The organism is Rhizorhabdus wittichii, from assembly GCF_017607425.1.
Lineage (GTDB): Bacteria > Pseudomonadota > Alphaproteobacteria > Sphingomonadales > Sphingomonadaceae > Rhizorhabdus > Rhizorhabdus wittichii.
This window is the reverse complement of record NZ_CP059319.1, coordinates 2,980,347-3,036,212: the sequence shown is the minus strand read 5'-3', so window position 1 is coordinate 3,036,212 and position 55,866 is coordinate 2,980,347. Positions and strand designations below refer to the sequence as shown.

Here is a 55,866-nt window from a genome sequence, read left to right as displayed (position 1 = left end):
CAGGCCGGGCTCCAGCCGGTCGTCAACCTGACCGGGGCGCTGCTCGGGCCGCAGGTCGGCGGAACGGTCGGCGAGCTGACCTCGACGCTGGCGCCGCCGGTCGCGGCGCTGACCTCGACCGTCCAGACCATCTCCAACCCGATCGTCAGCACCGTCAACACCCTCGCCACCCCGATCGCGGGACCGCTGCTCACCCCGACCGGCCCGCTCGCGCCCGTCACCAACATCGTCCAGACCGCGGTCTCGACGGTCACGTCGGCGCTCGCCAGCACCGGCGGCGGCACCGGCGGCTCGCCGTCGGGCCCGGGCGACATCCTCGCCCCGGTGACAGGCATCGTCGGATCGGTGCTCGGCGGCGGTTCGGGGAGTGGCTCGCCGGTCGATCCCGGTGCGATCCTCGCGCCGGTCACGGGCGTGGTCGGCGCTCTCCTCGGCGGTGGCTCGGGGGGTGGCTCCCCGGCCGATCCGGGGGCGATCCTCGCACCGGTCACGAACATCGTGGGTTCGGTGCTCGGCGGAACCTCGGGCGGCTCGCCTGCCGACCCGGGCGCGATCCTCGCGCCGGTGACGGGCATCGTGGGGTCGGTGCTCGGCGGTGGCACGGGCGGCGGTTCGCCGGTCGATCCGGGCTCCATCCTGGCGCCGGTGACGGGTGTGGTGGGGGCCGTCCTCGGTGGCGGTTCAGGCGGTTCACCGGCTGACCCGGGAGCGATCCTCGCACCGGTCACGGGTATCGTCGGTTCGGTGCTCGGCGGGGCCTCGGGGGGCTCGTCTTCCGGCTCGGGGACCATCCTCGCGCCCGTCACCGGCCTGGTCGGCTCGGTTCTTGGTGGAGCGGGGGGAACCGCGCCGACCGGACCGGCGGGACCCCTTGCCCCGGTCACCAACCTGCTCGGTGGCCTGCTGGGCAGGGGCTCCTGACCGCCTCCCGGCCCGCCCTCCCCAGGGGCGGGCCGGGAGCAACCCGCGCGACCCGTACCGTACCAGAGATGAGAGGCGTCCCTCAGATGCTCAACACCATGTCCTCGAAGCGCGACGGCGAGCTGCTCGAAAGGCGGCTGTCCTCGCCGGTGCGCTTTCCGTCCTGCCGCCTTCTGTCGAGGGGCGACTGCATCGTCGACCTCCAGGACGAAGGCTCCTCCGACGAAGGCGGCAGTGACCGGCTCCATGTCGGCTCGATCGTCTGCCTCGACCTGCCGCTGATCGGCCTGCGCAACGCGCGGGTGCTGAGGATCCAGGCGGGGCAGGCCTGCTGCCGGCTGCTCGTCCCGCTCACCGAGAGCGAGCTGCGGGCGTCGGTCGGGGAGAGCCGCCCGACCCCGCCGCGCAGTTTCCGTCCGGTCGAGGACGGCACGGCCGAGCCGCTCGAGATCATGCGCATCCCCACCGGACCCGCGCTCCGGCCCGCGCCGAGCATCGCCGACCGGCTCGACCGCATGGTGCTCCTCGGCCTGACCCTGGTCCTCGCCACCTGGATCGTGCTCTACGTCCTGCCCTTCTGATCCCCTTTCAGGGATTGCCCCAAGGAACGTTTCGGAGAGTGTTTGCTCCCGGCAAAATCTCCGGTCTGTCCGTCCACCCCAAGCGGACCTGGCGGCGTTCATTGTTCAGAAGAGCATGATTGTTCCCGTAGCTTTGCTTACCCCCAAGCCGCCGCCGCTCTCCAGGAGCGGCGGCGGTTTTTCGTTGGGGCCGGGCCGGCGGTTTCGCATCCGGTTTGAACCTGACCTTCTTCGCGCTCCTGGGCTCCTGTTTGCGGGGCCTTCGCACCGCGGTTTCGGGCTTCGATCGATCGCGATCCGGACTTTGCGAATCCGCAAAACCGTCTTGCGGCGATCGGCCAGGACCCCGTTTTTGCGGGGGATCGGAGACCCTGCGGGATCGTGCCGGATGCCGCCGCATCGGTTTCTGTTCGGCACCGGGAATCACCATGACGCTGCCTAGAACAGATGCGTCGCCATTCGTCACGCGACGTCATTGGGGTAAAGATCATGTCGAATTCCAGCCATTCGCATCCTGTCCGGCGGCGCTTGCTGAGCGCGAGCGCCCTGTCGATCCTGCTTCTCACCTCCGCCTGTTCCGACGGGGTGGGGTTCGATATCGGGAAGGGCGCCGGCCCGACCTCGCCCAGCGGCCCGTCGGGCCCCAGCGGTCCGTCGGGGCCGAGCGGTCCTTCCGGTCCCAGTGATCCTTCCGGCCCGAGCGGCCCCAGCGGTCCCAGCGGCCCGTCGGGTCCGAGCGGCCCGTCCGGACCTTCCGGACCTTCCGGTCCGAGTGGTCCTTCAGGTCCGAGCGGCCCGTCGGGTCCGAGCGGTCCCAGCGGGGCAGCGCCGAGTACGCCGGTGGGCATCTCGATCGGTGGCACCTCGCCGCTCGGCCCGACCGGATCGGGGACGCTGATCGGCGCCAATATCCTGCCGGGCGATAAGCCCTCGACCGGGACGCTGGCCACCGTCGACGTCCTGACCGGCGATGGCACCGTCGCCGACGTCAAGCTGCCCACCACGACCAACGCCGTGCGTAAGGGGCTCGCCCCGGTCGGGTCGCTGGTCGGTGCGGTCGCCGGCAAGCCGATCGGCAATGCCGTCACCGGGCTGACCGACCGACTCGCGCCGACGCTGAGCCCGGTCACGGGCGCGGTCGACGGCATCCTGTCGCCGGTGCTGGGCGCCGCCAACAATGCGCTCTCGCCGCTCACCGATCCGCTCGTCGGATCGGACGGCGCGCTCGCGCCGCTGACGGGGGCGGTCACCGGCCTGCTCGGCGGGGTGGTCGGCAACCTGCCCGGCACGCCGCAGAGCGGCTCCTTCGCAGGGCCGCTCGCAGGGCTCGACCTGGCGGGCTCGAAGCTCAGCGGCGCATCGACCGGCGATACGCTGGTCGGCCTCAACCTGCTGCCCGGACCGGCCGGCGCCACGCCGGTCACCGGAACGCTCGCGACGGCGAGCGTCCTGTCGGGCGGGCAGGTCGTCGGCCTCGGCCTGGCGACCACGGCGCCCGGCGTCCAGGCCGGGCTCCAGCCGGTCGTCAACCTGACCGGGGCGCTGCTCGGGCCGCAGGTCGGCGGAACGGTCGGCGAGCTGACCTCGACGCTGGCGCCGCCGGTCGCGGTGCTGACCTCGACCGTCCAGACCATCTCCAACCCGATCGTCAGCACCGTCAACACCCTCGCCACCCCGATCGCGGGACCGCTGCTCACCCCGACCGGCCCGCTCGCGCCCGTCACCAACATCGTCCAGACCGCGGTCTCGACGGTCACGTCGGCGCTCGCCAGCACCGGCGGCGGCACCGGCGGCTCGCCGTCGGGCCCGGGCGACATCCTCGCCCCGGTGACAGGCATCGTCGGATCGGTGCTCGGCGGCGGTTCGGGGAGTGGCTCGCCGTCGGGTCCGGGCGCGATTCTCGCGCCGGTCACGAATGTCGTCGGCGCTGTCCTGGGTGGCGGCCTGGGTGGAGCGCCGTCAGGGTCGGGCGACATCCTCGCGCCGGTGACGGGCATTGTGGGGTCGGTGCTCGGCGGCGGCACGGGCGGCGGCTCGCCGGTCGATCCGGGCTCCATCCTGGCGCCGGTCACGGGCGTGGTCGGGGCCGTCCTCGGTGGCGGTTCAGGCGGTTCACCGGCTGACCCGGGAGCGATCCTGGCGCCGGTCACGGGTATCGTCGGTTCGGTGCTCGGCGGGGCCTCGGGCGGCTCGCCTTCCGGCTCGGGGAACATCCTCGCGCCCGTCACCGGCCTGGTCGGCTCGGTTCTTGGTGGAGCGGGGGGAACCGCGCCGACCGGACCGGCGGGACCCCTTGCCCCGGTCACCAACCTGCTCGGTGGCCTGCTGGGCAGGGGCTCCTGACCGCCTCCCGGCCCGCCCTCCCCAGGGGCGGGCCGGGAGCAACCCGCGCGACCCGTACCGTACCAGAGATGAGAGGCGTCCCTCAGATGCTCAACACCATGTCCTCGAAGCGCGACGGCGAGCTGCTCGAAAGGCGGCTGTCCTCGCCGGTGCGCTTTCCGTCCTGCCGCCTTCTGTCGAGGGGCGACTGCATCGTCGACCTCCAGGACGAAGGCCCCTCCGACGAAGGCGGCAGTGACCGGCTCCATGTCGGCTCGATCGTCTGCCTCGACCTGCCGCTGATCGGCCTGCGCAACGCGCGCGTGCTGTGGATCCAGGCGGGGCAGGCCTGCTGCCGGCTGCTCGTCCCGCTCACCGAGAGCGAGCTGCGGGCGTCGGTCGGGGAAAGCCGCCCGACCCCGCCGCGCAGTTTCCGTCCGGTCGAGGACGGCACGGCCGAGCCGCTCGAGATCATGCGCATCCCCACCGGACCCGCGCTCCGGCCCGCGCCGAGCATCGCCGACCGGCTCGACCGCATGGTGCTCCTCGGCCTGACCCTGGTCCTCGCCACCTGGATCGCGCTCTACGTCCTGCCCTTCTGATCCCCTTTCAGGGATTGCCCCAAGGAACGTTTCGGAGAGTGTTTGCTCCCGGCAAAATCTCCGGTCTGTCCGTCCACCCCAAGCGGACCTGGCGGCGTTCATTGTTCAGAAGAGCATGATTGTTCCTGTAGCTTTGCTTACCCCCAAGCCGCCGTCGCTCCCTACAAGCGGCGGCGGCTTTCGTTTCAGACGAGGAAGGGGAGCCGGCCGGCCAGCGGCACGGCGGCGGCGATCGCGATCGCCACGCCATAGGGCACCCCACGCGCGGTCGCGCGCCGGCCGAACGGCAGGATCAGCAGCGCGAGGACAGCGCCCGTCACCGCCATGATCGCGGCTGCCTCCAGCGCTTCCTTTCCCGGCAGCCATAGCAGCAACGCGGCGCTCAGCTTGACGTCGCCGCCGCCCCAGGCGCGGATCGCGAACAGCAGCAGGAGGATGGGGAGGGCGATCGCGATCACCACCGCCTGCCCGACGACGCGGCCCGGGAGATCGGGCGCCGCGGCCAGCCAATAGGGCGCGGCGAGCAGCGCGACCAGGACGACGAGACGGTTCGGGATGGTGCGGGAGCGGAGATCGACGACGGCGCAGGCGAGCAGGATCGCCAGCACGGCGACGACGAGCGCGGCGGCCACGCCCGGCATCGGTGGGCTCGCCGCCCCGGACCCTGCGATCAGCGCCAGCGCGGTCCCTCGACCCAGGAGACGAGGCTGCGGCGGATGCCGCCGGTCACGGGCAGCACGCGATGCTGCATCCAGGACGGGAAGATCAGCAGGCTGCCGCGCGGCGCGAACAGCGCGCCCGGATGCTGCAGCCCGAAAAATTCGAAGGCGCCGCCTTCATAATCGGCCGGGTCCGACAATTGGACGACCAGCGACAGCTTGCGGTCGTAGGGGCGGGTGGATTCGAGCCACACGTCCTGATGCCAGTCATATTTGCCCTGGCTGGTGCCATGATATTCGGTGAACTGCAGGTCGAAGGGCGCGACGATGTCGACCCCGAAATTGGTGCGGTTCGACGAGACGACGAAGCTCATCAGCCGGGCGACGATCGCCTGTTCGGCCCCGGTGTCGAGCCAGCGCACCACCGAGGTGCGGTAGCCGTCGTCCTGCCGTGTGTCCTTGGCGAAGCCCACCGTCGCGGTCTGCGGCGCATAGCGCAGACCGCGCTCGATGATCTGGTCGCACTCCTCGGACGACAGCGCCGACGTCCAAACCTCCCAGACATTGTTCATCGTCGCGCCTCGCTATCGGTTTTGCGTATCCGCAAAACGGTCAGAGCAAGCCGGGCGCATTTGAATCGCGCGGCTTGCTCTGAACCTTTGTTGCCGCATTGCTGCTTGCGGAAAACCGGTGCCCACTTTTCCGCGCAATGCTCTAGAATCCATATCCGAAGCTGCCGAACAGCCGGGCCTTACGGCTGTAGCCGGGGCCGGGGCGGTCGATCGGAACCGCGACCTCGACGCCGAGCCGCACCTTGCCGAGCTGGAGGCGGACGCCGCCGCCCGCCGATGCCAGCGAGAATTTCTCCGCGGCGATGCCGTAGAAGGGACGCGCCTCGGTGCGCCCCAGTCCGCCGTCGACGAAGGCGAAGACCGAGGTCCCCTTGATCCGGCTTTTCGGCAGGGGCAGCGTCCAGCTCAGCTCGGCGGTGCCGGTCGCGCCGCGATCGGCGGTCACGGTCCCGACGCGGAAGGCGCGTCCCGCGCCCGATCCGCCGAGCGCGAGCCGCTCGGTCACCGGCAGCTTGTCACGGCTATATTGCGCGTTGGTGGTCAGCTTCGCGATCAGGTTCTTGGTGATCGCGTTGACGACCACGGTCTGGACGTTGACCTTGGTGAAGTCCTTCTCGGTGAAGCCCGTGAACGCCTTGGCGTCGAGGATGTCGAGGCCGCTGCTGACGACGGCGGTCATCGCGTAGCCGGTCTTCTCGGTCGACCGCGAGAAGCTCGCGCCGAACCGGATCGCGCGCGACCGATAGTCGCCGAAACGGGTGTCGAGATAATAGTTGCTGCTGTCGATGCCGTCGAGCGAGGCGCTGACCGACAGGTTGGTCTTGTAGGACCGGATCACCGGATAGCTGAGCGAAATCCCTGCCAGCGTCGCGCGTCCGTCGATGTCGCCGAGGGTGGCGTTGCGCGACCGCGACTTGAGCCGCGCCGCTGTGACGGTCGCGGTCATGCCGTTGCTGGCGATCGGCGTCGCATGGCTGATCGTGTAGAACTGGTAGCGATCGGGATGGAGCGGCAGATAGCTGCTGACCTTGGTGGTATCGCCTTCGCGGAGCAGGTTGTTGGCGGTGACGGTGGCCTGCGCCTGGAAGGCGCTGGTCACGTTGCTCACGCCATTATTGTCGATCGCGATGCCGAGATGGAAGGGGCGTCGCCTGAGGGTGAGATCGAGGGCGAGCGAGCCGGCGGCGTCGAGCTGCCGCACCGATGCCTCGACGGTCTGGCCGGGCATGTCGCGCATCAGCGACAGGCTGCGTTCGAGCACGCTCTTGCGCAGCGGAGTGCTGCGTATGATCCGCGCGATGTGCGCCTTGACCAATTCGGTCGGCGCGGCGTCGGGAAGCCCCTTGATGCTGTATTGCTTGACCGCGCCCTCGACGACCTGGACGGTCAGCACGCCTTGTTCCAGCCGCTGCGCGGGGATCGCCACCGAATAGAAGGCGATGTCGCTCCGCGCATAGACCTTGCCGACCGCCTCGACGATCGCCTTGAGCACGTCCTGGGTGAGCGCCTGGCCGCGATAGGCGGTGGTGATCGCCTCGAGCGTTTCGAGCGGGAGCGAGCTTCCCGCGAAACGGATCTGGGTCAGGTTCACCGCCGCGGCGGCGGCGGCGACGTTGAAGGCAGGGCGGGGGATCGACACGCGCGGCACGCCCGGCAGGGTCGGGACGACGCGATCGGTGCGATCGCGATCGATGACCGGCGCCTGCGCGCGATCGGCCTGGATATCGGCGGCGGCGGGCGCCTGGGCCGCCAGCGGTGAGGCGAGACTCAGCCCGAGCAGGGCCAAGGCTATACGCGGCTTCATCGCTCGAGCACTCCACGGGTTACACATACAGGGCAGACGAAGCCGCCGTTTCCCGGAGCACCCCTGCCGCTATCGGCGGTACCCGAATCGTCGCGGCTTTCACGCGGAACAACAACCGGAGCGGATGGAATCCGGGCGACGCCCGCCCCGCCGCGCGGGCGAGCGCCGGTCCGCGCACGTCGCCCGGAAAACAAGGCGGAATCGCCGTCGCCGGAAACGGAGAGGGGCAAGATCGCGAGCGACGGGCATGATGGGACGCGTCGGTCGGGTTTTTTCGGGCGTCGACCCTATTCCGCAAGCAGAAAACAGACGGAAATCACGGCATTGCAGTCAAGCGGTCCGATCTCGGCCGGGGCGAGCGGAGGGATATCCGATAAGAACCGATGTGGACCCTGTTGTTCTGGTAAATAAATGGTTATTTTTGAAGGATATGGTTAGCTGATCTTGTTGGGCCGGGATGATTCCCGATCGGATCGGTACTTCATCATTCATCGCCGATCAGGGCTGTCGGCGAATTGGGAAACCCCGCATCGGGTCCGCGCCGTCGGCATGGGTTGCGGATACGCAAAGCCGCGCCGCCAAGGAACCGGATCGGATCGATCTCGGCATTCTCCCCCCGCGACACGCGATTATGCTGTCTGGCGTATCGCGCATCAGCGTTCGGGAGGGGGGTTATGGCCAGCTTCATGAGAGAGATTTTCGGGGATATCTCGGGCAGCGGAGCCGCGCACAAGGGGCCGGGGCCGGCGAAGGAGGGCGACGACCTCGCCCATCTCGACGCGCGGCTTGCCGGTGCGGTGCGGAGCGGCAGCGACGGCACGGGGATCGTGATGCTCCAGCCCGCGGAATGCGTGGTGTGGGACGGCAATCCGCGCGACGTTCCGCGGCTGACGCCCGAGGGGTGCCGGAGCCTGATCGAATCGATCGCGACGGAAGGCGGCAATCGCATTCCCGTGCTGGTTCGACGGGCGGGCGAAGGCGCCGAGATTCCCTATGAACTGCTGGTCGGAAGCCGGCGGCGCTTCGCCGTCGATTGGTTGAATCATAATGGACGCCCGGAGTTGCGGTTGAGTGCCCTGATCGTCGATGTCAGTGACGAGGAGGCCTTCCGGATCGCCGATCTGGAAAACCGCGAACGTGCCGACATCTCCGAAATCGATCGCGCCCGCAGCTATCAGGCGGCGGTCGATCGCTTCTACGGCGGCGTCCAGTCGAAGATGGCGCAGGCGCTGAGCCTTTCGAACAGCCAGCTCAGCCGGTTGCTGTCGCTGGCCCAGCTTCCCGAGGACGTGGTCGAGGCCTTTCCCGCGCGTACCGAGCTGCGCGTACGGCATTCGGAGGTGTTGACCCCGTTGCTCCGCCGCCCCGAATTGCGCGCCGCTATCATCGATGCGGCGATCGCGATCGCCGCGCAGCAGCAGCAGCGCACCGCCAACAAGCAGCCGCTGATCGCGGCGGCGGCGGTGCTGTCGAAGCTGCGCCAGGCGGCGGTGTCGGAGCCCTCGAAGCCCGAGCCGGTGACGCTGATGGCGGGCGGCACCAAGGTCGGCGTCATGCGGCATGGCCGCGGCGGGGTGGTGGACGTCAGCCTGTCGGTCGGCGGCGACGTCGATGTCGAAAGCCTGCTGGCGGAGCTGGGGCGCCGCCTCCGCGAAGCCCAGCGGGAAGGGATGACGCGGGCGGCGTGACTAGAGCGGTTCACGATCCGATTGCATCGGATCGGCCGCTCTAGGCTATTGTTTTATCGCGGTTTCCGAGTCGGCAGATGTTTCCATCTGCCTGGAAATCGCTCTAGCCGCGACCGTCATTCCCGCGAAAGCGGGAAGCCACGGGAACGGGGCACTGTTTGACGCGAGGTGCCGCTGTCGATGGATTCCCGCTTTCGCGGGAATGGCGATGGTAGCGGTGCGCCCCGGCTTCTTTTTGAGGACTCAGTTCTTCCTGAGATCGGCGAGATAGGCGAGCAGCGAGGCCTCGACGTCGGGGCTCAGCCGCAGGAAGTCGCGCCGGCGGTCATGCGCGTCGGGCAGGCGCTCCAGGATCTTGTCGCCCACCAGCCGGTTGATCAGCCGCAGCGCGGTGGTGGTCGGCGCGCCCGATGCGATGCAGGCGCTGGAGACCGACACCTCGCGCCCGTCGAGCTTGGCGGCGAGCAGGTCGAGCAGGACCGACCATGTGCAGTCGCCGAACAGCCGGCCGTCGAGCAGGGCCCGGCGCTTGGCTTCCTTGCGGAGCATGTCCCGGACGAATTCGGCGCTCACCGTCTCGTCGGACGCCGCCGGCTCGGCGGCCGGAGCGGCCTTGCCGAACGAGGGGAGCGCTTCGTCCATCAGGTTCGACAGGCGCTGGATTTCGAGGCTCAGCGTCGTGAGCTGCGAGGCGAGCGCCTTGCGGGTCGAGCTTTCGGGCTTGATGCCGCGGACGCGCAGCAGGGCGTTGCGCAGGTCGTCGCGGGTGATCGGCTTCTGGAGGATGTCGACCACCGAGGCCCGCACCGCCGCGACGACGAGGTCGAGCGTCGCATGTTCGGCGACCAGGATGAACCGCAGCTCGCGCCCCTCGTCGGCGGTCCGGGCGGCCAGGTCCTCGGCCAGGCTGATGCCGTCGAGGCCCGGCAGGTTCTGGTCGATGATCAGGGTCGAGATCGACCGGTTGTCGATCTTGGCAAAGGCTTCGGCAGAAGATTGCGCCGCGAAGGAAGGAAATCCGAACGAATGGAGCATGAACTGACATTCATCGATCCAGTCGACATCGTTCCCGATGACGAGAACGGCCTCAACAACCTCGTCCGCCTGTACGACGTCAAAGAGCGTCATGTTTCCCCTCTTCCTCGGATATGAACTCCGATTACCCCCTTACCCAAGAAGTCGGCGTCCGATGCCGGTTCGACTGTCGGGACTCCTTGCGTCAACCTAGACTGAGAGCCTGATCCGAAATTAAGTTGAGTGGTATCAGCAAGTTAGCTTGACGCTAGCGCCAGTCGTTGATTCAGGGGTTTTGCAACAAACTTCCGGAGATCGACGATGTGGACCGATACCACTCGGGCGCAATATGCCCGTACAGAACTGGCTTTGCCAAGCGATTTGACCGATGCCGAATGGGCGGTGCTGGAGCCCTTCTTTCCGCCGCCCTCGTCGGTGGGACGTCCGCGCAAGTGGCCGCTCAGGCGCATTATCGAGGCGATTTTGTATTTGCTGCGCGGCGGGCTGCCGTGGCGGATGCTGCCGCCGTGCTTTCCGCCCGTCTCGACGGTGCGGCGCTGGTTTTATCTGTGGCGCGACAACGGCCTGTGGCTGTCGCTCAATCATGCCCTGCTGTTGATCGGGCGGGAAGCTGTAGGCCGCGAGGCTTCGCCGAGCGCCGGGGTGATCGACAGCCAGAGTGTGAAGACCTCGGAAAGCGGCGGGCCTCGCGGCTATGACGCGGGGAAGAGGATCAAGGGGCGCAAGCGCCACATCCTGACCGACACCGACGGCAATCTGGTCCATGCCGTGATCCATACTGCCGATATCCAGGATCGCGATGGCGCGCCGTTGGTGCTGGCCGAGATCGTCCGTCGCTTCCCGTGGCTGCGCCATGTCTTTGCCGACGGTGGCTATGCGGGCGAAAAGCTCAGGGATGCCCTGCGCCGCATCGGCAAATGGACCGTCGAGATCGTCAAGCGATCGGATACGGCAAAAGGCTTCGTCGTGCTGCCCAGGCGCTGGGTCGTCGAGCGAACGCTGGCTTGGCTCAATCGAAACCGGCGCCTCGCCAAGGACTTCGAACAAACCATCGCTTCCGCAACCGCATGGCTCTTCATCGCTTCAATCCAGCTCTTCACACGAAGAATCGCAAAGCTAGGAAATTACGCCCGATAATTTTGAATCAGGCTCTGAGATTAGAAATGGTTCGGCCGCAACTACGGAATACTCCTTGTGACGTCGGCCCCGCTTCCGTAGCGGAAACCGCCGCCATGCCGACCGATCGACGGCGACCGGACCGGCCCGCATGATAATCCATTTGCGGGCCGATCACGAATAACTTCCGTTGCCGACGATCACCGACGAGGTGATCGTCGTATTGGGCAGCGGCAGGAGCGCGCCGTAGCGCATGATCGGGCTGCCGCTGATGTCGTAGCTGATCTTGACCTCGAAGCTGCCCGACGCGCCGACGCCGGCCCGGATGTCGGGCTGGCTGCCGGCCGAGAGCATCAGGCCATATTGGTCGAGGACCTGCTGCGCCCGCGCGGTCGCGAGCGTGGTCCGTTCGCTGGTGCTGAGGCCGGCAAGCGCCGCGCGAGCGCCCTCGGCGGCGGCTTGCCGTACCCCGATATAGGTCGCGAAATAGGTCGAATAGACCAGGATCGCGAACATCAGCATGATGAGCGCCGGGGCGATCAATGCGAATTCGATCGCCGCGGCGCCCTTGTTTCCCAGACGAACCAAGTCGGTCACCTCCCCGGATCAGGAATCGCCGGGGAAGGTGATGACGTTGAGCATGCCCGACAGCTTGTTGGACAGGCCGTTGCCGAAATTGGTGGCGCCGGCGGACAGCGCGATTCCGATGGCGCCCACCAGGATCGCATATTCCACGGCCGAAGCCCCCTTCTCCTCGCGGGAGAGGCGCTTCATCGTCGATCGAACGCACTTCAACATGTTCAGTCTCCTCTGTTCCCCTCCAAAACCCCTACGCGACAGTTCCCGGCTGGAGGGTGCCGGCTGCCATTCCTTGATCAGACCAGCACGGGCACCCCGCAGCGCACGCCGGTCACCCAGATGTTCGCATAGCCCGCCTGAACCCCCAGCGTGGCGAGCAGGCTGGTCACCAGCGGGTCCACGGTTGCGCTCAGCACGCCGGCGACCGTCGTCTTGATGAGGGGGAGGTTCAGCAGGCCGTTGAGAAGGCTTACTCCGCCAAGGTTGACCTGCAGATTGGTTCCAAGCGATGCCACGAGCGAACCGAGCTGCGATCCGCTGACCACCCTGACGGACGCGCCGGCAATGCCCGGCTTGCTGGCGGAGGCGGGCCTGCCGATGGTTCCGTTCGCGCGGCTGAAGGTGACGGGCTGGGCGGCGGCGATGGGATCCTCGACGACGGACTTCAGCTTGATCAAGCCCAGCAATATGTAGGCGTCATCGAAATCGGCGCCGCTCAGCGGCTTGAACGGCAATGCCAGAGGGTCGGTACGGGGTATCCCGATATAGGCCTTTAGCAGGCTGGCCCGCGCGTTGACGGTGACGACGGAATCGGTGTCGGCCTCGGACGTGCACTGGATGTTAGCGACACTCGCGGAACCGGAGCCGATTTCGATGAGGACGGGAACCTTGACGATCGATCCGGCGCCGATGAGCGAGAGGACGGTGCCGAGAATGCCCAGATCGACGTCGACGTCGAGGCGCAGTCGCGTCACGGCGGTGTAGGCGCTTGTCTCGTTGGCCGGGCCATAGCCGAAGCGCGGATTGGACAGGACGTCGGTCGTCATGCCCGCCAGCCGCACCGCCGGGGTCAGCGACAGCGATGGCGGCTGGCCGCCGGCGAGCAGCGCATAGTTGAGCAGCTGGAAGGCGTTGATCCCGGCGCGCAGCGAGGTCTGGGCCTGGGCGTTGCCGACCGGCATCTTCTCCCAGACGCCGAGATCGGCGAGGCCGGTCAGCTTGACCTTGTAGGCGCTGCCGACCTGCGCCGACAGGTTGAGCAGCAGCGTGCTGGTCGGGGTGGAACCGGCGACCGCGGCGGCGTCGCCGGCCGCGCCGAGCACGTCGGAGAAGGCGATCGGGCTGCTCAGCAGCTCGGCATAGGTCCCGGTCCGGCCGGCGCGGGCCGCCAGCTTGTCCATGAACAGGCCCATGTCGATGTCGCTGCCCATCAGCGTCGTGATCTGGGCGCCGGTGAGCGCGATGTTGCGGCCGGTCAGCAGGGTGAGGAGCTGGTTGACCACGCCGTTGCTGAGGCCGAGCACGCCCGACGACACCTGTACCCCGGCCTCGTCGATCTTGGCGGCGGTGGCGGTCGCGGCGAGGTTGGGAATGGGGGAGGCGTTGCCGAGCAGCGCCAGCATATATTGGCTGCTGGGCTGGCTGGTCTTCAGCCGCACGGCGTTGGTCTGGCCGTTGCCGGGGCAGGGGCTCGCGGCGGCGCTGGCGAAGAAGCGGCCGGTCGGCGCGAGGCTCTTGTCGGGGCAGTAGCGCCCCGCCTGGATCGACTGGATGACGCTCGACGGATAACCGTTGCGCTGGAGATAGTCCTGCGCCCGCGACAGCGCGTTGGCGGGGTTGCCCGCGGCATAGAGCGCGGCGGCCTCGGTCGCGGCCTTGAGCCGCTTGCTGCCCGAATAGAAGGCGCCCACGTCGAGCGCGATCCCGGCCGTGCAGACCAGGCTCGCGCCGAGCACGGCGACGATCGGCGCGACGGCGGCCGAACGGTCGGACCAGAGGGAGCCGAGCCGCGCTATCATCGCGGGCCGTTCCCCTGGTCGGGGGCGATCGTCTGGCCGATCGAGCCGATATAGCGGCGATAGACCGCATCCGCCTCGTCGGGATCGAGGCCGGCGTCGGCGCCGGTGCGCGGCGGCGTCGCGAGCTGGCTGTCCATCACGCTGCGCGCCTCGCCGCGATGGAGGGCGGGCAGCGGCGTGGGCGGCGGCGGGCTCGCCGCGACGGTCGCGGCGGCCGCGATCAGGATCGCCATCATCGTCCGTTTTCCTTTCCCGGCAGGGCCGGCTCGCGGGCGATGCGCTTCGCCTCGGTGGTGATGGTGCGCAGCAATTCGGCCTGCGCCTTGCGGTTGCCGGTCGTGCGGATGCCGGCGGACAGCTCCTGCTTGCGGCCGGTGACGGCATAGGCGAGCAGCAGGTTGTTGCGGATCACCGTCTCGCCGGGGGCGAGGTCGCAGGCGCCGCGCAGCTCCTCGATCGCGCTGTCGCCCTCGCCGGCGCGGAGCTGGGCATAGCCGAGCGCGTTGCGCAGCAGCGGATCGGCGGGGCTGGCCGCCACCGCGGCCTGGTAACGCTCGCTCGCCTCGCGCCAATGGCCGCGCGCCGCCAGCGCATGGCCGCGCACCGCGTCGACCGTGGCATTGCCCTGGACCTTGGCGAGGGCCGCCACGATCCGCTCGGCCTCGTCCACCTGGCCCAGGTCGAGCAGGCTGTTCACCCGCAGCACCTGCGCGCCGACGTCGCCGGGAAAGCGCTTGTCGAAATCGTCGAGATAGGCGAGCGCCGCGCGCGGCCGCCCGTCGCTGCGCGCCTGGCCGATCAGCTGGAGATAGAGGCCGCGCGTCTGCGGTGTGGACGACTTGGCCGGCGGCGCGGCGCGTGCGGCGGAGGGCGCGACGACGGGGGGCGCGACCGCGAGCAGGAACAGGATCAGGGGCCGGATGGTCATCGCGCTTCCGATCGGATCATGTCGAACAGGCTCGCCACGGGCGGACCGCCCACGACGATGAAGATGGCGGGCAGGAAGCAGGCGATCAGCACCAGCACCATCTGGACCGAGATGCGGCCGATGCTCTCGCGGGCATGGGCGATGCGGCGCTCGGTGAACTCGCGGGTGAAGGTGCGCAGCGCCGGGGCCAGCTCGGTCCCCTGGAGCAGCGCCTGCTGGAACAGCGACGCCAGTTCCTTCGCGCCGCCGACCGCGGTGCGCTCGGCCCAGCGGCCGAGGGCGGCGTCGTAGCTCATGCCGCGATCGAGGTCGAACACCAGCCGGCGGACGGTGGCGGCCAGCCTGGGGGTCGCCTCATTCTCCTCGGTGGCGATCGAGCGGAAGCACTGGTCGAGGCTCAGGCCGCTTTCGAGCATCATCTGCAGCAGATCGAGCAGGAAGGGGAATTCGGCGGTGATCGCGCGCTGCCGCACGCCCTTGAGGAAGTGGAGCAGCCGCTTCGACAGCAGATAGGCGCCCGCGCCGGCGAGGATGACGGGCACCGGGCGCGACAGCGGCGCGCCGGTCGCGACCAGATTGGCGATCGCGGCGAGGCCGCAGGCGACGGCGGTCGCGCCGAGGCGCAGCCACAGGAAATATTCGATCGCGCGCGGATGGTGGATGCCGGCCTCGCGCAGCTCGCGGGCGATCTCGCTGCCGTCGCGGCCGCGCGGGGCGAGGAAGGCGGGGAGCTTGAGGCCGCCCCAGAGGGGCCGCGCCGCCTGCGCCGACACGGTCCGCGCGATGCGCGCCTCGACCCTCTGCATCGCGGCGAGCAGCACCATGCCCCGCGCCGTCGTCGCGACCGCGACGATCGCCAGCAGGAACCAGAGGAAGGCCAGCGCGTCCATCAGAAGTCCAGCCGCTGGATGCGCGCCATCGCGGCCGCGCCGATGAGCTGGAGCGCCACCGCGACCAGGGCGAGGGTGCGGCCGCGCTGCGGATCGAGGAAGAAGTCGAGATAGGCGTGGTTCGACAGCAGGAAGAAGGCCGCCAGGATCAGCGGCATCACCGCGAGCAGCTTCGCGCTCACCCGCATCTCGGCGGTGGCGGCGGCGATCTCGCGCGCGACCCGGCCGCGCTCGCGGATCAGCGCGGCGATGTTCGAGAGGATGTGGGTGAGCGGGCCGCCATAGCGGATGTTGACCCGGATCGCCGACGCCAGCATCGAGATCTCGGTGAGGTGGAGCCGGGTGGCGACCTGTTGCAGCGCCTCGCCGAGCGGGGCGCCGAGCTCGATCCGCCGGATCGCCGGGCCGAGATAGGCATGGACCGCGGGCGAGGAAGCGGGCAGCGCGCGGGCGAGCGCCTGGGGCAGCGAATTGCCGACCGCGATCAGCTGCCGGACCGCGTCGATGAAGAAGGGCAGGTCCTCGATGAGCTGTTCGGTGCGACGGCGCGCGCGGCGGCGCAGGTAGAAGAGCAGCGCGGCGGGCAGCGCGATCGCGACGACCAGCGCGGCGAAGGTCCCGAACGCCAGCAGCGCGCCGATCACGGCCAGCGCGAGCGCGCCGCTGACCGAGAGCAGCAGCCGGCTGGTCAGCAGGATCTGGGCGCGGGCCAGCAGCGGCGCGAGGATGTCGGGCACCGGGATGGTGTGCTGCGCCGTCGGCAGCGCGCCGGGGGCGACGCCGCGCAGATGGGCGGCCAGCCGCCGGTCGAGATGGGCGAAGGCCTGCGAGCGGGCGAGCATCACCTCATAGCCGGCCGTCAGCAGCAGCACGGCCGCGAGCAGCAGGAAGGCGATCCCCGTCACCACAGCCGCTGGTCCTTCCGCTCGTCGCGATAATTGCCGATGCGGTCGGCGAAATGCGGACGGTAGGAGGAGGTGCGGAACTCGCCGAGTCCGGACATGGGCGGCTGCTCCTCGAACGAGAACAGCTCGTTGAGCGAATAGGCCTCGCCCTCGATGCCGGTCACCTCGGTCACCGACATGATCCGGCGGCTGCCGTTGGTCAGCCGCTGGACATGGACGAGCAGGTGGACGCTGCTGGCGATGAAGCGGCGGGTGGCGCGGATGTCGTTCTGCAGCCCGGCGAAGCCGAGCAGCATCTCCAGCCGGGAGAAGGCGTCGCGCGGCGAATTGCCGTGGATCGTCGCCATCGACCCGTCATGGCCGGTGCTCATCGCCTGGAGCATCTCGACCGCCTCGACGCCGCGCACCTCGCCCAGGATGATCCGGTCGGGCCGCATCCGCAGCGCGTTGCGCAGCAGCTCGCGCGAACCGACCTCGCGGCTGCCCTCGACATTGCCGGGCCGGGTCTCGAGCCGGACGACGTGGCTCTGCCGCAATTGCAGCTCGGCGGCGTCCTCGATGGTGATCAGCCGCTGGCTCTCGTCGATGAAGCTCGACAGCATGTTGAGCAGCGTGGTCTTGCCCGCGCCGGTGCCGCCGCAGACCAGGACGTTGAGCCGGCCGCGCACGGCGGCGGCCAGGAAATCGGCCATGTCGGCGCTCATCGACTGGCGCTCGACGAAGTCGGCGATCGACATCGTCTGCATCCGGAACTTGCGGATCGACACCATCGGCCCGTCGATCGCGACCGGCGGGATGACGATGTTGACGCGCGAGCCGTCGGACAGCCGGGCGTCGACATAGGGGTTCGCCTCGTCGACTCGCCGGCCGATCTGGCCGACGATCCGGTGGATGATGTTCATCAGGTGGACATCGTCCTGGAAGCGCGTCTCGACGCGGGTCAGCTTGCCGGTCCGCTCGACATAGACGCGGTGCGGCCCGTTGACGATGATGTCGTCGACGGTCGGGTCGCGCAGCAGCGGAGCGAGCGGACCGAAGCCGCTCACCTCGTCCTCGATGTCCTCGATCAGCAGCAGCCTTTCGGCGCTGTTGAGCGCGAGCTGGCCGCGCCGGCTGCGGCTGGTGATCGCGATCTCGATCTCCTCGCGCAGCGGGCGGCTGGCCGGCCCGTCGGCCGCGTTGCCGCGCGCTTCGAGCTGCTCGATCACCTGGGCGTAGGTCTGCGCCTTGGCGAGCTGATAGGCGTCGCTCATCCGCTGGCTGACCGGCGAGGCGACGACCGCTCCGCCCGGTTCCGGCGCGACCGCGCGGGCGGGTTGCGCGAAATCGTCGAGCAGCAGGCTCATCGGCCGATCCCGATCCGGCCGGCGAACGCCTTGAGGCGATCGACCTGTTGCTCGACCGGCGAGCGCTGGGCCGGCGGCAGGCCGGCGACCCGGCGGACCGCGTCGACATAGGGGGTGGCGCCGGCGGCCGACAGCGGGGTGCCGGCGTTGAGCGCGTTGCGCAGACGGACATGGTCGACCGGAACCGCCATCGACCGGGTCAGGCCCAGCGCCTGGGCGACCCGCTGGCCGTCGAGCAGGACGCGGGGGTCATGGTCCCACACCAGCAGGCGGATACGCTCCGACATGGTCGCGTCGAGCTCGAGCTTCTCGAGCAGCCGGCGGGCGAGGCCGAGCTCGCGGATCGACTGCGAGCAGAGCAGCTCGATCCGGTCGGCCGAGCGGATCAGCTCGCGCAGCAGGCCCTGGTGGCGCAGGCTGCCCGCGCACAGCGTGACCTCGTCGAAATTGGCGCGCAGCAGCCGGACCAGCCGGGTGACGTCGTTGGCGGCGATCCCGGCGGGTTCCTGGCCGGTGCCGCCGTCGAGGGTCAGCAGCATCAGCCCGGTGCCTTCGTGCCGGGCGAGCGAGTTGGTGAGCAGCGTCCCGTCGAGCCGGTCGATGTCGGCGATCGCGGTGGCGATGCCGTAGCCGACCTGCACGTCGAGATAGGATTCGGCGATGCTGGTCGGCATGGTGCAGTCGACCAGCAGATGGTTGCCGCCCGCCTGCGACCGCTGGATCGCGAGGTCGGTGGCGAGGACGGCGGTCGCCTCGACGTCCGATCCGAGCAGGATGGTGAACGGCGCGGCGCGGCCGCGTTCGACCAGCGCGCCGTTGAGCAGCCGCGACAGCGTCTCGGCCGCCTCGGCCTCGTTGATCGAGCGGGCGAGGACGTCGCTCGCCCCGGCACGGATCGCCTGCAGGACGATCTCGGTGCTGCGCTCCTCGCTGGCCAGGACGATCGGCCGGCCGCCGGCCTGCGCGGCGACGGTGGTGATCGCGCTGCCCAGCGAGCGTTCGGGCGGCAGCGCGGAGCGGTCGAGCACGATGACGGTCGGCGTAGCGATGATCTCGGGCTCGAGCGCCTGGACCATGTTGACGGGCACGCGGCCTTCGAGCGCCGAGGACAGCCGCTCGGCGAGGTCGCGGTCGACCGAGAGAAGAGTGATCGTGCTCATCAACGCCTCACCACGCCGAACGGCGCCCTGCTCTGTTCGAGGCCGTCGGTGCCGACGATCATGTCGCCGATCGTCGGGTCGACCTCGTTGGTGGTGCCGGGCAACGGCGGTATCCGGCTCGGGTCCATCGGGCCGACCAGCCGCGGCGTCGCGACGATGATCAGCTCCTGGCTCTCGCGCTGGTTCTGCTGGCGCTTGAACAGCGCGCCGAGCACCGGGAGATCGCCGAGGAAGGGCGTCTTCTCCTTGCTCACCACCGAATTGCTGTAGGTGAGGCCGGCGATCACGAAGCTCTGGCCGCTGCCGAGCTGCACGGTCGTCTCGGTCGAGCGGCGGCGCAGGCCCGGGACCACATAGCCTTGCAGCCGCACCCCGTTGGTATAGTCGAGCTCGCTGACCTCGGGCGCGATCTTCAGGACGATGCGGTCCTTGCTCAGCACGAAGGGCGTCACCTTCAGCCGGACGCCGAACTCCTTGTACTCGATGCCGATCCCGTTGCCGTTGCCGTTGTTCTGCGGGACGGGGATCGGGACCTCGCCGCCGGCCAGGAAGCTCGCCTGCTCGCCCGAGCGGACCAGCAGGGTCGGCTGGGCGAGGAGCTGCGACAGGCCGTTGCTCGACAGCGCGCTCAGCACCGCGGTGATCCCGCGATTGGGCGCGGAGAGGAACAGGTTGAAGGCGTTCTGCAACGGCGCGGTGGTGTCGAGCGTCAGGCCGGTCGAGGTGCTGGAGAAATTGCCCAGCGTCGCCGGCGAGACGATCGCGCCCTGGAGGTCGCCGCTCAGCTTGGAGAAGTTGAAGCCCAGCGCGCGCAAGGTCGACGAGGAGACCGCCGCGAACTGGACGTCGACGGCGACGACCTGCTCGCCGTTCACCGAGAGGCTGTTGGCCGCGCCCCGGTCGGCGGAGCTCCGCTGGAGCGCGGCGCGCGCGGCGAGGCCGTCGACCGTGCCGGACAGCGATCCGTCATCCTCGTCGGCGCGGACGTCGCCGGTCGCGCCGCCCGGCAGCCCGACCGAGATCGCCGTCCGGCCGATCAGCGAGCCGTCGGCGGCGAACACCGACAGCGTCGCGAGGCCGGTGCCGATCGCGGTGACGCCGAGCGAGCGGCGGCTCGGCGCGCGCACCGCGATCACGCCCTCGCGGTCGACCTGGATGCGCGCGATCGGCTTGGGATAGTCGAGGACGCGCTTCACCCTGAGCTGGAGCGACAGACTGTCCTCGGCGGCCGTCGCGGCGGCCGGCCCGATCAGGGCGACGGCGGCGACGAGCGCGGTTGAAAGAAGCCGGGTCAATTGCTTGCGCTCCCGCCTGAGTAGATGATCTGGCGCCGGTCGCCCACGACCAGCTCGATCTGCTGGCCTTCCGCCTTCGGCCGCCGCGCGGCGCGGGGGGCGGGCTTGGGCTGGGCCTTCTGGGGTGCCGCCGCGGCGACCGGCCGGCCGACCAGTTCGCGATCGGCCGGATTGCGCAGCGACAGGTAGATCGCGCCGCGCGCCTTGGCGAGCGACAGGGTCGAGACGTCGGCCGGCGTCAGCGCCAGCGTGACGTTGCGGGCCTGGGGCGGCTGCGATTCGAACGACGAGACGCTCTTGTCCTCGTTCGCCGGGCCGCTGCCGATCACGACCTGGCCGACGGCGAGCACCTCGACCATCTGGAGCAGGGTGGCGGCCTGGCTGCCGCCCGGCCCGCGCAGCCCCGCGATCGCGTCGGTGCCCGGATAGACGACCTGGATGTCGACGCGGTCGCCGGGACGGACCAGGCCGGCCACCGCGATCTCGGACGTCGTGTCGATGCTGATCGCGCGCATCCCGACGGGCACGCGCAGCGCCAGCTTGTCCTCGGCGGCGATCGCCGCGCGGGGGATGGCGGCGCCGGCGGCGATCGGCTGCGTCGCGACCTTGCCGACGGCCTCGGCCGGCGAGGCGGTGGCGGCCTGCAGCGCCTTGGGAGCGGGACCGTTGCGGACGAGGTCGGGCGAGAGGGTCTCGCCGGTCTCGATCCTGCGGGCGGCGATCGCGAAGGCGGCTGGGGGGCCGCTCTCCACGATCGCCGCCACCGGAAGCGGGCGTGAGGGGGAGGGACGCCCAAGCTCCCGGAAGCCGAGGATGACGAACAACAGCGCGAACAGCAGTCCAGCCACCACGGTGATCTTGGCCCTGGTCCCAACCATCGATACGCAACCCCCCATGTCCGATACGCAATTGCGACTTCGCAAAACGCGGTTTCCGGCCGTTTTCGGGCCGGCATCGGGTTCGGAGGGACAATATCGCCTTCACCGTGCCTTGGGTGGCTGAGAAGAAACCGGTCCGGTTTTAATTTTCTTGGTGAACGGCCTTCGAAGCGCGGGCGAAAATGCGAGGAAGCCCGCAGCCGGAACATGCTTAACGTGGTTTCAAAACCGATCTGAATATAATTCCCTCCAAAAGGGATAGGACCGCTGTGGCAGCATTTGGGGCTTTAACTTAGATTTAACTCGGCGCAGCGCAGTGCGAATCGCAGGCGCGCGCGGGGAAGCCAATCCGCGGGCGTCGATCCCCGACACCCTCGTCCTGATCGCGACCGAGTCGGATCGCGCTGGAAAAGGGTGTGGTTTGGAGATAGCATCCCCGCTCGGGTGGCGCCGGCGGACGCTCGCTCTCCCCATGGCGAACGGCGGAGAGGTTGATTGCATCGACGGCCCGGTCTCATCTATTCCGTTGCCTTGGGATTGGCCGCGCTGGTCATCGCCGCCAAGGGCGATACCTCCCTCAGCTCCCATCTGCTGGTCGCCGCCGCTTCGGGGGCGCTGATCGGCCTCGGCAGCCGGCTGTGGATGGTGACGCTCGGCGTGGCGATGCTCGCCTGGCTCGCGACCCATCTCGCCACGTCCGGCCCGGCGCTGTGGCTCGTCGCGGTGACCCTGGTCCTGGGCGCGATACCCCGGCCGCGCCCGTTGCCGCGCTTGCCCGGCCCGGTGCTGGCGGCCGCGCCGGTGCTGATCGCGCTCGCCCTGCTGCTGGTCGCGCAGGGGCTGGCGGGCTGGCCGGCGTCGCTTCTCGCCCTCGCCTGCGTCGCGGCGACGCTCTACGGCGCCGCGCTGGTCGCGGCGGCGATCGTCGACCGCGGCGGCCCGGCGGCCTTACCGGTGCGGTCCGACCGCGTCGGCGCGATCGCCCGCCATTTCCTGCTCGGCCGGATCGCGCCGGGCCTGTCGCACGATCTCGGCCAGTCGCTGAACGTCATCATCATGGCGAACAGCAACATCGCCTATATCGTCGACCAGCTCGACCTGTCGGCCGAGGAGCGTTCCCAGCTCACCGCGCGGATCGCCCGGATCGGCACCCATTCGGACATGGCGGCGGGCATCCTCGGCCTGCTCCGCTGGTTCGGGCGCGACGATGCGCGCGACAAGGGGGCGATGACGGTGGGCAGCGCGCTCGAACGCGCGATCGCGGCGGTGCGGCCGCAGGCCCGCGCGGCGCGCATGGCGATCGAGCTGCGCGGCGACGCACTCGATTTCCCGGCGGCGGCGCGGCAGGGCGCGATCGAGATGATCGGCGTCGCGGCCCTGCTCGACCTGCTGGCGACGACCGGCGAGGAGGATGGGGAAGCGTCCCGGCGCATCGTCCTCGACGCCTCGCACGACGGCGGCGAGGTCGCGGTCCGCCTGCTCAGCGAGCATATGCCGCCCGAGGAGATGCGACGCTCGCCGGTCGACCAGGTGACGCTCGACCTCGCCAGCGACTTCGCCGGCCAGTGCGGCGGCGAGGTCCGTCAGGTCCGCCGCCGCAACGATCCCGTGCAGATGGTGATACGGCTGAAGCTGGCCGCGATCTGAACAGCGGCCCACAAGAAAATCGGATGGGCTATCGCCTTACCCACCCGGCGGTGCTTTAATCGCCCCGGCAGGTGGGCAGGGACGTTCTTCATGATGCAGCGCTTCTTCGTTTTCGTCCGGGCCGATCCCGGAAAGACGCACGATCTGGGCCTCGCCCTCGCGCAGAGCGGGATCGAGCATATCCGCGACATCAGCTCGATCAGCGGCAAGTGGGACCTGCTGCTGCGGGTCGAGATCGACAATCGCCGGGACATTTCCGAGGACGTGATCGCGAAGCTGTTCAAGCTGCCGCACATCCGCAAGACCAAGACGATCGTCGCCTACAAGGTCTACGACCCGGCCGACTACACGCTCGACGACGACTTCGGCTGATCGTCGGCCCCGTCGGGATAGAGTTCGGCGGCGGTGGCGCGCAGCTCGGCCGCCACGGCCTCGGCGGCGGGGGAGAGCAGCGTGCCCTTGCGGCGTGAAATGCCGATCGTCCCGACCGGGAAGGTCGCCGCCGGCAGGATGATGGCCAGCCCGTCGCGATCGGGGCCATGATCGATCACCGGCCGGGGCCAGACGCCGAGCATGTCGCTGTCGAGAAGCAGCCGGTGGTTGGTCAGGAAGGAGATCGATTCGATCGCCGCCGGCGGCGAATTGAGCCCGGCGTCGTGGAACAGCGCCTCGAACTGCCGGCGCAGCGTCGTCTCGGGCGGCGGCAATATCCAGTCGAAGCCGAGCAGCTCGTGCAGCGGCACGCCCGCGCGGCCGGCGAGCGGATGCCCCCGGCGGGAGATCACCGCGAAGACGTCCCTGAGCAGCGGTTCCTGGTCGACGTCGTTGCGATGGCGGATCTGCGACAGCCGGCCGAGCACCAGGTCGAGCTCGCCCGACAGCAGGCGCGGCATCAGATGGTCGTTGGTGCCCTCGACGATGCGCAGGCTGATGTTCGGCCGGGTGCGGCGGAGCCGGAGCAGCGTCGTCGGGAGGAGGTGGCTCGACGCGGCGAGCAGCGTGCCCAGCGCCACCGTGCCGCTGGCGCCGGTCGACAGCGCCTGCAGCGCCATCGAGGTCTGGCCGAGCTGGGCGAGGATGACGCGCGCGTGGCGGATGAATTCGCGGCCGAGCTCGGTGGGCTCGACGCCGCGGTTGCCGCGGAAGAACAGCGGCGCGTGGAGGCTGTCCTCGAGATCCTGGAGCAGCTTGCTCGCGGTCGGCTGCGACAGGCCGAGCGCGCCCGCCGCGCGCAGGATGCTGCCATTCTCGGCAATCGCGACGGCGAGCTGGAAGTGCCGCAGCCTTGCCCATTGTTCGAACGATGCCATGGCGTTCTGATATCGGAAAATGGAATATCGCGGCAAGAATTATATCAATAGTCTGATTTCTGGCCGATCCTATAGTCGGGCCATGGAGACGAGACTCAAGGCCATCCTCGGCACCCGGCCGCCGCGCAGCCTGTCCTGCTACGTCAACGGCGCCTGGCGTCCGGGCGTATCGCGTTTCACCAAATATTCGCCGATCGACGGATCGCCGGTCGCCGAGGTCGAGGAGGCGGGCGCCGCGCTCGTCGACGAGGCGGTGGCGGCGGCGCGGGCGGCCAGCCGCCGCTGGCGCGAGACCCCGCTGTCGGAGCGCCGCCGGCTGCTGCACCGCATCGCCGACGAGATCGAGCGCCGCTTCGACGCGTTCGTCGAGGCCGAGGTGTTGGACACCGGGCGCCCCGAGAGCCAGGCGCGCACCCTGGACATCCCGCGCGGCGCGGCCAATTTCCGGACCTTCGCCGATCTCGTCGGCGCGGAATCGGGCGAGGTCTTCGAGACCGAGACCCCCGATGGTGCCGGCGCGATCAACTATACGATCCGCAAGCCGCACGGCGTGGTGGCGATCGTGTCGCCGTGGAACCTGCCCTTCCTGCTGCTGACCTGGAAGGTCGCGCCGGCCCTGGCGCTGGGCAATTGCGTAGTCGCAAAACCGTCGGAGGAGACGCCCGCCACCGCGACGCTGCTGGCCGAGGTGATGCACGCGGTCGGCCTTCCCGAGGGCGTGTTCAACCTGGTCCACGGCCATGGGCCCGAGGCGACCGGCGAATTCCTGACCCGCCATCCCGGCGTCGACGCGATCACCTTCACCGGGGAGACGCGGACCGGGGCGGCGATCATGCGCGCCGCCGCCGAGGGCGTCCGGCCGATCTCGTTCGAGCTGGGCGGCAAGAACGCCGCGATCATATTCGCCGACTGCGACCTCGAAAAGACGCTCGACGGCGTCGCGCGCTCGACCTTCCTCAACTGCGGGCAGGTCTGCCTGTGCACCGAGCGGATCTATGTCGAGCGACCGATCTTCGACCGCTTCGTGCAGGGCCTGAAGGAGCGGGCCGAGCGGCTGGCGCCGGGGATGCCCGACGATCCGGCGACCACGCTGGGGCCGCTGATCTCGCGCGAGCATCGCGACAAGGTGCTGTCCTATTATGCGCTGGCGCGCGACGAGGGCGCGGTCGTCGTGACCGGCGGCGGCGTGCCGTCGCTGGGGGACTGGCTCGACGGCGGCTGCTGGGTCGAGCCGACGATCCTCACCGGCTTGCCGCAGACCGCCCGGTTGCTCCAGGAAGAGGTGTTCGGGCCGATCGCCCATATCGCCCCGTTCGACACCGAGGAGGAGGCGATCATGCTCGCCAACGATACGCGCTACGGACTGGCGGCGGCGATCTGGACCGAGAATCTGTCGCGCGGGCATCGCGTCGCCCGCGCGATGGAAACCGGCATCGCCTGGGTCAACAGCTGGTTCCTGCGCGACCTGCGCACGCCGTTCGGCGGCGTCCGCCTGTCCGGCCTCGGCCGCGAAGGGGGCGCCCATTCGCTCGCCTTCTACGGCGAGCCGATGAACATCTGCGTGAAGCTGTGAGCGCGCCCGTCGAACAGGTGGCAGCGCTGCTGCGCGACGCCGCGGCGAGCGGCCAGCCATGCCCGCCGGTCCGCGACCGGATCGCCGACGCCGATATCGCCACCGCCTATGCGGTCCAGAAGCGCAACGTGGAGGTCGCGACGGCCTCCGGCGGGCGGATCGTCGGCCGCAAGATCGGGCTGACCAGCCCGGAGGTGCAGAAGCAGCTCGGCGTCGACCAGCCCGATTTCGGGACACTGCTCGCCGCCATGGCGATCCCCGACGGGGCCGATATCCCGGCCGGCATGGTCCTCCAGCCCCGCGTCGAGGCCGAGATCGCCTTCGTCCTCGACCGCGACGTCACGGAAACCGGGCTGACCGTCGCCGACATCGTCCGGTCGATCGCCTTCGCGCTGCCGGCGATCGAGGTGGTGGGAAGCCGCATCGCCGACTGGGACATCGGCATCGTCGACACGATCGCCGACAATGCGTCGGCCGGGGCGTTCGTGCTGGGCGGGTCGCCGCGCCTGCTGCGCGACCTCGACCTGCGCGGCTGCGGGATGCGGCTCGACCATCGCGGCGAGCCGGTCTCGACCGGGGCCGGCGCCGCCTGCCTGGGCCATCCGCTCAACGCCGTGCTGTGGCTGGCGGAGGCGCTGATCCGGCAGGGAGAAGGCCTGCGCGCGGGCGACATCGTGCTGTCGGGCGCGCTCGGCCCGATGGTCGCGGCGACACCGGGCGAGGTCTATGAGGCGAGGATATCCGGGCTGGGATCGGTCCGCGCCATTTTCGGGGAGGCGAGGGCATGACCGGCATCGACCGCGCGATGCTGCTCGAACAGGCGAGGCTCGACCGGCAAGCGATCCCGCAGTTCGACCCCGGCATCGACATCGACGAGGCCTATCGGGTGCAGACCCGGCTGGTCGAGCAGCGGCTGGCCGGGGGCGACCGCGTGATCGGCATGAAGATGGGCTTCACCAGCCGGGCCAAGATGGTCCAGATGGGCGTCTCCGACATGATCTGGGGGCGGCTGACCCGCGACATGCAGGTCGACGACGGCGACCGGGTCGACGTCTCGCGCTTCATCCACCCGCGCGCCGAGCCCGAGATCGCCTTCCTGCTGCGCAAGCCGCTGGCCGGCCGGGTGACGGCGATCGAGGCGCTCGATGCGGTGGCGGCGGTCGCCCCGGCGATCGAGATCATCGACAGCCGCTTCCGCAGCTTCCGCTTCTCGCTGACCGACGTGGTCGCCGACAATTGCTCGAGCGCGGCGTTCGTGATCGGACCCTGGGCGCCGCCGTCGCTCGACCTGTCCAACCTCGGCATGATCTTCAGCGTCGACGGGCGGCCCAGCCATTGCGCGTCGAGCGCGGCGCTGCTCGGCCATCCGGCGCGGTCGCTGGTCGCGGCGGCGCGGCTGGTCGAGAGCCATGGCGCGCTCGGCGGCGAGCTCGCCGCCGGATCGGTCGTGCTCGCCGGGGCGGCGACGGCGGCGGTCGCGCTCGTCCCCGGCCAGGACATCTCGCTCGAAGTGGAACGGCTCGGCATGGTCTCGTTCAGCGTCGGGGGCGGGGCATGAGCGGGCCGGGGCTGGTCGCCGGCGCCGCGCAGCCGCGCGGCCGCTTCCCGCATTTCCGCCGCGCGGGCGACTTCGTGTTCGTGTCGGGGACGAGCAGCCGCCGGCCCGACAACAGCTTCGCGGGCGCGGAGGCCGACGCGATGGGGGTGACGCGGGTCGACATCGCCGAGCAGACCCGCGCGGTGATCCTAAACATCGAGCGGATATTGCAGGAGGCCGGCGGAACGCTGGCCGACATCGTCGACATCACCGCCTTCCTCGTCAACATGCACGACTTCGGCGGGTACAACGCCGTCTATGGCGAATATTTCTCGGAGAGCGGGCCGACCCGGACCACCGTCGCGGTGCACCAGCTGCCCCATCCGCTGCTGCTGATCGAGATGAAGGCGGTCGCCTATATTCCGGACCATCGGGGAGCCAGGTCATGAACGAAAAAGCGGTCGCGCCCTTCCGGCTGGACCAGTGGATCGCCGACAACCGGCACCTGCTCCAGCCGCCCGTGTCGAACAAGCTGCTGTTCGAGGACAAGTCGGGGATGATCGTCCAGATCATCGGCGGCGGAAACCGGCGGACCGACTTCCACGACGATCCCGTCCAGGAATTCTTCTACCAGCTCAAGGGCGACATGATCCTCAAGGTCCATGAGGACGGCGCGGTGCGCGACGTCCGGATCGGCGAGGGCGAGGTCTACCTGCTGCCGCCGCGCGTCCCTCATTCGCCGCAGCGGCCCGACCCGGACTCGATCGGGCTGGTGCTGGAGGGCGAGCGGCGGCCGGGGATGCTCGACGGCTTCGTCTGGTATTGCTTCGGCTGCGGCGCGCAGGTCGACCGGGTCGAGGTCGCGCTCCAGGACATCGTCGCGGACCTGCCGCCGCTGTTCGACGCCTTCTACGCCAGCGAGGCGCGGCGGACCTGCCGCGCCTGCGGCGAGGTGCATCCCGGCAAGGCGCCGCCAGCCGGCTGGGTGACGCTCTGATGGCGGCGCCGCGACTGATCGACATCCATTCGCATTTCTTCCCGCACAGCTGGCCCGACCTGTCGGCCCGCTTCGGCGGCGACTGGCCGTGGATGCGGCACGAGGGCGCCCGGCGCGCGACGGTGATGATCGGCGATCGTCCGTTCCGGCCGGTCTATGACGCCTGCTGGGACATGGCGGTCCGGCTGGAGGAGATGGACCGCCACGGCGTCGACCACCAGATCATGTGCGCGACGCCGGTGCTGTTCGCCTATGACCGTCCGGTCGACCAGGCGGCCGAGGTCGCGCGCATCTTCAACGACGCCGCGATCGAGCTGCGCGAGCAGGGGCGGGGGCGGATCGACGTGCTCTGCCAGGTGCCGCTCCAGGACGGCGACGCCGCCTGCCGCGAGCTCGAACGGGCGATGGCCGCCGGCCATGTCGGCGTGCAGATCGGCAATCATGTCGGCGACCGCGACCTCGATGACGAGAGCATCCTCGTCTTCCTGCAGCATTGCGCGAGCCTCGGCGCGGCGGTGCTGGTCCATCCGTGGGACATGATCGGCACCGGCTCGCCGCGGATGCGCGACTATATGCTGCCATGGCTCGTCGGGATGCCCGCCGAGACGCAGCTCTCGATCCTGCGCCTGATCCTGTCGGGGGCGTTCGAGCGGCTGCCGAGGGACTTGAGGATCTGCTTCGCCCATGGCGGGGGGAGTTTCCCCTATCTGCTCGGCCGGGCCGAGAATGCGTGGCGCGAGCGCGACATCGTCCGCAAGGACTGCCCGCACCCGCCCTCGCACTATCTCGACCGCTTCCATGTCGATGCGGCGGTGTTCGACGCGGGCGCGCTGAAGCTGCTGGTCGACGTGATGGGCGAGGACCGGGTGCTGTTCGGCACCGACTATCCCTTCCCGCTCGGCGAGAAGGAGATGGGGGCGCTGGTGCTCGGGTCGACCCTCGACGATGCGGTCAAGGCGAAGATCCTCGCCGGCAATGCGAGCCGCTTCTTCGGGCTGGAGGAGCGGCGCGTCCTGGTCGGGGCCTAGGCGGAGGCGGGCAATCGGCGCATAGGGGGTGCATGTTGTCCCAGACCGACGCGCCGCCCGCCTTCGACCCGACCTCGCTTCGCCGCGACGGCTTCGCGATCGTCGAGGCGGCGGAGATGTGCGCGCTGCTGCCGGCGGCGGCGGCCGAGGATTTCGCGGGCTTCGCGGGAAGCTGGGAACGGCTCGGCGACGATCGCTTCATGGCCGACGGGGGGCGCTACCGGCGGCGGCGGCACGCGGTCTTCGCGGTCGGGCGGGATGTCGTGCGCAAGCCGCACCAGCCGCATTACCAGAGCCGCGACTACAACATCCTCAACGGCGGGATCGAACGCTGGTTCGAGCCGGTCGAGCCGGACATCGCCGCCGGCCCGACCCTGCGGGGCGTGATCGGCTTCGCGGATGGCGTCTTCACGGCGTCGTCGTCCCGCCCCGAAACGGGATGGCATGTCGAGGTCCACCAGTTCCGGATCGAGGCCGCCGCCGACATGGCCGGGCTGCCGACGCCGGAGGGACTCCACCGCGACGGCGTCGACTGGGTGCTGGTGATGCTGGTCGCGCGCCACAATGTCGAGGAGGGCGTGACCAAGATCCACGGGCCCGACCGGCGCGAGATCGGCTCCTTCTGCCTCGCGGAGCCGTTCGACGCGGTGCTGATCGACGATCACCGCATCTATCATGCGGTCACCCCGATCGTGCCGATCGATCCCGAGCGGCCCGCCTATCGCGACGTGCTCGTCGTCACTTTCCGGGCGGCGTAGCGACCAGGTCGAGGACGCGGCCGGGATCGGCGGCGTCGTTGCACAGCAGCAGGCAGAGCTGCGCGAGCGTGTCGGCCGCCGCGTCGCCGCCGTCGGGCAGGCTCGCGCTGATCGCCGCGTACATCCGTTCGAGCGGGGTGTCGTTGCGCACGACCGGTGGCGCGCCGGCCGTGTCGCGCGGCGTCCGCCCGGTCGCGACGTCCATCGCCGCCGCGATCGCGGCCGGATCGGCCGAGGCGAGCCGGGCCGCGACATGCTCGTCGGGGCGGACGAGATAGACCGGATGGCGATCGGCCGCGAAGGTCCGCGCGAGGGCATCGTCGCCGCGGATCGTCACGACGGCGAGGTCGTCGGTCGGGGCAGGCACGGCGCCGGCGGGCAGATGGTCCGCGAACAGCAGCAGGGTGAAGCGCGTCGGCGCGAGCGCGTCGTGGAGATGGACGGCGCGGCCGTCGATCGTGACCGGCAGGTTGGGCAGGACCGCGCCGGGGCGGATGCCTGCGGGGTCGTCGTCGACGGCGATCGCCGGCGAGGCGTCGTAGACATGGGCGGTCGACTGGCGCGGGTTGAGCAACTCGCTCGCCCAGCGATGCCGGCCCGACAGCGACAGCACCGCGTCGCGCATCCGCTGGAAGCCTTCGCTCGGCGGCGACATGAACCAGGTGCTCTTGGTCGCGGCGGCCAGATTCTCGCGGGTCGCGCGCACCCGCTCGGCCGAATAGCTGTCGAGCAGCGCGGGCGGGGCCTTGCCGGCGGCGACCAGCGCCAGCTTCCAGGCGAGGTTATGGGCGTCGTCGATCCCCGAATTGAGGCCGCGCACGCCGAAGATCGGCACGAGGTGCGCGGCGTCGCCGGCCAGCATCACCCGCCCGTGGCGGTAGCTGTCGAGGGTCAGCGCATGGGCCCGGTAGATGCTCTTCCAGACGAGCGTCCAGTTCGCGGTCACGCCCATCATGTCGAGCTGCGCCTGGAGCAGCGGCAGCAGGCGCTCCTCCTCCAGCATCTCGTCGCCGTCCTCGTCGCGAAGCTGGATGTCGATGCGCCAGATGCCGTCGGGCTGGACGTGGAGGATGACGGTCGATCCCGGATTGGACGGCGGATCGAACCAGACGTGGCGCTCGACCGGCCGCTCGATTCCCGCCACCTCGATGTCGGCGATCAGGTAGCGGCCCTCGTAGGAATCGCCCTGGAGCTTGAGGCCGAGCGCCTGGCGGACCACCGATCGCGCGCCGTCGGCGGCGACCACCCAGCCGGCCTTCACCCGCCGGACGCCCTCGGGGCCCTCGACCTCGACCATGACATGGTCGGGGCCGGGCTCGACCGCGCGGACGAGATGGTTCCAGCGCACCACGCCGGGGCCGGCGGCACGCTCGGCGGCGTCGAGCAGGAACTGCTCGCTATAATATTGCTGGAGGTTGATGAACGGCGCGTGCCGGTCCTCGGGCGCGAACGGCATCTCCAGCTCGAAGGCGAGGCGGTCGCGATAGAAGGTCTTGCCGCGCGACCAGGGCAGGCCCTTGGCGGCGAAGGCCGGGCCGGCGCCGATCCGGTCGAAGATCTCCTGGCTGCGGCGCGACAGGCAGATCGCCCGGCTGCTCCAGCTGATCTCGCTCTTGCCGTCGATCACCACCGGCCGCCGCCCGTGCCGGGCCAGGTCGGCCGCCAGCGCCAGGCCCACCGGCCCCGCGCCCACGATCAGGATGTCGGCCTCGTCGCCGGTCTCGTGCAGGATATCGCTCATGGCCGACGTCCCTACGACAGCCATGGCGCCAAGCCAATCCGCTGGCCTCCCGCTTTCGTCATCCCGGCGAAAGCCGGGATCTCCCTGCCTTTCCTCGTCTCGGGATGGAGGGCGAAAAGGAAGAAAAGGGAGATCCCAGCTTTCGCCGGGATGACGGGAAAGGGATTCAGCCCGCCGGGGTGCGTTCCGCCTGCGAGACCGCGTCGGCGGCGCGCAGCGCGGCGATGATCTTCATCAGGTGCTGGACGTCGTGGACCTCGATCGTCACGTCATAGGTGTGGAACGCCGCGTCGCGGTGCGACAGCGACAGGTTGACGATGTTGGCGTGGTGCGCGCCGAGGATGCCCGACATGATGCCGAGCGCGCCCGGCTCGTTCTTGACGATCACGGTCAGCCGCGCGGTGCCGCCGTCCGATCCGTCGCCCCAGGCGAGGTCGACCCAGTCGGCGTCCTGCTGCTCGGCCAGCCTGCTGCAGTCGATCGTGTGGACCTCGACCGGATGGTCGGGCCGGCGCACGCCGATGATGCGGTCGCCGGGCACCGGGTTGCAGCATTCGGCGAGCTGGAAGGCAACGCCGGGGGTCAGCCCCTTCATCGAGATCGCCTCGCGCTGCCCGGTCTCGCGCCGCTTGACGCCGGCCTTCTCGGCGCTGCCCGGCATCAGCGCGTCCATCACCGTGGCGTCGTCGATCAGCTTGCGCGCGATCGACTCCATCAGCGCTTCCTCGTCGGGAAGCTTGAGCCGCTTGAGCGCCTCGGGCAGCGCCTCGGGGCCGAGCGGGGCGGGGATGCGGCGGACGATCTCGTCGTAGAATTTGCGGCCGAGGGCGATCGTCTCCTCGCGCTCCTTGTGGCGGACGAAGCGGCGGATCGCGGCGCGCGCCTTGCCGGTGAAGGCGAAGGTCAGCCACTCGACCTGCGGCTCCTGCGCCTTCGAGCGGAGGATCTGCACCTGGTCGCCATTCTCGATCAGGGTGCGCAGCGGCACCACCCGGCCGTTGATCTTGGCGCCGACCGTGGTGTCGCCGACATCGGTGTGGACGGCATAGGCGAAGTCGATCGCGGTCGATCCCTTGGGGAGCTGGATCAGCTCGCCGGTCGGGCTGAAGGCGAAGATCCGGTCCTGGTACATCGCCATCCGGGTATGCTCGAGCAGCTCCTCCGGATTGTCGGCATGTTCGAGGATGTCGACCAGGTCGCGGATCCAGCTGTGGTTGCCCTGCTCGCCGGCCGGCTTGCCCTGCTTGTACGCCCAGTGCGCGGCCAGGCCATATTCGGCCTCGGCGTGCATCTCCTCGGTGCGGATCTGCACCTCGATGCGCATCTTCTCCGAATGGATGATCGAGGTGTGGAGCGAGCGGTAGCCGTTGCGCTTCGGGGTCGAGATATAGTCCTTGAAGCGGCCCGGCACCATCGGCCAGCGGCGGTGGAGCACGCCCAGCGCCTTGTAGCATTCGTCGATGTCGGCGACGATCACGCGGAACGCCATCACGTCGGAGAGCTGCTCGAAGCTGATGTGCCGTTCGGCCATCTTCTTCCAGATCGAATAGGGGTGCTTCTCGCGCCCCTGGATCTCGGCCTGAACGCCGGCGCGGCCGAGCTGGAGGCGCAGGCCCGAGCTGATCCGCGAGATCAGATCGCCGCCGCCCTCGTTGAGCTGCTTGAGCCGCTTGGTGATCGACGCATAGGCGTCGGGTTCGAGCTGCTGGAAGGCGAGCGTCTGCATCTCGCGCATGAACTCGTACATGCCGATCCGCTCGGCGAGCGGGGCGTAGATGTCCATCGTCTCGCGCGCGATGCGGCGGCGCTTCTGCTCCGACGGGATGTGATGGAGCGTGCGCATGTTGTGCAGCCGGTCGGCCAGCTTGACCAGCAGCACGCGGATGTCGCTCGACATGGCGAGCAGGAATTTGCGCAGATTCTCGGCGGCGCGCTCATTCTCGGTCTGCGCCTCGATCTTCGACAGCTTGGTGACGCCGTCGACCAGCCGCGCGACCGAGGGGCCGAAGCTCTTCTCGATCTGCTCGGGCGTGGCGACCGTGTCCTCGATCGTGTCGTGGAGGATCGCGGTGGCGATCGTCTCGTCGTCGAGCTGGAGGTCGGTCAGGATGCCCGCCACCTCGATCGGGTGGCTGAAATAGGGATCGCCGCTGGCGCGCTTCTGGCTGCCATGCGCCTGCATCGAAAACACATAGGCGCGGTTGAGCAGGGCCTCATCCGCGTCCGGATCGTAGCTCAACACCCGATCGACGAGTTCATATTGTCTCAGCACGCTATCATGATGGGGTTTCGGCCCACGCCGATGCAACTGGCAAAAGCGGAAATTTGTGGCCGTTCAGCCACAAAATGGGACCTAAATGCATCAGATACGGAACGACCCGCCGGCCGGGGGGCTGGCGGGTCGTCACGAAAGGTCCGTCGCTAAAGGACGAAGCGGCTTATTCGTAGTCGCCGCCGATATTCTGGTTGCGCGGCGGAGCGGCGGCGGTGAGGCGCAGCGCCTCGGCCGACGCGGCCAGCGAGCCGATCTCGTCCGGCGCATCGTCGTCGTCGACGCGGACGCGCTGCAGCGTCGAGACGACCGCCTCGTGCAGCTCCTCCGGCGTGACGGTCTGCTCGGCGATCTCGCGCAGGGCGACGACCGGATTCTTGTCGCGGTCGCGATCGATCGTCAGTTCGGCCCCGCCCGAGATCTGGCGCGCCCGCTGGGCAGCCATCAGCACCAGGTCGAACCGGTTGGAAATCTTGTCGACGCAATCCTCGACGGTGACGCGCGCCATGAAACGCTCCGCTGTAACTGGGAAATCGGAAAGAGGGCGCGGCTATCAGGCCGGGGGCCGAATGTAAAGGAAAATGGGCGAGGATGCCGGGAAAGCGCCTATTCTCCGGCCGCCTTATGGGCCCAGAACAGGCCGCAGGGGGGAATGTTCCACCATTCGAGGTCGCGGTCGATCGACTCGAACAGCGGTTCTAGCAGCGACAGCACATAGGCCGAATATTGATAGACCAGGAACGAGCCGCCCGGCGCCAGCACCCGGTGGGTCGCCTCGGCGATCGCGGGGCCCATGCCGCCGGGGAGCGTCGAGAAGGGCAGGCCGGAGAGGACATAGTCGGCCTTGTCGAAGCCGTGCGCGGCGACGATCTCGTTGACGTCGGCGGCCGATCCGTGGACCGCGACGAAGCGGCTGTCGGAGAATTTGCGGCGCAGGAAGTCGATGAAGACCGGATTGGTGTCGATCACCAGCAGGGTCGCGTCGGCGGGCAGCCGTTCGAGGATGGTGCCGCAGAAGGTGCCGACCCCGGGGCCATATTCGACGAACAATTTCGTCCGGCTCCAGTCGACCGGCGCCAGCATCGCGTCGATCGTCCGCCGCGACGACGGGATGATCGAGCCGATCATCACCGGATGACGCAGGAATTCCCGGAAGAACAGGGCGAAGGGGTTGATCGAGGCGGAGGGCCTGTTGGCGTCAACGCTGCTGCCAAGCGCCCGATCGACCATTAAACTCACCCATAGCTGGCCCGGACGGGCTGTGATCCTCTACCATCCTCCGTTCGCAAATGCCGCGGCCAAAGGCAAGCGTCGGCCGTTACGGATACGACAGGACGATCCCTCAACCGCCCGAGCCGCCCCGCGGTTGCGTGGCGGGCAAAAAAAAAGGCCGATCCCGAAGGACCGGCCGTAAAGTTTTTAGGAGAGGATGCCTGAAAGGCCCGTTCTTTTTGCGTTGCGGCATCAATTTTAGCAAATGCGCAGTTGGTTTGGATGATTGCACTATTTGCAACCTTGAATTCCCGATAATCCGTTGTTTATAAGAGGGTGGTCGCCGGCCCTGGAAGGGCCTTGCGTCATTTTGCATTGCAACGTGAATCCGCCCGGATGGAGGCATGCATGCGAAGACTGCCCCCGTTGACTGCGATCGAGGCCTTCGTCCAGGTCGCCCGGCTCGGTTCGGTCAAGGCCGCCGCCGAGGAACTGGCGCTGTCCTCCCCGGCGCTCAGCCGCCGCGTCCAGGCGCTCGAGCGCTTCATGGGGCGCAACCTGTTCGAGCGCCGCCACCAGGCGATGATCCTGTCGACCGAGGGCGAGAAGCTGCTGTCGCGGATCGCCCCCGCGCTCGACCAGCTCACCCTGGCGATCGACGCCACCTCGGGCGAGAGCGAGCTGCTGCGGCTGCGGCTCGGGGTGATGCCGCTGTTCGCCTCGCAGCGGCTGATGGGCCGGCTGCCCGAGCTGCGCGGGCTCCATCCCGAACTGCATATCGACATCGACACCGCCAGCCATGCGCTGGCCCGGCTGGGCGAGGGGGTCGACGCCGCGATCGTGCTGGCGCGCGACATCGATTCGAGCCTCTATTCGCGGCGGATCGACCGCGACACCGCGGTCGCGATCGTCAACCGATCGCTGCTGACCGGCCGCTATCCGGTCAGCAAGCTCGACGATATCGGCCGGCTGACCATCTTCCTCCACCGCGACATGCCCGAGCTGTTCAACATGTGGCGCGAGGCGCTCGGCCGGCCCGACATCGAGCCGGCGGCGGTCGACCTGTTCGATTCGGGCCAGCTCATGCTCGACGCGGCGGCGCAGGGGCTGGGGGTGGCGTTCATGCTCAAGAGCCATCTCGACGACGCGCATGACGACCGGCTGGCCAGCCTGTTCGACGACAGCGTCGAGAGCCCCTACGGCTATTGGTTCGCCTGCCGCCGCCCGGCGCTGTCGACCCGCGCGGTGCGGCTGTTCCACGACTGGCTGTTCGCGGCGGCGTGACGGTGGCTCCCCTCCCTGCCAGGGAGGGGTTGGGGGTGGGTTGCGAGCGAAGCGAGCATCCCCGGGCCAGGCGCAGAACTCCACCAAGGGGCGTCGAGCCCCTTGGTTCCGTCACCCACCCCTGGCCCCTCCCTTGCAGGGAGGGGGAGGTCCCAAAGAAAAAGGCGGGAGCATCGCCCCCGCCTTTGCCTTTTCGCGATGTCCGGCCTTCTCAGGCGTCGGCGGCGATGCGCGCCTTGACGATCTTGCCCGGCGCGCGCGGCGGCTCGCCCTTGGGGAGCGCGTCGACATGCTCCATGCCCGATTCGACCACGCCCCAGACGGTGTACTGGCCGTCGAGGAAGCGGGCGTCGTCGAAGCAGATGAAGAACTGGCTGTTGGCGCTGTTCGGGTTCGAGCTGCGCGCCATCGAGCAGACGCCGCGGACGTGCGGCTCGCGGCTGAACTCGGCCTTCAGGTTCGGCTTTTCCGAACCGCCCATGCCGGTGCCGGTCGGGTCGCCGCCCTGCGCCATGAAGCCGTCGATCACGCGGTGGAACACCACGCCGTCGTAGAAGCCCTCGCGGGCCAGGGTCTTGATCTGATCGACATGGCTGGGGGCGAGGTCGGGACGCAGGGCGATGACGACGTCGCCGCCGTCCAGCGTCAGGATCAGGGTGTTTTCGGGATCGGCGGCCATCATCTTCTCCTGTCGGCAAGCGAATCTCGGCCCGTCCCTATCGGGAACTTTCCTACAAGGCGAGCGATGATTGCCGGGCGGGCGCCGGGTCGTGCCGGCTTCCGCCGGAACCCGTCCGGCGATACACGGGGCCGGTGACGGAGTCGGAAACCAACCAGCAACACGACGTGGCGGTCGTTCCGATCGCCCCCCTCCCGAAGATGATCGTGACCACGGCGATCATGGCCGCGACGATCCTCGTCGTGCTCGACCAGACGATCGCGACCGTGGCGCTGCCGCACATGCAGGCGGCGCTGGGCGCGACGCCCGATACGGTCACCTGGGTGCTGACCTCCTACATCATGGCGACGGCGGTCGGCACGCCGCTCACCGCCTGGCTGACGGGGCGCTTCGGCCGCCGCCAGGTGTTCCTGGTCTGCGTCCTCGGCTTCACGATCAGCTCGATGCTGTGCGGGGCCGCGACCTCGCTGCCGATGATGGTCGCCTGCCGGCTGGCGCAGGGCTTCTTCGGCGCCTTCCTGATGCCGATGTCGCAGGCCTTCCTCTACGACATGAATCCGCCCTCGCTGCAGGTCCGCGCGATCACCATGTGGGGGATCGGCGCGATGGTCGGGCCGATCGTCGGGCCGGTGCTGGGCGGTTATCTGACCGACGCCTTCGACTGGCGCTGGGTGTTCTTCGTCAACGTGCCGGTCGGCATCGTCGCGCTGGCCGGCGTCTTCTTCGGATTGCCCGAATTCCCGTCGGCGCGGCGGTCGTTCGACCATGTCGGCTTCATCATGATCGCGGTCGCGCTCTGTTCGCTCCAGCTCGCGCTCGATCGCGGCACCCAGCAGGACTGGCTCGATTCGCCCGAGATCATCGCCGAGTTCGGCCTGAGCATCGCCGCCTTCTGGATGCTGATCTTCCATCTCCGCCGCTCGCGCCATCCGATCATCTCGCCGGGACTGTTCGCCAATCCCAGCTTCTCCGGCGCGATGGTGCTCGCCTTCGTGCTGATGCCGACGATCATCGCCAGCAACGCGCTGCTGCCGCAGCTCTTCGTCCAGCTGCTCGGCTATCCGGTCGCGACCGCGGGGGAGATGATGCTGCCGCGCGGCATCGCCATGACGATCGGCATCTTCCTCGGCGGACAGTTCACCCGCTGGATGGACGGCCGGCTCCAGGTCGCGCTGGGGGTCTGCATCGTCATCGCCTCGCTCTACGTCCAGACCGGCTTCAACATGGAGATGGACCAGCATCTGATCATCTGGGCGGGGGTGCTGCAGGGCTTCGGCACCGGCCTGTCGATGACGGTGCTCAACTTCACCGCCATGTCGAGCGCGCCGCTCTCGCACCGGACCGAGGCGGCGGCGCTCTATTCGCTGTCGCGCAACACCGGCTCGTCGATCATGCTGGCGATCTTCTCGGGACTGCTGGCGCACGACGTCCAGGTCAACCATGCCGAGCTCGGCGCGCGGATATCGTCGGGCGGCGGGATGTCGCTGCACCTGTCGCGGATCTGGGCCGGCAACAGCCTCGACGCGCCGATCGCCGCGATGGCCGAGGTCGAGGTCAACCGCCAGGCGATGATGATCGCCTATATCAACGATTTCTGGGTGATGATGTGGCTGGTAGCCGCGATGCTGCCGCTGGTGCTGCTGTTGCGGCCCGGGAAGGCGCCGAAGGGCAGCGGCGAGAGCCTCGCCGCGCTGGCGGATTAACGGCCGGATTCCGGCCGTTTCCGCATTGCCGTTTCCGCCCGCGGCGCCTAGACGAGCCGCTGCGCGGCTCGAAAGGCGGAGGACGGCATGAGCGAAACCGAACCCGAAACCGTCGACGCCCCGGCTCCCGCCCCCGCCCAGACCCTGCATGACGAGGACGACCGGCTGAAGTCGACCTTCGTCGACGCGGTCATCGCCTGCGTCGAGGAAGGCGACGTCGAGGGCGCCCGCGCGCTCGTCCGCCCGCTTCACCCCGCCGACGTCGCCGACCTGTTCGAGCTGGCGCCGCAGGACATGCGCCGCCCGCTCGCCACCGCGCTCGCCGAGATGCTCGACGGCGACGTGCTGGCCGAGATGAACGAATGGGTGCGCGACGAGCTGATCGACGCGCTCGCCCCGCACGAGGTGGCCGAGATCGCCACCCAGCTCGACACCGACGACGCGGTCGCGATCATCGAGGAGCTGGAGGAGGAGGAGCAGCGCGCGGTGCTGCGCGCGATGGAGCCCGACGATCGCGCCGCGATCGAGGAGGCGCTGTCCTATCCGGAGGAATCCGCCGGCCGCCTGATGCAGCGCGACCTGATCGCGGTGCCCGAGCATTGGACGGTCGGCGACGTGCTCGACTATCTGCGCAGCAACGAGGACCTGACCACCGATTTCTGGGAGGTGTTCGTCGTCGACGCCGGGCATCACCCGATCGGCACCTGCAAGCTGAGCTGGCTGATGCGCACCCCGCGCCGGATCGCGATCGGCGACGTGATGCAGCGCGAGCAGACGCTGATCCCGGTCGACATGGACCAGGAGGAGGTTGCCCTCCGCTTCCAGAAATATGCGCTGATCTCCGCCGCGGTGGTCGATCCCGCCGGCCGGCTGGTCGGCATGATCACCGTCGACGACATCGTCCACATCATCCAGGAAGAGGCCGGCGAGGACATCCTCAAGCTGTCCGGCGCGGGCGACGGCGACATCAACGAGCCGATCCTCCAGACGGTCAGGGTCCGCCTGACCTGGCTGATCGTCAACCTCGGCACGGCGGTGATCGCGGCATCGGTGGTCGGCCTGTTCCAGGGCACGATCGCCAAGCTCGTCGTGCTCGCGGTGCTGATGCCGATCGTCTCGGGCATGGGCGGCAATGCCGGAACCCAGACGATGGCGGTCGCGGTCCGCGCGCTCGCGCTCAACCAGCTCACCTCGTCGAACACCGCGCGCATGATCCTGCGCGAGTTCCGCATCGCCATCACCAACGGCCTGTGCATCGGCGGCCTGCTCGGGATTTCGGTCTACCTGATCTACGGCAATGCCGACCTGGGCATCGTCATCTGCCTGGCGATGATCATCAACAACATCACCGCCGGGCTGGCCGGCATCCTCGTGCCCGTCGGCCTCGACAAGGCGGGGGCCGACCCGGCGGTCTCCTCGGCGGTGTTCGTCACCACCGCGACCGACGTGATGGGCTTCTTCTCCTTCCTGGGCCTCGCCGCGCTGTGGGGGCTGCACGGTTGATCGCGGCGCCGATCGCCCCGATATGAAGGGGATGAGCGCGCTCAGCATCACCAAGATCGCCTATGGCTGCGACGGCTTCGACGAACTGCGCGCGCGGCTGGCGGCGCGGATCGAGCGGGGCGAGCAGATCGTCCTCACCACCCGCTACATGCCCAAGCGCGCCGACGAGATGGCCGGCGGGTCGCTCTACTGGATATCGCAGCACCGCTTCGGCCTGCGCCAGCCGCTGGTCGGCTTCACCGAGCTGGAGGGCGGGCGCTGCGGCATCGTGCTGGCGCCGATGCTGATCCCCGTCGAGCCGCGCCCGCGCCGCGCCCATCAGGGATGGCGCTACCTGAGCGCCGAGGACGCGCCGAAGGACCTGCCCGAAGGCGGGGAGGCGGGGGACCAGATCCCCGTCGCGCTCCACGCCGAGCTGGCGGCGATGGGGCTGATCTGACGGCCGCTACCGGCTGACCAGCGCGAACGGCGCCCAGGTCTCGGGCCGATCCGCGCCCGCCATGCGACGATCGCGGCGGATATCCAGTATCGCGCGGCGCAGCCTTTCTTCCGGCGCGGCCCGTCCGTCGCGCGCCACCGCGACGGTGATGCGGGCGGCGATGTCGTCCCGCACGGGCCAGTGGCTGACGAGCAGCGACCGGGCGCCCGCGTAGAAGAAGGCGCGCGCCAGCCCGGACAGCGCCGGCGCATCCCGGGAATCGCCGGCCGCCGTGTCGCAGGCGGACAGCACCACCAGCGCGGCGTCGGTGGTGAGCTGCGCGATCTCCGAGGCGGTGAGGAGGCCGTCGTCGTCGGCGTCGCCCTGCGCCGCCGGGGTCAGCACCAGCGCGGGTTCGAGCAGGCCGGTGACGTCGCCCGCGACCAGGCCGTGTGTCGCGAAGGTGAGAACCCCGACATCGGTCAGGCGGGTGCCGCGCACCGCCGCTTCGGTCGCGTCGGCGCCGAGCAGGACCACGCTGTCCGGGCCGCCGATCTGCGCGCGCATCGCCGCCAGCTCATGCGCCGCGCCGGGAAGCGGGGCGAGGGCGGCAATGTCCCGCACCACGCCCCCGGCATCGCGATAGGTGCGTGTGCCGCCCGCGGCGCTCCCCTTCAGCAGCGGCGCGCCGATGCCGACGAACCGTCCCGATCCCGGCGACGCGCCGTCGGGCGAGGAGCCGCCGGCGGCGAGGAGGATCGCATGATCGTCGATCACCCAGCGCGGCGCGCGTCCGGCCGCCGGTCGCTGGGTGACCAGCGCGGCGAAGGGCACCGCCAGCAGCGACCCGCTCGTCGCGATGCGCCAGCGCGGGTTGCGTTCGGCGATCCGCCGGGGCGCTCCGTGGAGCAGCAGGTCGTACAGCCGGGCGGCGGCATCGCCGTCATAGGTCGGGGGCCCGCCGCCATCGGCGATCGCGCCGCGGGCCTGCTGGCCGGTATCGATCGAACCGCGCAGGCCGGCGACGAGGCCGTGAAGCGCGCGGTCGCCGATCGCGCTATCCCCGAAGGCGACATGGTCGCGGTCGACGGCGAGCGACAACAGCCGATCGTCGAGCTGCACGAAATAGAGCTGGGCCTGTCCGCGATCGAGCGTGCCGCGCAGGCCGTCCATATCGACGATCATGTCCCGCGTCGCTTCGGTCTGGCCGGTCATCGCGGCATCGATCTTCGCGATTTCGGCCAGCGCGGCTTCGTAGCCGGCGGAATCGCGGCCATAGCGTTCGAGGGCGACGCGGCTGAGCGCCGCGCGGCGGGCCGTGGCGTCCTGGCGGGCGCGGATGCGCTGGGCCTGCTCGCTCCGTCCGCGGGCGAGCGCCGCGGTGATGGCGCGGCCGCTGTCGCCGATCACCAGCCGCTGGGCGACGTCGAGCGCCAGCGGCTGGTCCTGCGTCAGCCAGGCGAGCCGGGCCATCGTCTCGAAGGCGCCGCGGAAGACCAGGTCGCGGCTGATCTCGGTCTGGTTGGCGTTCGCGATCGCGGCGAGCCGGCGATAGGCCGGCAGCGCGCGGGCGAGGCCGGCCGTCCCGTCGCCCGCGCGCGCCAGAAGATGGCCCGCCGCGATCTCGCCGCCCAGCAGCGCGGGATGATCGGGGGCCAGCGTGGCGTGGCGGATCGCTTGCGCCTGTTCGATCTCGGCCCGCGCGGCCGCCATGTCGCCCAGCGCGGCGAGGTCGGCCGACAGCCCCTCCTGTAGCGAAGCGAGCCGGAAATGCCGGGGGAAGTCGACCCTGAACGCCGCGATCGCCTGGCGGCGCAGGGCGACCGCGTCGGCCAGGCGGCCGAGGTCGCGATAATCGTCGGCGAGATTTTCGCGGAACTGGTTGAGCCGGGGATCGCTGGCGCCCAGCTTGCGTTCGGCGACGCGCACCGATTCCTCGAGCAGGGGCAGGGCTTCCTCCGGGCGCGCGGACAGGCGCAGCGCCCGGCCGAAATTCGATTCGGTGATGGCGGTGCTGATCGCCTCCTTGCCGAGCTTGGCGATGCGCAGCGGAAGCAGCCGCCGATAGAGCGGCTCGGATTCGCGCCAGCGTCCCTGGGTGTCGAGCACGGCGGCATAGTTGGACAGGGTGATCATCGTCAGCGGATGATCCTGCGGCAGGCCGCGCGCGGCCATCGCCAGCGCATCGCGCGCGACATCCTCCGCCTTCGCCAGCAGGCCCGCCTGGGTGTAGATCGAGCTCAGGCTGGTGGCCGTGCCGACCGTGACCTCGGCATCCGGCGGCGACAGGCGGCGGTGCAGCGCCAGGGCTTCCTCCACCCGTTCGGCGGCGGTGGAGAGATGCCCCGCCTGCTGTTCGACCGATCCGATGTTGAACAATGTCTCGGCCAGCGCGGTGCTGCCGCCCGGCGCAGCGGCGCGCTGGATCGCCGCCACCTCCTCCAGCATGGCGACGGCCTCGGCGGTCCGGCCGGCGGACGCGCGGCCCAGCGCCAGCGCTATCGAACCGGTGAGCCGCGCCGGATCGTCCGGCGGCAGCACGGCCAGCAACGGGGCGGCTTCCTCGAGCAGGGGCAGCGCTTCCTTGTCGCGGCCGACGCCGATCAGCGCCGAGCCGTAGCGCACCAGCACCTGGCCCAGCTCCGCCGGCTTCGCGCGGAAGCGCGCGCGGGCGGCGGGCAGGGCCGCCTGCCAGGCCGCTACCGCGCCGGCGGGGTCGGCCTCGATGTCGATCGACCGGGCGGCCGCGATCGGATCCTGCGTCGCCGCCATCCCTTGGGCGGCCGGCGCCATCGATAGCGCCGTCGCCAGAATCATCGCTCGCATGACCATATGTCCCCCCGACCACGCCTTTGCGCCATTGCGGGGCGGAGAGGAAGGGCTCCTATCCGTTCGAAACCGGTTCGGGCCGTCGGCGGCGCGCGATCAGCCGCCGCACTTGATGCTGCCGGGGCCCGTCTTCTTCACCGTGCAGCTCGGCCGACCGGCGATGCGGATGTCGCCGGGGCCGGTCAGGGTGGCGCGGGCGACGCGGGTCGGGCCGATGGTCATCGTGCCGGGGCCGGTCAGCGTCGCGGTGAGCAGGTCGACCGCGAGGCCGGCGGCGCGGATGTCGCCGGGGCCGGTCAGCGACGCCTCGGCGCGGCCGGTCTTGCCGGTGATCGTCAGGTTGCCGGGACCGGTCAGCGACGCGCTCAGCCGGCTGGTGTCGAGCCGCCCCACCGTCAGGTCGCCGGGGCCGGAGAGCGCCGCCGAGAAGGCGGTGGTGCGGATCCGGTCGATCGTCAGGTCGCCGGGGCCCGTCAGCTCGGCCGCCTCGAGCATCGGCACGGTGACGTCGACCACGATCTTGCCGCTGTTCCAGTGCAGCGGGTTCCAGTTCCAGCCCTTCTCCGACGTCACCACCAGCATCTGCCCGCGCGGCTCGACGACGAGCCGGTCGATCCCGTTCGCCGGACCGCTGGCGCGGACCGACACCTGGGCGCCGGTGCGGACCCGCACCGTATAGGGACCCTCGACCCTGATCTTGACGAAGCCGGGAACCGGGAAGGATCGGGTGGCGGCCCCGGCCGGCAGCGCGACGGCGGCGGCGAGGGACAGGCCGAGCAGGGCCGTGATCGATCTGTGCATCGGGCTCTCCATGAAGCTGTATTATCACAATAATACGGCTTCGCGGCGCTCGCCGCAAGCCGGTCGCGACGAACCGAGCGGCCCAGCCTCCTTCGTCATTCCCGCGAAAGCGGGAATGACGGAAAGAGAAGCGCTGACTCGAAAGAAAAAGGGGCGATCCCGAAGGACCGCCCCTTTCCGCCTCTTCCGGAGGAAGGACGCTTATTTGTTGTGGATCGCAGCCGCCTTGCGGAGGATGTCGAGGATCTTCTCCTGCGCGGTCGGCTCGTCGACCGCTTCCATCGCCGCGAGCTCGCGGGCGAGGCGGCTGGTCGCCGCTTCGAAGATCTGGCGCTCGGAATAGCTCTGCTCGGGCTGGTCGTCGGCCCGGAACAGGTCGCGCACGACCTCCGAGATCGAGACGAGGTCGCCCGAGTTGATCTTCGCTTCATATTCCTGGGCGCGGCGCGACCACATGGTGCGCTTGATCTTCGGCTTGCCCTTCAGCGTGGTGAGGGCTTCGCCCATCGTCACGCTCGACGACAGCTTGCGCATGCCGACGGCTTCGGCCTTGTTGGTGGGGACGCGCAGCGTCATCCGCTCCTTCTCGAAACGGAGGACGTAGAGTTCGAGCTTGGCCCCGGCGATTTCCTGGCTTTGCAGTTCGACCACGCGGCCGACACCATGCTTGGGATAAACGACATAATCGCCGACGACGAAGCTCAGCGCCTTGGCAGCCATTTAGCAGACCTTTCTTTGGGGTGCCGCACAGGTCCCGTCTGATCCGCCCTCCCCCAGCGGCCGACAGGCAATCCGATACGACGAGTCACAGGTTCCTTGTTGCAGGCGCGTTGGATCGCGCCCGGACACGAATCTTGTAACACATCGGTAAGCGAAAAGCCAGCATCCCGGCCTTTTCGCCGGGGCTAGCCCCGTTTTTCAGGCTATTTCGCAGGTGCGGAAGGGACTCAGTCCCCCTGGCCGGGCTCCGGCGAGAAATGCTTCTCGTACTTGCCCTCGACATTCTTCCACTCGTCGGCGTCGGCCGGGGCCTCCCGCTTGCGGGTAATGTTGGGCCATTGCGCCGCGAAGGTGTTGTTCAGCTCCAGCCACTGCTCGAGCCCCGACTCGGTGTCGGGCAGGATCGCCTCGGCGGGGCATTCGGGTTCGCACACGCCGCAATCGATGCACTCGCTCGGATTGATGACGAGCATGTTGTCGCCCTCGTAGAAGCAGTCGACCGGGCACACTTCGACACAATCCATATACTTGCAGCGGATGCAGGCATCGGTGACGACGTAGGTCATTGCAACTCCCTTGAGCCCGGCTGTCCATGCGGCGGGCCCGCCCAATCAACACCGCGATACCCCGTCCGGACCGGATCGGGGTTCTGGCGAACGGGCCCCCGTTAGGTCGCGGCTCGCCCCTCGTCAACAGGCGGGGGCGACAGATCGGTGTAGCAGGCCTGCGCCTCGGGCGCGGCGCCGCGCCGCGCGGGCAGCGCCTCGATCCGGATAACCCGCACCCGGCCGTGCAGCGGGAAGCTCAGCACATTGCCGATCCGCACGGCGGCATGGGCGCGATCGACCACCCGTCCGTCGATCCGCATATGGCCCGCCTCGGCGATCTCCTGGGCGAGCGTCCGGGTCTTCGCCAGCCGCACGAACCAGAGGAATTTATCGAGCCGCATTGCGCGACGGCGTTCCCGGATAGAGATCGGCGAGCGCGCCGAAGGCGTTGCCGGGCCGCGCCGCGCGCTCCTGGCGCGGCTCGCGCTTGCCCTTCCACACCCAGGCCTCGGCCGCGATCTCTCCCCTGGCGGGCGACGCGGCGCGGAAGCCGAGCGCCAGCATGAGCTGCGCGAAGCTGGCGTGGCGCAGGCCGAGCGAGGTGGCGAGGCCGGGATCGGGGGTGAAGGGCGCGCGGCCGCTGCGCGAATCATGGGCGATCCGGGCGAGCCGCTCGGCCAGGTCGACGCGCAGCATCTGGGCGCCGAGCGCGCGATAGCCGGCGCGGACCATCGCCTCGCAGGCGGCGGCGTCGGCCGGGGTCGCCATCGACACCGCGCCCGGCACCGGCAGCTCGGGCATCATCTGTCCCTCGGCCGCCGCGAACAGCGCGATCCGCCAGCGGGTCGGCTCGGGCTTGAGCAGGGTCGGCGAATAGACGTCGATCGTGCCGAGCTTGACGTCGAGCCGCTCGGCGCGCGAGCGGTCCTCCCGGTCGAGATGCTCGATCGCCGAGGCGATGCCGGCGCGCGCGATGATCCCGCCGGCCTCGGCCAGCGGCGCCAGCAGCGCGCGCAGCGACGGTGGGCAGGCCGGGTCGCGTGCCGCCTCGAAATAGCGGGCGAGCGGCTTCAGCTCGCGCTGGATGCGCCCTTCGAGCCAGGTCGCCAGCCGCTGCTCGACGCCGGTGCGGTCGGCCGGGCTCAGCGAGTCGAGCGCGCGATGGAGGCGGATGCGCGGGGTGAGCAGGGTGCGGCCCTTCTCCAGCCGCGCCACCACGTCGCCGCGCCAGAAGATCGCGACCGGCCGGCCCGCGTCGGTCGCCAGCGAGAAATGGCCGTCCTCGTCGGCGGCAAGCTGCCGGGCGCGCGACGCCAGCTCGGTGCCCAGCCGCCGCTCGGCCGCCGCCATCAGCCGCTTCATGTCGCCATGGCGGGCGAGATGGTCGGGCTTGAAGCGGAAGCCGATCAGCCGGCCGATCGCCTCGCCGTCGACGGTGACGATGCCCTCCTCGTCGACCTTGACCGGCAGCGCCAGGTCGCCGCCCTTCGCGCCCAGGTCGCGCATCAGCACCGAGGTCCGCCGGTCGACGAAGCGCTGGGTCAGCCGCTGGTGGAGCGCGTCGGACAGCTTCTCCTCGAGCGTGCGGGTGCGCTCGGCCCAGTGGTCGGCGTCGGCGAGCCAGTCGGCGCGATGGGCGATATAGGCCCAGGTCCGCACCCCGGCGATGCGATCGGCCAGCGTCTCGACATCGCCCTGGACGCTGTCGAGCCGGGCCAGCTCCTCGGCGAACCAGCTCTTCGGCAGATGGCCGTCGCCCTCGCTCAGGTGGCGGAAGATGCGCGAGACGAGGCGGCTGTGCGGCTCGGGGCCGGTCTTGCGGAAATCGGGCAGGCCGCAGGCGGCCCAGAGCCGGGCGATCATCGGCCTGCCGCGCGCCCGCTCGCGCACCCAGTCCTCCTCGGCGAGGCGCTTGAGCACCGACAGGTCGATCGCCTGCGGCGCGGCGCGCAGCACCGGCCGGTCGGGCCGCCGCTCCAGGTCGGCGATCAGCGCGTCGAGCGAGGCGAGCGACGGCGCGCCCTCGCGCCAGTAGAGATGGTCGATCGGCGGGAAGTGGTGCGCCTCGATCGCGTCGACCTCCTCGTCCTCGAAGCGCGCGCCGCTGCCGCCTTCGAGCGCGAGCGTGCCGAAGGTGCCGTCGCGCTGGTGCCGCCCGGCGCGCCCGGCGATCTGCGCCATTTCGGCAATGGTCAGGCGCCGCGCCCGGCGCCCGTCGAACTTGCGGAGCGAGGCGAAGGCGACGTGCGCCACGTCCATGTTCAGGCCCATGCCGATCGCGTCGGTGGCGACCAGATAGTCGACCTCGCCCGCCTGGAACATCCCGACCTGGGCGTTGCGGGTGCGCGGGCTGAGCGCCCCCATCACCACCGCCGCGCCGCCGCGCAGGCGGCGCAACATCTCCGCCACCGCATAGACCTCCTCGGCCGAGAAGGCGACGATGGCCGATCGCGGCGGCAGGCGCGACAGCTTGGTGGCGCCGGCATAGGTCAGGGTCGAGAAGCGCGGCCGGCCGATGATCTCGGCATCGGGCACCAGCGCGCGGATCATCGGGCGCAGCGCCTCCGACCCCAGGATCATCGTCTCCTCGCGGCCCCGCGCGCGCAGCAGCCGGTCGGTGAAGACATGGCCGCGCTCGGGATCGGCGCCGAGCTGCGCCTCGTCGAGCGCGACGAAGGCATAGTCTCTATCACCTTGTTTGTCGCCACCGGCCAACAGGCCGGGGCTTATCGGCATCGATTCCGCCGTGGTCAGGAAATATTGCGCGTTGGGCGGGATCAGCTTCTCCTCGCCGGTGATCAGCGCGACCCGTTCCTTGCCCTTGATCGCGACCACCCGGTCGTAGACCTCGCGCGCCAGCAGGCGCAGCGGGAAGCCGATCATCCCGCTCGAATGACCGCACATCCGCTCGATCGCGAGATGCGTCTTGCCGGTGTTGGTCGGGCCCAGCACGGCGACCACCGGCTGGGCGCTGAAGCTGGCCATGCCGACTAGATTGGCTCTCCCTGTGACGAACGCAAGCGCGAAACGGGGCGACGACTCGACTCACGGCCGAAATGACTCGATTCGTCGCATAAGCCGCCGATAAGCCGTGGGATTAGTTTGACTTTAACCATGGTCGGGCAGACTGATTCCCGCCTGACCCGAAAATTGTCTCGTCAGGGCAAATAGATAGGCGATTCTCGAAAAGGGGCGGGGGACATTGTTCCGCAGCGACGGCCAGGATCTTTCGGCACAGGGCTACGCGGGCGGCGCTAGCCGGGGCGCGCTCGTCGTCGCCCGGACGAACCGCTTCCCCGCGATCGGCCGGCTGATCGACAGCCCGATCGGCGATGCGGTCGACCGGCTCGCCGGCGCCGACCTCGTCGTCGACCTCGGCGCGCGGATCGGATCGCGCGAATGGTTCCGCGGCCTGCTCACCTGCCTGGGGCTCTGCACCGCCGCCGGCATGATGGCGCCCGATTTCAAGCCGATCGGCTTCGTCGCCGAACCGCCGATGAGCGCCGCGCACCAGCAACAGGTCCGCACGCTCGGCATCGCGCCGCTCGGCCTGGGCGGCGATACCGGCCAGCGCATCGCGGCGACCAGCGCGGTCGAGCCGCTCACCGACACGCCCGAGCGGCCGCGCGTCGAGCTGGCGGCGACGATCGGGCAGGGCGACGGCTTCGCCCGCGTCCTCGAACGCGCGGGCGTCTCGCGCGACGAGGCGGGCAAGGTCGCGTCGATGGTCTCCGACGCCGTGCCGCTCGACGATCTGCGCGCGGGCACCCGGATGGACCTTGTGCTCGGCCGCCGCGAGGTGAAGAGCGACCCACGCCCGCTCGAGACGCTCGACTTCCGCGCCCGCTTCGACCTCAAGCTCGCGGTCGAGCGGGTCGACGGCGCGCTCCGCCTCAAGCGCATCCCGATCGCGGTCGACCATACGCCGCTGCGCATCCAGGGCCGGGTCGGCTCCAGCCTCTACCGTTCGGCGCGCGCCGCCGGCGTTCCCGCCGACGCGATCGAGGCCTTCATCAAGGCGATCTCGCAGAAGCTGTCGATGCGCAGCATCGGCTCCGACGCGCGCTTCGACGCGATCATCGAGCATGCCCGCGCCGAGACCGGCGAGGTCAAGGTCGGCGACCTGCTGTTCGCGGGCGTCACCGAGGGCGGCAAGAAGGTCCAGATGGTCAAATGGACGACCGGCAACCGCGCGCAGTGGTACGAGGCGTCGGGCGTCGGCGAGACCAAGGGCGTGATGCGCAAGCCGGTGCTGGGCCACCTCACCTCCAGCTTCGGGATGCGCTTCCACCCGATCCTCGGCTTCTCGCGCATGCACCAGGGCGTCGACTTCGGCGCGCCGATGGGTTCCCCGATCGTCGCCGCGAGCGACGGCGTCGTCACCTTCGCCGGGCGGCATGGCGGCCATGGCAATTATGTCCGCCTCAACCATGCCGGCGGCATCGCCACCGGCTATGCGCATATGAGCCGGATCATCGCCAAGGCCGGCCAGCATGTCCGCCAGGGCGAGCTGATCGGCTATGTCGGCTCGACCGGCCTGTCGACCGGCCCGCATCTCCATTACGAGATGTATCGCAACGGCAAGGCGATCAACCCGACCTCGATGAAGTTCACGACGGTCCAGCAGCTCGCCGGCCGCGACCTCGCCAATTTCAAGGCGAAGCTCAACGGCCTGCTGTCGGTGCGCGTCGCCCATGGCGCCGGCGCCGAGCCCAAGGCCGAGAAGAGCGCCGAGACCGGCGGCAAGGACGACGGCAAGGGCAGGGGCAAGGCGAAGAAGGGCTGAACGCCCTGACTTTACAGATCGTCATCCTGACGAAAGTCAGGATCTCCTTTTTCTTCGAGATGCTGCTCGTGATCGAGCGAAAAAGGGCAGGGAGATTCCGGCTTTCGCCGGAATGACGGCGACGGGGCTCGGCGCATCGATGGATAGTTTACTTCCGCCAGCCCCCGAGCGGCGCTAATCTACGATCTCAACGGTGTAGTGGAGATCGTGTATGATCGATGAGCAGGGCATCTTCCTCGGCGCGAGCCCGAACCCGTCGGGGTTGCTGCCCCAGCATCTCAATCTCCGCCGCGCCAACCGCCACGGCCTGATCGCCGGCGCGACCGGCACCGGCAAGACCGTCACCCTGCAGGGCATCGCCGAGAATTTCTCGGCGGCCGGCGTTCCGGTGTTCCTGGCCGACGTGAAGGGTGATCTTTCGGGCATCTCGATGGCCGGGTCGCCGACCGCGAAGAATGCCGACAAGCTGGTCGCGCGCGCCGCCGAGATCGGCCTGCAGAACTATAGCTGGGGCGACAACCCGGCGATCTTCTGGGATCTCTATGGCGAGCAGGGCCACCCGATCCGCACCACCATATCGGAAATGGGGCCGCTGCTGCTCGCCCGGCTGATGAACCTCAACGAGGTCCAGGAAGGCGTGCTCAACATCGCCTTCCGCTATGCCGACGAGCAGAGCCTGTTGCTGCTCGACCTCGGCGACCTGCAGGCGATGCTCGCCCATTGCGCCGAGCATGCCGATGAGCTGTCGACCAAGTACGGCAACGTCACCAAGGCGAGCGTCGGGTCGATCCAGCGCCAGCTCCTCCAGCTCGACAGCCAGGGCGGCGCGCATTTCTTCGGCGAGCCGGCGCTCGACATCCACGACTTCCTCGGCGTCGACGACCAGGGGCGCGGCTATGTCAACGTGCTGGCGGCCGACAAGCTGATGCAGAGCCCGAAGCTCTACGCCACCTTCCTGCTGTGGCTGCTGAGCGAGCTGTTCGAGAATCTTCCCGAGGTCGGCGATCCCGACAAGCCCAAGCTGGTCTTCTTCTTCGACGAGGCGCACCTGCTGTTCGAGGATGCGCCCAAGGCGCTGACCGACAAGATCGAGCAGGTCGTCCGCCTGATCCGGTCGAAGGGCGTCGGCGTCTATTTCGTCACCCAGAACCCGATCGACGTGCCCGAGGACGTCGCCGCCCAGCTTGGCAACCGCGTCCAGCACGCGCTGCGCGCCTTCACCCCGCGCGACCAGAAGGCGATCTCGGCCGCCGCCGACACCTTCCGGATCAACCCTGACCTCGACGTCGCCAAGGCGATCATCGAGCTGAAGGTGGGCGAGGCGCTCGTCTCGGTGCTGCAGGACGACGGCTCGCCGAGCATCGTCCAGCGCACCCTGATCGCGCCGCCGCGCTCGCGGCTGGGGCCGGTCGACGCGAAGGAGCGCGCCGTGATCCAGTCGATCTCTCCGGTCGCCGGCAAATATGACACGGTGATCGACCGCGAATCGGCCGAGGAACTGCTCGCCGCCAAGGCCGACGCCGCGGTCGCCGCCGCGCAGGCCGCCCAGGCGCAGGCCGAGGCCGACAAGACCGCCGCCATCCAGGCGAAGATGGAGGCGAAGCAGCGCGAGGCCGCGCTCAAGGAACAGGCGCGGCAGGATGCGATCGCGGCGCGCGAGGCGGCGAAGCCGAGCGGCCTCGACCGCGCGCTCCAGTCGGCGACCCGCGCGGCGGCTTCCTCGGTCGGACGCCAGGTCGCCAACGAGCTCGGCCGCGCCGTGTTCGGCGGCAGCAGCCGGCGCAGCTCGGGCGGGATCGCGGGCCAGCTGGTGCGCGGCATCCTCGGCGGCCTCTTCAAGTGAGTTCGACGGGGCAGGGCGCCGTGCGTCCTGCCCGCTTCGGATGACCGGATCGGGAGGCTGATGGCCGAGGCCGATCCGGTATCCGCCGGTGGGGGATTGCAAGGGGATGCTGGACAGCTACGCGGCCATCTTCGCGCGCCGGGCGGACGGCTACTGCCGCGCGATGGCGCATCATCCGCATGCCCGCGATGCCGAGTTCGGCGCGGTGGTCGATCCGCTCGATCCGGCCGCCCGGACCGTGATCGACATGCCGGCCGGCGGCGGCTGGCTGCGTCGCTACCTGCGCGCCGGGGTCCATTATGTCGCGGTCGAGCCTGCCGAGCTGTTCTTCGACCTCTGCCCGCAGGACGAAAGCGCCGATCGCGTGCGCGCGGCGGTCGAGGCGGTGCCGTTGCCCGATGCGGCGGCGGACGCGATCGTCTCGCTCGCGGGCCTCCATCACGCCCCCGATCTCGGGGCGATCTTCGCCGAGGCATATCGGCTGCTGCGGCCCGGCGGTCAGCTCGTCATCGCCGACGTCGCGGCCGGGAGCCGGGAGGACCAGTTCCTCAATCGCTATGTCCACGCCCATAACCCGATGGGGCATGAGGGCGTCTTCCTCGACGATGGAACCGCCGGCCTGCTGCGCCGCGCCGGCTTCGAGGTGCTGGCGGAGGAGCAGGCGCCGACGCCCTGGCGGCTGGGCAGCGCCGAGCAGGCGGGCGCCTATTGCGCCGACCTGTTCGGGATCGAGGGGCAGACACCGGCCCAGGTGGCGGCGGCGCTGAAGGACATCGTCGGCGCGACCGACGGCGGGGACGGCTTCGTGCTCGGCTGGAGCCTGCGGCGGCTGATCTGCCGCAAGCACTGAATTCGAGACGGCCTTACCGCCCCTGGTTGCGCCAGCGGCCGATGACATGTTCGACGAGGGCATCCTCGTCGCCGCTGCGGCGCCATAGTTCGGAGAAGACCGGATCGTTCGACGCGGGGCGCAGGTCCTCGTCGAGGTCGTCGAAGGCGACGCGGATCGGGATCGGCACGCCTTCGCCGCAGATGATCGCCTCGCGGTTGCGCAGCGCCGGGATGGTGTCGAGGAAGCCGCGCGCGCCTTCGGGCATCGCCGCCCGGACGAAGGCCTGGTCGCGTTCGTTGTTCAGGCGCATCGCGATGATCGTGCCGCATTGCGACAGCACGCCTTCGGCGAGGTCCGACGGCCGCTGGGTGACGAGGCCCAGCGACACGCCATATTTGCGGCCTTCCTTGGCGATCCGTTCGAGGATGCGGCGGACCGGGCCGGTGTTGGCGGTGCGGTCGGACGGGACGTAGCGATGCGCCTCCTCGCAGACGAGGAGGACCGGATGCTGCGCCTGGCCGCGCGCCCAGATCGCATAGTCGAACACGCAGCGCGCGAGCACCGACACCACGACCGATGTGATCTCCGACGGCACCCCCGACACGTCGATCACCGAGATCGGCTTGCCTTCGCCCGGCAGGCGGAAGATGCGCTTGACGAAGCTCTTCATGCTGTCGCCGACCAGCATGCCCGAGAACATGAAATGATAGCGCGGGTCCGACCGTATCTCGTCGATCTTCTGCTTGAGACGGAGATAGGGCGCGCTGTTCGACGCCTTGTCGAGCTTGCCCATCTCGGTCTGGATGATCGTCGTCAGGTCCGACAGCACATAGGGGATCGGGCTGTCGACGGTGATGCGGGCGACGGTTTCGGCGGCGCGGTTCTTCTGGCGCGCGGCGAGCAGGCATTTGGCGAGGATGTCGGCATCGGTCTGCCGCTCGGCCCCCGTCGTGGTGAGCAGCACCTCGCAATGCTCCTCGAAGTTCATCAGCCAATAGGGCATGGCGAGGTTCGACACGCCGTAGGAGGCGCCGACCTCGGCGAAGGCGGCCTCATATTCGCCGTGCGGGTCGATCATCACGATATGGCCGGCCGGCGCCATCCGGCAGATGCGGTGCAGGATCAGCGCGGTCGCGGTCGACTTGCCGGTGCCGGTCGAGCCGAGCAGCGCGAAATGCTTGCCGAGCATCGCGTCGACCAGCAATGCGGCGCGGGTCGAGGCGGTCGGGTGGACCGTGCCGATCTCGACATGCGCCATGTCGCCCGCGCTGAAGATCGCGCCCATGTCGGCGGTGGAGACGGCATGGACCGGCGTGCCGGGCAGCGGATAGCGGGTGACGCCGCGGCGGAAGGCGGTCAGCCGGCCGGCCGCGTCGGCGACGCCCTCGCCCAGGAAGGCGATGCGCGCGGCGATCATCTCCCCGGCGCTGCCCAGCTCGTGGATCGCGGCGACGACGCAGCGTCCCGCGACGGTCATCCGGATCATCGCGCCGATCTCGCCCGCCATCGCGAGCGCGGCGTCCTCGTCGCCCGCCAGCAGCTCGATCATGCCGCGATCGAGGCGGATGTCGGCCCCGCCGCCCGCGACCGCCTCGACCCGCCCGATCGCGCCGGCCTCCAGTCGCAGGGCCGTTCCGAAGGCCTGTCCGCCGACGATGTCGTTCATCCTGTCCATCACTTTCCGTTGGGATCGGCGATGGTCTAGCGGACGGCGGTTAATGCCGGGTTCCCGGGCTGGCTCAGTCGCGCAGTCGCTTGAAGGCGGTGCTCGCCGCCCAGCCGAGCGCGAGCGACAGCAGCACCGCGGTCAGGCCGTAGACGAAGCTGTGGCGATCGGCGGCGCGGGCGACGAACGCCTCCATGCCCGACTTGTGGATCTCGATGTCGCGGGTGGCGGCGGCGATCACGCGGCCCTTCTCGATCAGGAAGGTCTCGGCGGTGTAATGCCCGACCGGCACCCGCGCCGGGATGGCGATGCGCGCGCGGTAGAGCACGCCCTCGCTGATCTCGACGCCGCTGTCGGTCTCCGAATAATAGCTGCCGCGCCGCTTGAGGTCGATCAGCCCCTGCTCGAAATGCCGGTCGGCGGCGGGGTCGCCGCCGCTGGCGGGGGAGAGCTGGAGATTGTCGATCCCCAGTTCGTAGATCACCGCGGTCCGGCCATCGACGATCTTGTCGATCGGCTTCGACGAGGCGAGCGCGTAGAAGGACGGCACCGAGCGGAAATCGGCGCTGTCGGCGTTGATCCACATGCCGGCGATCTTGCGCTTCTCGCGCACCAGCACCGGTTCGGATGGGCCCTTCACCACCACCGCGATCTGCGCGTCGTCGCTGGGCGCGCGGCCGCCGGGATAGAGGATCGCGCCGAACAGCAGCAGCTCGGCGCCGGTGAAGCTGTAGATGATCTCGATCTTGCGCTGCGACACGTCGGGAACGAGCCTGGGGCTTTCCGCCGAGATCAGCAGTGGGGCGAGGAGAAGGAGGAGAAGGGATTTTCTCACAGCGCCTGCACCGTGAAGATCTCGGGCGGGCGCCAGGTCAGGCCC

At 69.5% G+C, this 55,866-nt stretch carries 52 protein-coding genes (2 of these 52 running past the window's edge); 22 read left to right on the top strand and 30 right to left on the bottom strand.

Features of this window, described 5'->3' with window-relative positions:
• From HRJ34_RS14285 to HRJ34_RS14270, 4 genes are all read left to right on the top strand, one after another.
• A protein-coding gene (locus HRJ34_RS14285) for a hypothetical protein (RefSeq protein ID WP_226948789.1) crosses the window boundary here: on the top strand, positions 1-921 show its 3' portion. It extends 663 nt beyond the left edge of the window; 921 of the gene's 1,584 nt are visible here — the last part of the coding sequence; the start codon falls outside the window, past its left edge; its stop codon occupies positions 919-921.
• An 86-nt stretch (positions 922-1,007) separates the two neighbouring features.
• Positions 1,008-1,502, top strand: coding sequence for a hypothetical protein (locus HRJ34_RS14280; RefSeq protein ID WP_208631560.1), 495 nt, complete (start codon positions 1,008-1,010; stop codon positions 1,500-1,502).
• Between the two features lie 840 nt (positions 1,503-2,342).
• Positions 2,343-3,845: a hypothetical protein gene (locus tag HRJ34_RS14275; RefSeq protein ID WP_226948788.1), complete on the top strand. Its 1,503-nt coding sequence runs from the start codon at positions 2,343-2,345 to the stop codon at positions 3,843-3,845.
• A gap of 86 nt (positions 3,846-3,931) precedes the next feature.
• A complete protein-coding gene (locus HRJ34_RS14270) occupies positions 3,932-4,426 on the top strand; it encodes a hypothetical protein (protein ID WP_208631558.1) in 495 nt (164 codons plus the stop codon).
• Positions 4,427-4,611: 185 nt separating this feature from the next.
• On the opposite strand, the gene HRJ34_RS14265 is transcribed toward HRJ34_RS14270, so the two are convergent.
• The 3 genes from HRJ34_RS14265 to HRJ34_RS14255 all read right to left on the bottom strand — a co-directional run bounded on the left by HRJ34_RS14265 (position 4,612) and on the right by HRJ34_RS14255 (position 7,461).
• Positions 4,612-5,067 carry a prepilin peptidase gene (locus HRJ34_RS14265; protein WP_208631557.1) on the bottom strand — a complete coding sequence of 152 codons (456 nt, stop codon included), beginning with the start codon at positions 5,065-5,067 and terminating at the stop codon, positions 4,612-4,614.
• A gap of 29 nt (positions 5,068-5,096) precedes the next feature.
• Complete coding sequence (locus HRJ34_RS14260) at positions 5,097-5,657, bottom strand: 2OG-Fe(II) oxygenase (protein ID WP_012049686.1); 561 nt, start codon at positions 5,655-5,657, stop codon at positions 5,097-5,099.
• 142 nt (positions 5,658-5,799) lie between these two features.
• The gene (locus HRJ34_RS14255; protein WP_208631556.1) at positions 5,800-7,461 is read right to left on the bottom strand and encodes a ShlB/FhaC/HecB family hemolysin secretion/activation protein; all 1,662 of its coding nucleotides are present in this window, start codon (positions 7,459-7,461) and stop codon (positions 5,800-5,802) included.
• Positions 7,462-8,135: 674 nt separating this feature from the next.
• Between HRJ34_RS14255 and HRJ34_RS14250 the strand changes: the two genes are divergently transcribed.
• Positions 8,136-9,149 (top strand): ParB/RepB/Spo0J family partition protein, encoded by a 1,014-nt coding sequence (locus HRJ34_RS14250; RefSeq protein ID WP_012049688.1) that lies wholly within the window; start codon positions 8,136-8,138, stop codon positions 9,147-9,149.
• Between the two features lie 243 nt (positions 9,150-9,392).
• Here the strand turns inward: HRJ34_RS14250 and HRJ34_RS14245 are convergent, their stop codons facing one another.
• Complete coding sequence (locus tag HRJ34_RS14245; protein ID WP_012049689.1) at positions 9,393-10,277, bottom strand: response regulator; 885 nt, start codon at positions 10,275-10,277, stop codon at positions 9,393-9,395.
• A gap of 207 nt (positions 10,278-10,484) precedes the next feature.
• On the opposite strand from HRJ34_RS14245, the gene HRJ34_RS14240 reads away from it, so the two are divergent.
• Positions 10,485-11,321: an IS5 family transposase gene (locus tag HRJ34_RS14240; RefSeq protein WP_208631555.1), complete on the top strand. Its 837-nt coding sequence runs from the start codon at positions 10,485-10,487 to the stop codon at positions 11,319-11,321.
• A 153-nt stretch (positions 11,322-11,474) separates the two neighbouring features.
• Here the strand turns inward: HRJ34_RS14240 and HRJ34_RS14235 are convergent, their stop codons facing one another.
• From HRJ34_RS14235 to cpaB, 11 genes are all read right to left on the bottom strand, one after another.
• On the bottom strand, positions 11,475-11,888 hold the full coding sequence (locus tag HRJ34_RS14235) for a TadE family protein (RefSeq protein ID WP_012049690.1): 414 nt from the start codon (positions 11,886-11,888) through the stop codon (positions 11,475-11,477).
• A gap of 18 nt (positions 11,889-11,906) precedes the next feature.
• Positions 11,907-12,098: a Flp family type IVb pilin gene (locus tag HRJ34_RS14230; protein ID WP_012049691.1), complete on the bottom strand. Its 192-nt coding sequence runs from the start codon at positions 12,096-12,098 to the stop codon at positions 11,907-11,909.
• Between the two features lie 77 nt (positions 12,099-12,175).
• Positions 12,176-13,897: a TadG family pilus assembly protein gene (locus HRJ34_RS14225; protein ID WP_208631553.1), complete on the bottom strand. Its 1,722-nt coding sequence runs from the start codon at positions 13,895-13,897 to the stop codon at positions 12,176-12,178.
• The gene (locus tag HRJ34_RS14220; protein WP_208631552.1) at positions 13,894-14,133 is read right to left on the bottom strand and encodes a hypothetical protein; all 240 of its coding nucleotides are present in this window, start codon (positions 14,131-14,133) and stop codon (positions 13,894-13,896) included. Before HRJ34_RS14220 ends, HRJ34_RS14225 begins: the two co-directional genes overlap by 4 nt.
• Positions 14,130-14,825: a tetratricopeptide repeat protein gene (locus tag HRJ34_RS14215; protein ID WP_208631551.1), complete on the bottom strand. Its 696-nt coding sequence runs from the start codon at positions 14,823-14,825 to the stop codon at positions 14,130-14,132. The genes HRJ34_RS14220 and HRJ34_RS14215 overlap by 4 nt, the downstream gene beginning before the upstream one ends.
• Complete coding sequence (locus HRJ34_RS14210; RefSeq protein WP_029993646.1) at positions 14,822-15,715, bottom strand: type II secretion system F family protein; 894 nt, start codon at positions 15,713-15,715, stop codon at positions 14,822-14,824. Before HRJ34_RS14210 ends, HRJ34_RS14215 begins: the two co-directional genes overlap by 4 nt.
• Positions 15,715-16,620 carry a type II secretion system F family protein gene (locus tag HRJ34_RS14205; protein WP_226948547.1) on the bottom strand — a complete coding sequence of 302 codons (906 nt, stop codon included), beginning with the start codon at positions 16,618-16,620 and terminating at the stop codon, positions 15,715-15,717. The genes HRJ34_RS14210 and HRJ34_RS14205 overlap by 1 nt, the downstream gene beginning before the upstream one ends.
• The gene (locus tag HRJ34_RS14200; protein ID WP_012049697.1) at positions 16,617-17,966 is read right to left on the bottom strand and encodes a CpaF family protein; all 1,350 of its coding nucleotides are present in this window, start codon (positions 17,964-17,966) and stop codon (positions 16,617-16,619) included. The genes HRJ34_RS14205 and HRJ34_RS14200 overlap by 4 nt, the downstream gene beginning before the upstream one ends.
• The gene (locus HRJ34_RS14195; protein ID WP_029993648.1) at positions 17,963-19,126 is read right to left on the bottom strand and encodes an AAA family ATPase; all 1,164 of its coding nucleotides are present in this window, start codon (positions 19,124-19,126) and stop codon (positions 17,963-17,965) included. Before HRJ34_RS14195 ends, HRJ34_RS14200 begins: the two co-directional genes overlap by 4 nt.
• Complete coding sequence (locus HRJ34_RS14190) at positions 19,126-20,421, bottom strand: type II and III secretion system protein family protein (protein ID WP_012049699.1); 1,296 nt, start codon at positions 20,419-20,421, stop codon at positions 19,126-19,128. Before HRJ34_RS14190 ends, HRJ34_RS14195 begins: the two co-directional genes overlap by 1 nt.
• Entirely contained in the window at positions 20,418-21,299 is an 882-nt protein-coding gene (gene cpaB / locus HRJ34_RS14185; RefSeq protein WP_012049700.1) for a Flp pilus assembly protein CpaB, read from the bottom strand. The genes HRJ34_RS14190 and cpaB overlap by 4 nt, the downstream gene beginning before the upstream one ends.
• Positions 21,300-21,830: 531 nt before the next feature.
• Here cpaB and HRJ34_RS14180 point away from each other — a divergent pair.
• Positions 21,831-22,946 (top strand): sensor histidine kinase, encoded by a 1,116-nt coding sequence (locus HRJ34_RS14180; protein ID WP_208631550.1) that lies wholly within the window; start codon positions 21,831-21,833, stop codon positions 22,944-22,946.
• A 90-nt stretch (positions 22,947-23,036) separates the two neighbouring features.
• On the top strand, positions 23,037-23,318 hold the full coding sequence (locus tag HRJ34_RS14175) for an Lrp/AsnC ligand binding domain-containing protein (RefSeq protein ID WP_012049702.1): 282 nt from the start codon (positions 23,037-23,039) through the stop codon (positions 23,316-23,318).
• Here the strand turns inward: HRJ34_RS14175 and HRJ34_RS14170 are convergent.
• Positions 23,291-24,256 carry a LysR family transcriptional regulator gene (locus HRJ34_RS14170; protein ID WP_208631549.1) on the bottom strand — a complete coding sequence of 322 codons (966 nt, stop codon included), beginning with the start codon at positions 24,254-24,256 and terminating at the stop codon, positions 23,291-23,293. The two genes, HRJ34_RS14175 and HRJ34_RS14170, sit on opposite strands and share 28 nt — an antisense overlap.
• An 82-nt stretch (positions 24,257-24,338) precedes the next feature.
• Here HRJ34_RS14170 and HRJ34_RS14165 point away from each other — a divergent pair, with 82 nt between their 5' ends.
• From HRJ34_RS14165 to HRJ34_RS14135, 7 genes are read left to right on the top strand one after another with little or no spacing between them, the layout of a single operon-like run.
• Positions 24,339-25,829 carry a 2-hydroxymuconic semialdehyde dehydrogenase gene (locus HRJ34_RS14165; protein WP_208631548.1) on the top strand — a complete coding sequence of 497 codons (1,491 nt, stop codon included), beginning with the start codon at positions 24,339-24,341 and terminating at the stop codon, positions 25,827-25,829.
• Positions 25,826-26,617: a 2-keto-4-pentenoate hydratase gene (locus HRJ34_RS14160; RefSeq protein ID WP_208631547.1), complete on the top strand. Its 792-nt coding sequence runs from the start codon at positions 25,826-25,828 to the stop codon at positions 26,615-26,617. The genes HRJ34_RS14165 and HRJ34_RS14160 overlap by 4 nt, the downstream gene beginning before the upstream one ends.
• Complete coding sequence (locus HRJ34_RS14155; RefSeq protein ID WP_208631546.1) at positions 26,614-27,387, top strand: 2-keto-4-pentenoate hydratase; 774 nt, start codon at positions 26,614-26,616, stop codon at positions 27,385-27,387. Before HRJ34_RS14160 ends, HRJ34_RS14155 begins: the two co-directional genes overlap by 4 nt.
• Positions 27,384-27,815, top strand: coding sequence for a RidA family protein (locus HRJ34_RS14150; protein ID WP_016744275.1), 432 nt, complete (start codon positions 27,384-27,386; stop codon positions 27,813-27,815). The genes HRJ34_RS14155 and HRJ34_RS14150 overlap by 4 nt, the downstream gene beginning before the upstream one ends.
• On the top strand, positions 27,812-28,363 hold the full coding sequence (locus HRJ34_RS14145; protein WP_012049708.1) for a 3-hydroxyanthranilate 3,4-dioxygenase: 552 nt from the start codon (positions 27,812-27,814) through the stop codon (positions 28,361-28,363). The genes HRJ34_RS14150 and HRJ34_RS14145 overlap by 4 nt, the downstream gene beginning before the upstream one ends.
• Positions 28,363-29,391, top strand: coding sequence for an amidohydrolase family protein (locus tag HRJ34_RS14140; protein ID WP_012049709.1), 1,029 nt, complete (start codon positions 28,363-28,365; stop codon positions 29,389-29,391). Before HRJ34_RS14145 ends, HRJ34_RS14140 begins: the two co-directional genes overlap by 1 nt.
• Before the next feature lie 32 nt (positions 29,392-29,423).
• Positions 29,424-30,149 carry a 2OG-Fe dioxygenase family protein gene (locus HRJ34_RS14135; protein ID WP_208631545.1) on the top strand — a complete coding sequence of 242 codons (726 nt, stop codon included), beginning with the start codon at positions 29,424-29,426 and terminating at the stop codon, positions 30,147-30,149.
• On the opposite strand, the gene HRJ34_RS14130 is transcribed toward HRJ34_RS14135, so the two are convergent.
• From HRJ34_RS14130 to HRJ34_RS14115, 4 genes are all read right to left on the bottom strand, one after another.
• Entirely contained in the window at positions 30,130-31,890 is a 1,761-nt protein-coding gene (locus tag HRJ34_RS14130) for an FAD-dependent monooxygenase (RefSeq protein WP_208631544.1), read from the bottom strand. The genes HRJ34_RS14135 and HRJ34_RS14130 overlap by 20 nt on opposite strands.
• A gap of 166 nt (positions 31,891-32,056) precedes the next feature.
• Positions 32,057-34,162, bottom strand: a complete 2,106-nt coding sequence (locus HRJ34_RS14125) for a RelA/SpoT family protein (protein ID WP_012049712.1) — start codon at positions 34,160-34,162, stop codon at positions 32,057-32,059.
• A gap of 166 nt (positions 34,163-34,328) precedes the next feature.
• On the bottom strand, positions 34,329-34,670 hold the full coding sequence (gene rpoZ, locus HRJ34_RS14120; RefSeq protein WP_012049713.1) for a DNA-directed RNA polymerase subunit omega: 342 nt from the start codon (positions 34,668-34,670) through the stop codon (positions 34,329-34,331).
• Positions 34,671-34,768: 98 nt separating this feature from the next.
• Entirely contained in the window at positions 34,769-35,392 is a 624-nt protein-coding gene (locus HRJ34_RS14115) for a class I SAM-dependent methyltransferase (protein ID WP_012049714.1), read from the bottom strand.
• 390 nt (positions 35,393-35,782) lie between these two features.
• Here HRJ34_RS14115 and HRJ34_RS14110 point away from each other — a divergent pair, with 390 nt between their 5' ends.
• The gene (locus HRJ34_RS14110; RefSeq protein WP_012049715.1) at positions 35,783-36,658 is read left to right on the top strand and encodes a LysR substrate-binding domain-containing protein; all 876 of its coding nucleotides are present in this window, start codon (positions 35,783-35,785) and stop codon (positions 36,656-36,658) included.
• Positions 36,659-36,869: 211 nt separating this feature from the next.
• Here the strand turns inward: HRJ34_RS14110 and HRJ34_RS14105 are convergent, their stop codons facing one another.
• Entirely contained in the window at positions 36,870-37,337 is a 468-nt protein-coding gene (locus tag HRJ34_RS14105; protein ID WP_208631543.1) for a peptidylprolyl isomerase, read from the bottom strand.
• Between the two features lie 134 nt (positions 37,338-37,471).
• Here HRJ34_RS14105 and HRJ34_RS14100 point away from each other — a divergent pair, with 134 nt between their 5' ends.
• The 3 genes from HRJ34_RS14100 (at position 37,472) to HRJ34_RS14090 (ending at position 40,982) form a co-directional block, all read left to right on the top strand.
• Positions 37,472-39,040: a DHA2 family efflux MFS transporter permease subunit gene (locus HRJ34_RS14100; protein WP_016744269.1), complete on the top strand. Its 1,569-nt coding sequence runs from the start codon at positions 37,472-37,474 to the stop codon at positions 39,038-39,040.
• A gap of 87 nt (positions 39,041-39,127) precedes the next feature.
• A complete protein-coding gene (mgtE, locus tag HRJ34_RS14095; protein ID WP_016744268.1) occupies positions 39,128-40,543 on the top strand; it encodes a magnesium transporter in 1,416 nt (471 codons plus the stop codon).
• A 22-nt stretch (positions 40,544-40,565) separates the two neighbouring features.
• Positions 40,566-40,982 carry a DUF1489 family protein gene (locus HRJ34_RS14090; RefSeq protein WP_208631542.1) on the top strand — a complete coding sequence of 139 codons (417 nt, stop codon included), beginning with the start codon at positions 40,566-40,568 and terminating at the stop codon, positions 40,980-40,982.
• 6 nt (positions 40,983-40,988) lie between these two features.
• Here the strand turns inward: HRJ34_RS14090 and HRJ34_RS14085 are convergent, their stop codons facing one another.
• From HRJ34_RS14085 to HRJ34_RS14060, 6 genes are all read right to left on the bottom strand, one after another.
• Positions 40,989-43,787: a CHAT domain-containing tetratricopeptide repeat protein gene (locus tag HRJ34_RS14085; RefSeq protein WP_208631541.1), complete on the bottom strand. Its 2,799-nt coding sequence runs from the start codon at positions 43,785-43,787 to the stop codon at positions 40,989-40,991.
• A 99-nt stretch (positions 43,788-43,886) separates the two neighbouring features.
• Positions 43,887-44,591 carry a head GIN domain-containing protein gene (locus HRJ34_RS14080; protein WP_226948787.1) on the bottom strand — a complete coding sequence of 235 codons (705 nt, stop codon included), beginning with the start codon at positions 44,589-44,591 and terminating at the stop codon, positions 43,887-43,889.
• A 201-nt stretch (positions 44,592-44,792) separates the two neighbouring features.
• Complete coding sequence (locus tag HRJ34_RS14075) at positions 44,793-45,311, bottom strand: CarD family transcriptional regulator (protein ID WP_012049722.1); 519 nt, start codon at positions 45,309-45,311, stop codon at positions 44,793-44,795.
• Between the two features lie 227 nt (positions 45,312-45,538).
• Entirely contained in the window at positions 45,539-45,877 is a 339-nt protein-coding gene (gene fdxA / locus HRJ34_RS14070) for a ferredoxin FdxA (RefSeq protein ID WP_012049723.1), read from the bottom strand.
• Between the two features lie 101 nt (positions 45,878-45,978).
• Positions 45,979-46,260 carry an RNA-binding S4 domain-containing protein gene (locus HRJ34_RS14065; RefSeq protein WP_012049724.1) on the bottom strand — a complete coding sequence of 94 codons (282 nt, stop codon included), beginning with the start codon at positions 46,258-46,260 and terminating at the stop codon, positions 45,979-45,981.
• Positions 46,247-48,844, bottom strand: a complete 2,598-nt coding sequence (locus HRJ34_RS14060; RefSeq protein WP_208631539.1) for a helicase-related protein — start codon at positions 48,842-48,844, stop codon at positions 46,247-46,249. Before HRJ34_RS14060 ends, HRJ34_RS14065 begins: the two co-directional genes overlap by 14 nt.
• Before the next feature lie 217 nt (positions 48,845-49,061).
• On the opposite strand from HRJ34_RS14060, the gene HRJ34_RS14055 reads away from it, so the two are divergent.
• From HRJ34_RS14055 to HRJ34_RS14045, 3 genes are all read left to right on the top strand, one after another.
• Positions 49,062-50,645, top strand: a complete 1,584-nt coding sequence (locus HRJ34_RS14055; protein WP_016744261.1) for a M23 family metallopeptidase — start codon at positions 49,062-49,064, stop codon at positions 50,643-50,645.
• Between the two features lie 211 nt (positions 50,646-50,856).
• Positions 50,857-52,488: a helicase HerA-like domain-containing protein gene (locus HRJ34_RS14050; RefSeq protein WP_012049727.1), complete on the top strand. Its 1,632-nt coding sequence runs from the start codon at positions 50,857-50,859 to the stop codon at positions 52,486-52,488.
• Between the two features lie 106 nt (positions 52,489-52,594).
• Positions 52,595-53,338 carry a class I SAM-dependent methyltransferase gene (locus tag HRJ34_RS14045; protein ID WP_016744259.1) on the top strand — a complete coding sequence of 248 codons (744 nt, stop codon included), beginning with the start codon at positions 52,595-52,597 and terminating at the stop codon, positions 53,336-53,338.
• A gap of 13 nt (positions 53,339-53,351) precedes the next feature.
• On the opposite strand, the gene HRJ34_RS14040 is transcribed toward HRJ34_RS14045, so the two are convergent.
• The 3 genes from HRJ34_RS14040 to HRJ34_RS14030 form a co-directional block, all read right to left on the bottom strand.
• On the bottom strand, positions 53,352-54,986 hold the full coding sequence (locus HRJ34_RS14040) for an ATP-binding protein (RefSeq protein WP_012049730.1): 1,635 nt from the start codon (positions 54,984-54,986) through the stop codon (positions 53,352-53,354).
• Between the two features lie 73 nt (positions 54,987-55,059).
• Positions 55,060-55,821, bottom strand: a complete 762-nt coding sequence (locus HRJ34_RS14035; RefSeq protein ID WP_012049731.1) for a TIGR02186 family protein — start codon at positions 55,819-55,821, stop codon at positions 55,060-55,062.
• Positions 55,818-55,866 carry the end of a sulfite exporter TauE/SafE family protein gene (locus HRJ34_RS14030; protein WP_012049732.1) on the bottom strand. Its footprint extends 866 nt past the window's final position, so the window shows 49 of its 915 coding nt (coding positions 867-915); its start codon lies off the right edge, out of view; it ends in the stop codon at positions 55,818-55,820. The genes HRJ34_RS14035 and HRJ34_RS14030 overlap by 4 nt, the downstream gene beginning before the upstream one ends.

Excerpts from the sequence above, each read along its gene's own strand:
- HRJ34_RS14165 (WP_208631548.1), top strand. The coding sequence starts at position 24,339 with ATGGAGACGAGACTCAAGGCCATCCTCGGCACCCGGCCGCCGCGCAGC.
- HRJ34_RS14215 (WP_208631551.1), bottom strand. The coding sequence starts at position 14,825 with ATGACCATCCGGCCCCTGATCCTGTTCCTGCTCGCGGTCGCGCCCCCC.
- HRJ34_RS14155 (WP_208631546.1), top strand. The coding sequence starts at position 26,614 with ATGACCGGCATCGACCGCGCGATGCTGCTCGAACAGGCGAGGCTCGAC.
- HRJ34_RS14170 (WP_208631549.1), bottom strand. The coding sequence starts at position 24,256 with ATGGCATCGTTCGAACAATGGGCAAGGCTGCGGCACTTCCAGCTCGCC.
- HRJ34_RS14085 (WP_208631541.1), bottom strand. The coding sequence starts at position 43,787 with ATGCGAGCGATGATTCTGGCGACGGCGCTATCGATGGCGCCGGCCGCC.
- HRJ34_RS14245 (WP_012049689.1), bottom strand. The coding sequence starts at position 10,277 with ATGACGCTCTTTGACGTCGTACAGGCGGACGAGGTTGTTGAGGCCGTT.
- HRJ34_RS14060 (WP_208631539.1), bottom strand. The coding sequence starts at position 48,844 with ATGGCCAGCTTCAGCGCCCAGCCGGTGGTCGCCGTGCTGGGCCCGACC.
- HRJ34_RS14105 (WP_208631543.1), bottom strand. The coding sequence starts at position 37,337 with ATGGCCGCCGATCCCGAAAACACCCTGATCCTGACGCTGGACGGCGGC.
- HRJ34_RS14250 (WP_012049688.1), top strand. The coding sequence starts at position 8,136 with ATGGCCAGCTTCATGAGAGAGATTTTCGGGGATATCTCGGGCAGCGGA.
- HRJ34_RS14270 (WP_208631558.1), top strand. The coding sequence starts at position 3,932 with ATGCTCAACACCATGTCCTCGAAGCGCGACGGCGAGCTGCTCGAAAGG.
- HRJ34_RS14200 (WP_012049697.1), bottom strand. The coding sequence starts at position 17,966 with ATGAGCCTGCTGCTCGACGATTTCGCGCAACCCGCCCGCGCGGTCGCG.
- cpaB (WP_012049700.1), bottom strand. The coding sequence starts at position 21,299 with ATGGTTGGGACCAGGGCCAAGATCACCGTGGTGGCTGGACTGCTGTTC.
- HRJ34_RS14210 (WP_029993646.1), bottom strand. The coding sequence starts at position 15,715 with ATGGACGCGCTGGCCTTCCTCTGGTTCCTGCTGGCGATCGTCGCGGTC.
- HRJ34_RS14135 (WP_208631545.1), top strand. The coding sequence starts at position 29,424 with ATGTTGTCCCAGACCGACGCGCCGCCCGCCTTCGACCCGACCTCGCTT.
- HRJ34_RS14040 (WP_012049730.1), bottom strand. The coding sequence starts at position 54,986 with ATGAACGACATCGTCGGCGGACAGGCCTTCGGAACGGCCCTGCGACTG.
- HRJ34_RS14195 (WP_029993648.1), bottom strand. The coding sequence starts at position 19,126 with ATGAGCACGATCACTCTTCTCTCGGTCGACCGCGACCTCGCCGAGCGG.
- HRJ34_RS14050 (WP_012049727.1), top strand. The coding sequence starts at position 50,857 with ATGATCGATGAGCAGGGCATCTTCCTCGGCGCGAGCCCGAACCCGTCG.
- HRJ34_RS14110 (WP_012049715.1), top strand. The coding sequence starts at position 35,783 with ATGCGAAGACTGCCCCCGTTGACTGCGATCGAGGCCTTCGTCCAGGTC.
- HRJ34_RS14080 (WP_226948787.1), bottom strand. The coding sequence starts at position 44,591 with ATGCACAGATCGATCACGGCCCTGCTCGGCCTGTCCCTCGCCGCCGCC.
- HRJ34_RS14255 (WP_208631556.1), bottom strand. The coding sequence starts at position 7,461 with ATGAAGCCGCGTATAGCCTTGGCCCTGCTCGGGCTGAGTCTCGCCTCA.
- HRJ34_RS14225 (WP_208631553.1), bottom strand. The coding sequence starts at position 13,897 with ATGATAGCGCGGCTCGGCTCCCTCTGGTCCGACCGTTCGGCCGCCGTC.
- HRJ34_RS14220 (WP_208631552.1), bottom strand. The coding sequence starts at position 14,133 with ATGATGGCGATCCTGATCGCGGCCGCCGCGACCGTCGCGGCGAGCCCG.
- HRJ34_RS14130 (WP_208631544.1), bottom strand. The coding sequence starts at position 31,890 with ATGAGCGATATCCTGCACGAGACCGGCGACGAGGCCGACATCCTGATC.
- HRJ34_RS14145 (WP_012049708.1), top strand. The coding sequence starts at position 27,812 with ATGAACGAAAAAGCGGTCGCGCCCTTCCGGCTGGACCAGTGGATCGCC.
- mgtE (WP_016744268.1), top strand. The coding sequence starts at position 39,128 with ATGAGCGAAACCGAACCCGAAACCGTCGACGCCCCGGCTCCCGCCCCC.
- HRJ34_RS14280 (WP_208631560.1), top strand. The coding sequence starts at position 1,008 with ATGCTCAACACCATGTCCTCGAAGCGCGACGGCGAGCTGCTCGAAAGG.
- HRJ34_RS14240 (WP_208631555.1), top strand. The coding sequence starts at position 10,485 with ATGTGGACCGATACCACTCGGGCGCAATATGCCCGTACAGAACTGGCT.
- HRJ34_RS14230 (WP_012049691.1), bottom strand. The coding sequence starts at position 12,098 with ATGTTGAAGTGCGTTCGATCGACGATGAAGCGCCTCTCCCGCGAGGAG.
- HRJ34_RS14075 (WP_012049722.1), bottom strand. The coding sequence starts at position 45,311 with ATGGCTGCCAAGGCGCTGAGCTTCGTCGTCGGCGATTATGTCGTTTAT.
- HRJ34_RS14150 (WP_016744275.1), top strand. The coding sequence starts at position 27,384 with ATGAGCGGGCCGGGGCTGGTCGCCGGCGCCGCGCAGCCGCGCGGCCGC.
- HRJ34_RS14260 (WP_012049686.1), bottom strand. The coding sequence starts at position 5,657 with ATGAACAATGTCTGGGAGGTTTGGACGTCGGCGCTGTCGTCCGAGGAG.
- HRJ34_RS14265 (WP_208631557.1), bottom strand. The coding sequence starts at position 5,067 with ATGCCGGGCGTGGCCGCCGCGCTCGTCGTCGCCGTGCTGGCGATCCTG.
- HRJ34_RS14065 (WP_012049724.1), bottom strand. The coding sequence starts at position 46,260 with ATGCGGCTCGATAAATTCCTCTGGTTCGTGCGGCTGGCGAAGACCCGG.
- HRJ34_RS14175 (WP_012049702.1), top strand. The coding sequence starts at position 23,037 with ATGATGCAGCGCTTCTTCGTTTTCGTCCGGGCCGATCCCGGAAAGACG.
- HRJ34_RS14045 (WP_016744259.1), top strand. The coding sequence starts at position 52,595 with ATGCTGGACAGCTACGCGGCCATCTTCGCGCGCCGGGCGGACGGCTAC.
- HRJ34_RS14140 (WP_012049709.1), top strand. The coding sequence starts at position 28,363 with ATGGCGGCGCCGCGACTGATCGACATCCATTCGCATTTCTTCCCGCAC.
- HRJ34_RS14115 (WP_012049714.1), bottom strand. The coding sequence starts at position 35,392 with ATGGTCGATCGGGCGCTTGGCAGCAGCGTTGACGCCAACAGGCCCTCC.
- HRJ34_RS14090 (WP_208631542.1), top strand. The coding sequence starts at position 40,566 with ATGAAGGGGATGAGCGCGCTCAGCATCACCAAGATCGCCTATGGCTGC.
- fdxA (WP_012049723.1), bottom strand. The coding sequence starts at position 45,877 with ATGACCTACGTCGTCACCGATGCCTGCATCCGCTGCAAGTATATGGAT.
- rpoZ (WP_012049713.1), bottom strand. The coding sequence starts at position 34,670 with ATGGCGCGCGTCACCGTCGAGGATTGCGTCGACAAGATTTCCAACCGG.